Origin of the sequence: Pedobacter puniceum (assembly GCF_009674685.1) — a bacterium.
Lineage (GTDB): Bacteria > Bacteroidota > Bacteroidia > Sphingobacteriales > Sphingobacteriaceae > Pseudopedobacter > Pseudopedobacter puniceum.
This window is the reverse complement of the sequence record NZ_WKJI01000002.1, coordinates 807,401-865,071: the sequence shown is the minus strand read 5'-3', so window position 1 is coordinate 865,071 and position 57,671 is coordinate 807,401. Positions and strand designations below refer to the sequence as shown.

51 protein-coding genes (2 of these 51 running past the window's edge) are annotated in these 57,671 nt (G+C 34.4%); 19 read left to right on the top strand and 32 right to left on the bottom strand.

The genetic code is table 11. From position 1 onward, the window contains the following. Together GJJ64_RS10435 and GJJ64_RS10430 are read right to left on the bottom strand one after the other, a co-directional pair. On the bottom strand, positions 1-174 hold the beginning of the coding sequence (locus GJJ64_RS10435) for a DUF4197 domain-containing protein (protein ID WP_154287722.1). Its footprint begins 558 nt before the window's first position; the window shows 174 of its 732 coding nt (coding positions 1-174); it begins with the start codon at positions 172-174; its stop codon lies beyond the left edge, outside the window. Positions 175-177: 3 nt separating this feature from the next. Further along, complete coding sequence (locus GJJ64_RS10430; RefSeq protein ID WP_154287721.1) at positions 178-2,037, bottom strand: vWA domain-containing protein; 1,860 nt, start codon at positions 2,035-2,037, stop codon at positions 178-180. A gap of 101 nt (positions 2,038-2,138) precedes the next feature. Between GJJ64_RS10430 and GJJ64_RS10425 the strand changes: the two genes are divergently transcribed. Next, positions 2,139-2,687, top strand: coding sequence for an RNA polymerase sigma factor (locus GJJ64_RS10425; RefSeq protein ID WP_229655514.1), 549 nt, complete (start codon positions 2,139-2,141; stop codon positions 2,685-2,687). Continuing rightward, positions 2,680-3,903: a TonB family protein gene (locus GJJ64_RS17035; RefSeq protein ID WP_154287720.1), complete on the top strand. Its 1,224-nt coding sequence runs from the start codon at positions 2,680-2,682 to the stop codon at positions 3,901-3,903. Before GJJ64_RS10425 ends, GJJ64_RS17035 begins: the two co-directional genes overlap by 8 nt. Here the strand turns inward: GJJ64_RS17035 and aat are convergent, their stop codons facing one another. The 10 genes from aat to pdhA all read right to left on the bottom strand — a co-directional run bounded on the left by aat (position 3,904) and on the right by pdhA (position 13,795). Next, positions 3,904-4,533 carry a leucyl/phenylalanyl-tRNA--protein transferase gene (gene aat, locus GJJ64_RS10415; protein WP_154287719.1) on the bottom strand — a complete coding sequence of 210 codons (630 nt, stop codon included), beginning with the start codon at positions 4,531-4,533 and terminating at the stop codon, positions 3,904-3,906. Positions 4,534-4,689: 156 nt separating this feature from the next. Next, a complete protein-coding gene (locus GJJ64_RS10410) occupies positions 4,690-5,082 on the bottom strand; it encodes a hypothetical protein (protein WP_154287718.1) in 393 nt (130 codons plus the stop codon). Positions 5,083-5,343: 261 nt separating this feature from the next. Beyond that, a complete protein-coding gene (locus tag GJJ64_RS10405) occupies positions 5,344-5,634 on the bottom strand; it encodes a helix-turn-helix transcriptional regulator (protein ID WP_149075282.1) in 291 nt (96 codons plus the stop codon). 289 nt (positions 5,635-5,923) lie between these two features. Continuing rightward, entirely contained in the window at positions 5,924-6,223 is a 300-nt protein-coding gene (locus GJJ64_RS10400; RefSeq protein WP_154287717.1) for a helix-turn-helix domain-containing protein, read from the bottom strand. 5 nt (positions 6,224-6,228) lie between these two features. Continuing rightward, positions 6,229-6,564 carry a type II toxin-antitoxin system RelE/ParE family toxin gene (locus GJJ64_RS10395; RefSeq protein ID WP_154287716.1) on the bottom strand — a complete coding sequence of 112 codons (336 nt, stop codon included), beginning with the start codon at positions 6,562-6,564 and terminating at the stop codon, positions 6,229-6,231. Positions 6,565-8,195: 1,631 nt separating this feature from the next. Next, positions 8,196-9,206, bottom strand: a complete 1,011-nt coding sequence (locus GJJ64_RS10390) for an inorganic phosphate transporter (RefSeq protein WP_154287715.1) — start codon at positions 9,204-9,206, stop codon at positions 8,196-8,198. A gap of 28 nt (positions 9,207-9,234) precedes the next feature. Beyond that, positions 9,235-9,873 (bottom strand): DUF47 domain-containing protein, encoded by a 639-nt coding sequence (locus GJJ64_RS10385; RefSeq protein ID WP_154287714.1) that lies wholly within the window; start codon positions 9,871-9,873, stop codon positions 9,235-9,237. 82 nt (positions 9,874-9,955) lie between these two features. Continuing rightward, positions 9,956-11,002 carry a sensor histidine kinase gene (locus GJJ64_RS10380; protein WP_154287713.1) on the bottom strand — a complete coding sequence of 349 codons (1,047 nt, stop codon included), beginning with the start codon at positions 11,000-11,002 and terminating at the stop codon, positions 9,956-9,958. A 111-nt stretch (positions 11,003-11,113) separates the two neighbouring features. Continuing rightward, positions 11,114-12,721 (bottom strand): dihydrolipoamide acetyltransferase family protein, encoded by a 1,608-nt coding sequence (locus GJJ64_RS10375; RefSeq protein ID WP_154287712.1) that lies wholly within the window; start codon positions 12,719-12,721, stop codon positions 11,114-11,116. Positions 12,722-12,799: 78 nt separating this feature from the next. Beyond that, positions 12,800-13,795 carry a pyruvate dehydrogenase (acetyl-transferring) E1 component subunit alpha gene (pdhA, locus tag GJJ64_RS10370; protein ID WP_154287711.1) on the bottom strand — a complete coding sequence of 332 codons (996 nt, stop codon included), beginning with the start codon at positions 13,793-13,795 and terminating at the stop codon, positions 12,800-12,802. Positions 13,796-14,026: 231 nt separating this feature from the next. Between pdhA and GJJ64_RS10365 the strand changes: the two genes are divergently transcribed. Together GJJ64_RS10365 and GJJ64_RS10360 are read left to right on the top strand one after the other, a co-directional pair. Beyond that, positions 14,027-14,590: a C40 family peptidase gene (locus GJJ64_RS10365; protein ID WP_154287710.1), complete on the top strand. Its 564-nt coding sequence runs from the start codon at positions 14,027-14,029 to the stop codon at positions 14,588-14,590. A gap of 304 nt (positions 14,591-14,894) precedes the next feature. Then, positions 14,895-15,698 carry an endonuclease/exonuclease/phosphatase family protein gene (locus tag GJJ64_RS10360; protein WP_229655513.1) on the top strand — a complete coding sequence of 268 codons (804 nt, stop codon included), beginning with the start codon at positions 14,895-14,897 and terminating at the stop codon, positions 15,696-15,698. Here GJJ64_RS10360 and GJJ64_RS10355 read toward each other — a convergent pair whose 3' ends face one another. From GJJ64_RS10355 to GJJ64_RS10335, 5 genes are all read right to left on the bottom strand, one after another. Further along, complete coding sequence (locus GJJ64_RS10355; protein ID WP_039454090.1) at positions 15,699-15,887, bottom strand: hypothetical protein; 189 nt, start codon at positions 15,885-15,887, stop codon at positions 15,699-15,701. 40 nt (positions 15,888-15,927) lie between these two features. Next, positions 15,928-19,683 (bottom strand): transglutaminase domain-containing protein, encoded by a 3,756-nt coding sequence (locus tag GJJ64_RS10350; RefSeq protein WP_154287708.1) that lies wholly within the window; start codon positions 19,681-19,683, stop codon positions 15,928-15,930. A 60-nt stretch (positions 19,684-19,743) separates the two neighbouring features. Beyond that, positions 19,744-21,294, bottom strand: a complete 1,551-nt coding sequence (locus GJJ64_RS10345; RefSeq protein WP_154287707.1) for an Rne/Rng family ribonuclease — start codon at positions 21,292-21,294, stop codon at positions 19,744-19,746. A 241-nt stretch (positions 21,295-21,535) separates the two neighbouring features. After that, entirely contained in the window at positions 21,536-22,387 is an 852-nt protein-coding gene (locus tag GJJ64_RS10340; protein WP_154287706.1) for a tetratricopeptide repeat protein, read from the bottom strand. Between the two features lie 5 nt (positions 22,388-22,392). After that, entirely contained in the window at positions 22,393-22,692 is a 300-nt protein-coding gene (locus GJJ64_RS10335; protein ID WP_026902835.1) for an HU family DNA-binding protein, read from the bottom strand. Positions 22,693-22,866: 174 nt separating this feature from the next. Between GJJ64_RS10335 and mutY the strand changes: the two genes are divergently transcribed. Both mutY and GJJ64_RS10325 read left to right on the top strand, forming a co-directional pair. After that, on the top strand, positions 22,867-23,916 hold the full coding sequence (gene mutY / locus GJJ64_RS10330; RefSeq protein WP_154287705.1) for an A/G-specific adenine glycosylase: 1,050 nt from the start codon (positions 22,867-22,869) through the stop codon (positions 23,914-23,916). A 19-nt stretch (positions 23,917-23,935) separates the two neighbouring features. Continuing rightward, positions 23,936-24,376, top strand: a complete 441-nt coding sequence (locus tag GJJ64_RS10325) for a single-stranded DNA-binding protein (RefSeq protein ID WP_154287704.1) — start codon at positions 23,936-23,938, stop codon at positions 24,374-24,376. A 70-nt stretch (positions 24,377-24,446) separates the two neighbouring features. On the opposite strand, the gene GJJ64_RS10320 is transcribed toward GJJ64_RS10325, so the two are convergent. From GJJ64_RS10320 to GJJ64_RS10310, 3 genes are read right to left on the bottom strand one after another with little or no spacing between them, the layout of a single operon-like run. Beyond that, the gene (locus tag GJJ64_RS10320; RefSeq protein ID WP_154287703.1) at positions 24,447-26,639 is read right to left on the bottom strand and encodes a S9 family peptidase; all 2,193 of its coding nucleotides are present in this window, start codon (positions 26,637-26,639) and stop codon (positions 24,447-24,449) included. Between the two features lie 12 nt (positions 26,640-26,651). Then, positions 26,652-27,599, bottom strand: a complete 948-nt coding sequence (locus tag GJJ64_RS10315) for a M20/M25/M40 family metallo-hydrolase (RefSeq protein ID WP_154287702.1) — start codon at positions 27,597-27,599, stop codon at positions 26,652-26,654. Continuing rightward, a complete protein-coding gene (locus GJJ64_RS10310) occupies positions 27,599-29,428 on the bottom strand; it encodes a M61 family metallopeptidase (RefSeq protein WP_154287701.1) in 1,830 nt (609 codons plus the stop codon). The genes GJJ64_RS10315 and GJJ64_RS10310 overlap by 1 nt, the downstream gene beginning before the upstream one ends. Before the next feature lie 168 nt (positions 29,429-29,596). On the opposite strand from GJJ64_RS10310, the gene rmuC reads away from it, so the two are divergent. The 3 genes from rmuC to GJJ64_RS10295 all read left to right on the top strand — a co-directional run bounded on the left by rmuC (position 29,597) and on the right by GJJ64_RS10295 (position 33,963). Continuing rightward, positions 29,597-30,982 carry a DNA recombination protein RmuC gene (rmuC, locus tag GJJ64_RS10305; protein ID WP_154287700.1) on the top strand — a complete coding sequence of 462 codons (1,386 nt, stop codon included), beginning with the start codon at positions 29,597-29,599 and terminating at the stop codon, positions 30,980-30,982. Between the two features lie 119 nt (positions 30,983-31,101). Further along, positions 31,102-33,258 carry a prolyl oligopeptidase family serine peptidase gene (locus GJJ64_RS10300; protein ID WP_154287699.1) on the top strand — a complete coding sequence of 719 codons (2,157 nt, stop codon included), beginning with the start codon at positions 31,102-31,104 and terminating at the stop codon, positions 33,256-33,258. 156 nt (positions 33,259-33,414) lie between these two features. After that, complete coding sequence (locus GJJ64_RS10295; RefSeq protein WP_154287698.1) at positions 33,415-33,963, top strand: DUF1003 domain-containing protein; 549 nt, start codon at positions 33,415-33,417, stop codon at positions 33,961-33,963. A gap of 113 nt (positions 33,964-34,076) precedes the next feature. Here GJJ64_RS10295 and GJJ64_RS10290 read toward each other — a convergent pair whose 3' ends face one another. From GJJ64_RS10290 to GJJ64_RS10265, 6 genes are all read right to left on the bottom strand, one after another. Further along, positions 34,077-34,763 (bottom strand): zinc metallopeptidase, encoded by a 687-nt coding sequence (locus GJJ64_RS10290; RefSeq protein WP_154287697.1) that lies wholly within the window; start codon positions 34,761-34,763, stop codon positions 34,077-34,079. Positions 34,764-34,918: 155 nt separating this feature from the next. Then, positions 34,919-35,413, bottom strand: a complete 495-nt coding sequence (locus GJJ64_RS10285) for a GNAT family N-acetyltransferase (RefSeq protein WP_154287696.1) — start codon at positions 35,411-35,413, stop codon at positions 34,919-34,921. Then, entirely contained in the window at positions 35,413-35,985 is a 573-nt protein-coding gene (locus GJJ64_RS10280) for a thiamine pyrophosphokinase (protein WP_154287695.1), read from the bottom strand. The genes GJJ64_RS10285 and GJJ64_RS10280 overlap by 1 nt, the downstream gene beginning before the upstream one ends. A gap of 3 nt (positions 35,986-35,988) precedes the next feature. Further along, entirely contained in the window at positions 35,989-36,621 is a 633-nt protein-coding gene (locus GJJ64_RS10275; RefSeq protein WP_154287694.1) for a thiamine phosphate synthase, read from the bottom strand. Between the two features lies 1 nt (position 36,622). Beyond that, the gene (gene pafA / locus GJJ64_RS10270) at positions 36,623-38,269 is read right to left on the bottom strand and encodes an alkaline phosphatase PafA (protein WP_154287693.1); all 1,647 of its coding nucleotides are present in this window, start codon (positions 38,267-38,269) and stop codon (positions 36,623-36,625) included. Positions 38,270-38,351: 82 nt separating this feature from the next. Next, the gene (locus GJJ64_RS10265) at positions 38,352-39,524 is read right to left on the bottom strand and encodes a THUMP domain-containing class I SAM-dependent RNA methyltransferase (protein ID WP_154287692.1); all 1,173 of its coding nucleotides are present in this window, start codon (positions 39,522-39,524) and stop codon (positions 38,352-38,354) included. A gap of 65 nt (positions 39,525-39,589) precedes the next feature. Between GJJ64_RS10265 and GJJ64_RS10260 the strand changes: the two genes are divergently transcribed. From GJJ64_RS10260 to GJJ64_RS10245, 4 genes are all read left to right on the top strand, one after another. Further along, positions 39,590-39,961 (top strand): DUF3127 domain-containing protein, encoded by a 372-nt coding sequence (locus tag GJJ64_RS10260; protein WP_026904209.1) that lies wholly within the window; start codon positions 39,590-39,592, stop codon positions 39,959-39,961. Positions 39,962-40,235: 274 nt separating this feature from the next. Further along, a complete protein-coding gene (locus GJJ64_RS10255) occupies positions 40,236-42,107 on the top strand; it encodes a sensor histidine kinase (protein ID WP_229655512.1) in 1,872 nt (623 codons plus the stop codon). Between the two features lie 10 nt (positions 42,108-42,117). Beyond that, entirely contained in the window at positions 42,118-42,819 is a 702-nt protein-coding gene (locus GJJ64_RS10250; RefSeq protein ID WP_154287691.1) for a response regulator transcription factor, read from the top strand. A 34-nt stretch (positions 42,820-42,853) separates the two neighbouring features. After that, positions 42,854-44,665 (top strand): DUF4153 domain-containing protein, encoded by a 1,812-nt coding sequence (locus GJJ64_RS10245; RefSeq protein WP_195759271.1) that lies wholly within the window; start codon positions 42,854-42,856, stop codon positions 44,663-44,665. A 74-nt stretch (positions 44,666-44,739) separates the two neighbouring features. Here GJJ64_RS10245 and rplS read toward each other — a convergent pair whose 3' ends face one another. The 3 genes from rplS to rimM all read right to left on the bottom strand — a co-directional run bounded on the left by rplS (position 44,740) and on the right by rimM (position 46,581). Next, positions 44,740-45,087, bottom strand: a complete 348-nt coding sequence (gene rplS, locus GJJ64_RS10240) for a 50S ribosomal protein L19 (protein ID WP_026904215.1) — start codon at positions 45,085-45,087, stop codon at positions 44,740-44,742. Between the two features lie 286 nt (positions 45,088-45,373). Beyond that, entirely contained in the window at positions 45,374-46,048 is a 675-nt protein-coding gene (gene trmD / locus GJJ64_RS10235) for a tRNA (guanosine(37)-N1)-methyltransferase TrmD (RefSeq protein ID WP_154287689.1), read from the bottom strand. Positions 46,049-46,053: 5 nt separating this feature from the next. Further along, positions 46,054-46,581: a ribosome maturation factor RimM gene (rimM, locus tag GJJ64_RS10230; RefSeq protein ID WP_154287688.1), complete on the bottom strand. Its 528-nt coding sequence runs from the start codon at positions 46,579-46,581 to the stop codon at positions 46,054-46,056. A 99-nt stretch (positions 46,582-46,680) separates the two neighbouring features. Between rimM and GJJ64_RS10225 the strand changes: the two genes are divergently transcribed. Further along, positions 46,681-47,739 (top strand): alkaline phosphatase family protein, encoded by a 1,059-nt coding sequence (locus GJJ64_RS10225; RefSeq protein WP_154287687.1) that lies wholly within the window; start codon positions 46,681-46,683, stop codon positions 47,737-47,739. 38 nt (positions 47,740-47,777) lie between these two features. On the opposite strand, the gene msrA is transcribed toward GJJ64_RS10225, so the two are convergent. After that, complete coding sequence (gene msrA / locus GJJ64_RS10220; protein WP_154287686.1) at positions 47,778-48,428, bottom strand: peptide-methionine (S)-S-oxide reductase MsrA; 651 nt, start codon at positions 48,426-48,428, stop codon at positions 47,778-47,780. Between the two features lie 65 nt (positions 48,429-48,493). After that, the gene (locus tag GJJ64_RS10215) at positions 48,494-50,035 is read right to left on the bottom strand and encodes a YifB family Mg chelatase-like AAA ATPase (RefSeq protein ID WP_154287685.1); all 1,542 of its coding nucleotides are present in this window, start codon (positions 50,033-50,035) and stop codon (positions 48,494-48,496) included. A gap of 182 nt (positions 50,036-50,217) precedes the next feature. Between GJJ64_RS10215 and GJJ64_RS10210 the strand changes: the two genes are divergently transcribed. From GJJ64_RS10210 to ybeY, 3 genes are read left to right on the top strand one after another with little or no spacing between them, the layout of a single operon-like run. After that, entirely contained in the window at positions 50,218-53,508 is a 3,291-nt protein-coding gene (locus GJJ64_RS10210; RefSeq protein WP_154287684.1) for a DUF4175 family protein, read from the top strand. A 2-nt stretch (positions 53,509-53,510) separates the two neighbouring features. Then, positions 53,511-53,939, top strand: coding sequence for an ATP-binding protein (locus tag GJJ64_RS10205; RefSeq protein WP_229655511.1), 429 nt, complete (start codon positions 53,511-53,513; stop codon positions 53,937-53,939). 28 nt (positions 53,940-53,967) lie between these two features. Further along, positions 53,968-54,408 (top strand): rRNA maturation RNase YbeY, encoded by a 441-nt coding sequence (gene ybeY, locus GJJ64_RS10200; RefSeq protein WP_154287904.1) that lies wholly within the window; start codon positions 53,968-53,970, stop codon positions 54,406-54,408. A 28-nt stretch (positions 54,409-54,436) separates the two neighbouring features. On the opposite strand, the gene GJJ64_RS10195 is transcribed toward ybeY, so the two are convergent. Beyond that, entirely contained in the window at positions 54,437-55,150 is a 714-nt protein-coding gene (locus GJJ64_RS10195; protein WP_154287683.1) for a pirin family protein, read from the bottom strand. A gap of 116 nt (positions 55,151-55,266) precedes the next feature. Between GJJ64_RS10195 and GJJ64_RS10190 the strand changes: the two genes are divergently transcribed. Continuing rightward, complete coding sequence (locus GJJ64_RS10190; protein WP_154287682.1) at positions 55,267-55,923, top strand: NAD(P)H-binding protein; 657 nt, start codon at positions 55,267-55,269, stop codon at positions 55,921-55,923. Further along, positions 55,920-57,671 carry the 5' portion of an ABC transporter ATP-binding protein gene (locus GJJ64_RS10185; protein WP_317162922.1) on the top strand. Its footprint extends 114 nt past the window's final position, so the window shows 1,752 of its 1,866 coding nt (coding positions 1-1,752); it begins with the start codon at positions 55,920-55,922; its stop codon lies beyond the right edge, outside the window. Before GJJ64_RS10190 ends, GJJ64_RS10185 begins: the two co-directional genes overlap by 4 nt.

Here is a 57,671-nt window from a genome sequence, read left to right as displayed (position 1 = left end):
GTAATTAGTACCAAATTCTAAGGCTTGTTTTAAACCCATACTCATTTCGGTTTGGGTTGGTGTAACTACCTGGTTAAGTACACCACCATAAGCACCTGCATATTGGTTTAAAGTTTCGCAACTGCTTAGTAAAAAAGTAGTTGTAATAGCTGCTGCTAAAGCAATTTTTTTCATGTTTTATTCTTTTGATGATTTTATTAAACGAGCATTTTCTATCAGTTGTATAAACTCTGCCCGGTATCCTTCTTTATCATCGCCTTTCCCAGCTTTTGCTAAAGTGAGTAAATCGGCGAAATTAAAATCTTGTAAATATTCAGAATTTCTTAAATACATTCCAAATGTAGCTATAGCAGCCGCAAATTTTAAATCTGTTGATGTTTTTTCCAGAGAATCATCATCAGCTATGAAAGGATGACTCAATAAAATACTTTCTTCGTTTCCCGGATTTTTATACCGCACATTAACCGTCAATAACTCAGCCGAATTTTTGATGCTACCTGCTTTTTGGTATTTTAAATCGTCATCCTTTTTCACAAATTTGCTTTGCACACCTACCGGGATAACTTCATACAAGGCTGTAACAGAATGGCCAGCACCCATATCACCAGCATCTTTATTATCATCAGCAAAATCTTCTTTATTTAACAACCTGTTTTCGTAACCTATTAAACGGTAAGCCTTAACTTTTGATGGATTAAACTCTACCTGTAATTTAACATCCTTGGCTATGGTAAACAGGGTAGAACCAAACTCGTTAACCAACACTTTCTTGGCCTCATTCATATTATCAATATAAGCGTAATTGCCATTTCCTTTATCGGCCAAAGCCTCCATCTTGCTATCTTTTAAATTGCCCATTCCAAAACCTAAAACGGTTAAAAACACACCATCATTTCGGTTTTCCTCAATCAGACGTTGCATTTCAGCATCGCTAGAAGCACCTACATTAAAATCACCATCGGTAGCTAAAATAACTCGGTTATTACCGCCTTTAATAAATTGAGAGCGAGCAATTTCATAGGCTTTTTTTATACCTGCACCTCCGGCAGTAGAGCCACCGGCCTCTAATTGCTCTAAAGCAGCTTTAATTTTAGTTTTATCATTGCCAGAAGTAGCCGGTAATACTACGCCTGCTGCACCAGCATAAACCACTATAGAAACTTTATCTTGCTCGCGAAGTTGATCTGTTAATAGTTTAAAAGCCGTTTTTAGTAAACCCAATCTGCTAGGACCTTGCATAGAGCCAGAAACATCTATCAAGAAAACCAAATTGGCGGCAGGTAAATTATCCGTTGCTATTTGTTTGGCTTTTAAGCCGATTTTAACTAGCTGGTGTTTCTTGTTCCAAGGTGCTGTAGTTATCTCTGTTTGGATATGGATAGGATGTTTTCCTTTAGGTACCTCGTAAGGATACTGGAAATAATTAATCAGCTCTTCTATACGTACGGCATCTTTAGGTGGTAACTGTCCGTTTTGGATAAAACGCCTCATATTACTATAAGAAGCAGCATCTACATCTATGGAGAAAGTTGATAGCGGATTGGAGAGCGAAGTTTTAAAGCCATTTTCTGAAATGGCCGAGTAAGATTCTGTATTAAAATCTTGTGGAGCATGATGATTGATCATATAATGCTGTGAAGCCATACCCGCAGCTTTTCCTGAAATAGATACAGCACCTGTCATACTCATTTTATTTTGTACACCATAACCTACAACCACAACCTCATCTAAGGTGTTGCTATCTTCATCCAAATAAACCTTTATAGAAGTTTGCTTTCTGATGGTAACCTCACGTTTTTTAAAACCTAAAAAACTAAAAGTTAGTACATTTTCGTTAGCAGATAAGGTAATGGTAAAATATCCCTTTGCATTGGTAAGTGTTATTTGTTTCGGATTGTTTTTAACCTGAACAGCAACACCCGGAAGTGGAGTTTTATCAGAACTTTGGTAAACATAACCGCTTATGGTTTTGGTGTTGATTTGGCCGCAAACCCATACCGGGAAAAAGACCATCAGAAATAAAGTAAGTGTTTTCATGTTTTTTAGTTTTTTTTAGATGAGATGTTATAAAACCTAAAATTCCATAATAGAAAATAATTTTTATTAATATTGATTAAAATCTAATACTCCTATTAAACTTGGATACAGCTACAGACCATAAACTGATTGTACAGTATAAAAAATCTGGCGACTTAAATGTCTTAGGAGAGCTGTATAAACCTTATATGCCGCTGGTTTATGGTGTAGCCCTAAAATATCTCAAAGATGAGGAGCTTAGTAAAGATGCTGTTATCCAGATTTTTGAAGAGCTTATACAAAAAGTAAAAACACACGAGATAAGCTATTTTAAAAGTTGGCTTTATGTGGTTTGCAGAAACCATTGTTTAATGATTTTACGTAAAGCACAGAAAAACATAACCATTTCTTTTGATGATGTGCTTATGGAAAATAAACCTTTTTTGCATCATGAAGATAGTCAAGAGAAAGAGCAAAAGTTAAAAGCAATGGAACGCTGTTTAGAAAGTCTTAACCATGAGCAAAAATTAAGTGTAGATTTATTCTATCTACAACAAAAGTGTTATGCAGAGGTTGCTGCTTTAACAGGTTATGAGTTACAGAAAGTAAAAAGCTATATCCAAAACGGTAAAAGAAATTTAAAAATTTGTATAGAAAAGAACGGTGAATAAGCAGCTAACAGATATAGAACTTATACAAAAATACCATCGTAACGAGTTGGATAGCCGCTCTATGCAACAATTAGAGCAAAGAGCACTGGATGACCCTTTTCTAGCCGATGCTTTAGATGGTTTTCAGGACCATCAACTTCAAGCAACAGAAATAGCAGATTTAAATAAACGTTTAGAACAAAGCATTCAGAAACATCAGCGTAAGCAAAAATTATTTGGAGGCTATGCTAGTTGGGCTATTGCGGCTTCTGTGGTGGTACTTATTGGCTTAATAAGCATTTACCTGAACCAACCTGCAGAAAATACGGCTATCAGGATGAAAGATGTGCCCGAGATAACCAAAGTACCACAAGGAGAAAAGGACGAAGAAAATATGCTTCATGAAGATGCATCTTCTACAAAAGATGAAGATGATTATAGCATAATAGAAGAAAGCCCTACAGTGGTTACAAACGTAAAAAAGCCAGCTAGAGAAATTTCTACCCAGAGCTTAGCTGATGCCATGTTACCAGAAGCTGTGCAAAAGAAAGATACTTTAGATTTAGACGAGGTAATAGTTGTGGGTTATGGCACACAAAAGAAGGCTGATATTAGCGGTGTTGTAGCTACTTTGTCTGGAAGGGCTGCAGGTGTAGCCGTACAAGAATCAGAAAGTGCCGCTTTAAGTAAAACAGCCTCAGTAGCTAAAGTTTCTGGTAAAATAGTTGATAAAAATGGCTTGCCTTTGCCGGGTGTGCAAATTACCAATCAACAAACTAAAGATGTAACCATAAGCAATGCAGAGGGAGATTTTAGTATTGCGGCCACACAAGGGCAAACACTTAATACCTCTTATTTAGGTTTTTTAAATGAGGAGGTAAAAATTGCCAACCAAAACAAGTTAAATGTTACGCTAAAAGAGGATGAAAAATCACTATCAGAAGTAGTTGTGGTAGGTTACGGCAATAAAATTAATAAAATTGCTGGCCCGGTTAAAGGCTGGGTTGATTTTAGAAAATACATCAAGGCCAATAATAAATTAGCAGGTTCCAGAGGCGCTGTTGCAGTACAGTTTACCATTATGCCTAATGGCGAACTTAAAGATTTTAACATCCTTAAAAGTTTGAATAAGCAAGCTGATGCCAAGGCTATTGAATTGATTAAAAATTATTCATCGTGGCAAGGCTCATCTAACGGAAAGCCAGAAACTTTTAAAGTAAGTATCAGGTTTAACTAATTAAGACTGTAAGATTTTAAGATAGCTTTCTCTATCTATCATTTTAGCCCCCATACTTTCTAGATGCGAGGTATAAACCTGACAATCAATAAGTTTAAGCTCTAAATTTTGGCAAAGCCATATCAAAGCTGCTTTAGAGGCATTACTTACATGGGCAAACATAGACTCGCCGCAGAAAACACCATTGATGAAAACGCCATATAAGCCGCCTACTAGTTTCTCGTCTTTCCAAACCTCAACAGCATGTGCGTAGCCTTTTTCATGAAGTTTGATGTAAGCTGCTTGCATGTCTGTGGTAATCCAAGTACCGTCTTGTCCATCACGGTTTATGGTTGCACAGGCGGTAATAACATCAGCGAAAGCTTTATTTAGAGATATTTGAAACTCTTGGCGTTTTAAAATTTGTTTCATGCTTTTGCTGATTTTTACTTCATCAGGAAATAATACAAAGCGCTGGTGTGGGGCATACCAAAGAATAGGAGTATCATCATTAAACCAAGGGAATATACCATTGCTGTAAGCCAGCAGTAAACGCTCAACAGATAAATCTCCGCCTAGGGCGAGTAAACCATCGTCCTCAGCATAAGCTGGATTAGGGAAAACTAAATCTTCACTGAGCTCAAATATCATCTTTGTTACAAAAGTATTTTTATAGGCATTAAACTTAGGGCTTGTTTTGGCTGTCCAAAATTTGGTTTTTATTTATACACTCATACTGCATCTTTTATTAGATAAAGTTTTTGATTTATTTGGTTAATCTGTTCCTGTGGTTGGGAACAGATTTTTTTATTTATAATAAACCTTGTGTATCTGTACAGAATAATAAAGCCTCAATAACTCGCCAAAAACAATTAAAGGCATCAACATATTGATAATGATTTGCCAGTTAATGATGTAGGTTAGTAAAGATATAAACCCGAAAGAGAAAATAAAAAAGACAAGCCTTAGCGGGAGCTGGGCGTAATACAACCAAAGTCCTGCTTTTTTAGGAATGGCCAATAAAATTGCCGAGAAAATTAAGGAACACCAACCTAATAAAAACAGCGTTCTAGAGAAAAATTCTAAACTGGTTAAAACCTCGTTTGATAATAAAGATTGGTATTGTGTATAAGCTTGTTGTGCCAATAAGATTAAACAAATAACATCTAACAAAGCGAAAAAACGTTGTGTCCAAAGCATAACACGAATATACACTTAAAGGTGGGGTATAAAAAAGGGGGATTGGTTTTGGATTTGATTGATTGTTCCCTGACTTGTGCTTTCATTACTGCATAAATCTATCCTATCCAACCTTTACCTTTTAAATAATCCTTTGCACTAAGTATAAAAAGCTACTGTATGCTCTACTATACCTACTTTGAATAGAGTTATGATGATTTAATGATTAAAAAGAAATGCTGCTTGCATTAGTTCTTGTTCTGACCTTGATATGCCACATTGTTATTTCAATAGCTCAAGATCTTGTAGTTTTCTTCCAAAAATATCATCAGCTCCAAGCTTCAGTATATCTTCCTGTAAACCCAAAACACGCAATACATTAAAATAAGCCCCTAAGGCAACGCTTGGATCACCTTTCTCTATCAAATATAAAGTTGAACGAGCTATGTTAGCTCTTTCAGCTACTTGAGTAGTTGTTAGCTTACGACGCTTTCTGGCTAACTTCATATTTTCACCCATTTGACTCAATAGCTGATTATATTTTGGAAAAATAACATGTTTTCTCTTTTCCATTATTTTGATTGTTATTTAAAACAAAAATAACTATAATGATTGAAATAACAATCATTATAGTAAAATACTTATGACGGTATTCAGAGGATGTTTAGTTATTAGGGCGGTATCGCCCCCGTAGATTGCGCAAGGTATTTAGCCTAAGACTGTGTATTAGATACTTGTGCCTTGTAATTTCTTTAATTGAGTGTATAGTCAAAGTTTCTGCTTTATAAGGCATAAGAAGCCTTTGCCCGCTTGGCTCGGTCATCATTCTTGCCATCTGAGGCGTCGTTTTTTTATTATTTGTTTATAGAAATGTCAGTCCAATTTTCCTATTTAATCCTTGCTCAAAAATTCTGATTAATGTCGAAAGTTGAATATTTCCTTTGGCGTTTTCAAGCTTGGAAATGTAACTTTTCTTTGTTCCTGCTTTTTCTGCCAATTGTTCTTGCGTAAGGTTAGCTGCTTTTCGGGCTTCTTTTAACATTTCGCTCACAATGAACATTTGTGCGCCTTCTTCATACTTATTTCGGTTTTCAGTTCCAATTTTTCCGTACTCAAGTTCAATGAGTTCGTCAAATGTCTTTATGTCTTCATATTTTTCCATATTCATCATTTTTTGTTGTTGAAATAATCGTTCATTAATTGTCCCGCTTTTTCAATTTCTATTTGTGGTGTCTTTTGAGATTTTTTTTGAAAACCATTGAAAAGCACTACAAGTTGTCCTTCGTCAAAACAGCAGAAAATCCGGTAGATGTTCGACTGATATTCAACTCGGATTTCATAAAGTCCGTTTGTTCCGGTCAAGTGTTTTAAAAACTTTTCAGGAACTCTGTCAACTTGTTTAATCAACTCGAAAACGTATTGAATTTTCCTTCTTACTTTCTGGTCTTGCTTTTGGTAAAATTCAATAAAGTGGTTTTCGTAGAAGATTATTTTTCTATTCATTTGACAAAGTTATCTCAAAAGATAACATTTTCCTAATTTTCGTAAGATTATTTTCAGTCGGTCAAAATGCACCACAACGGTTTGAAAAATTTGTGTAGAAATGGCATTAATTGCAAAACCATTATCCCCGCAGATGGATCAATTATGTAGCCTAAGCCTGTGTACTGGATACTTGTGCCTTGTAGTTTCTTTAATTTAGTGTATAGTCAAAGTTTCTGCTTTATAAGGCACAAGAAGCCTTTGCTCGCTTGCCTTGGTCATCATTCTTGCGCTATTGAGGGGCTTCTATCTGGCACAAGAAGCCTTTGCCCGCTTGGCTTGGTCATCATTCTTGCGCCATTTTAGGGAGTTATTAAACAATAGTAAATAAGCCCCACAATCCAAGTACGCTTAAAACCAAGCCGCTTAGAAACAATTTTAATTCTGTTGGAAGTAACATTGTATTACTACGTAAATAAAAACATCTATTATTCCACATTATTATTATTCCAATAATCAAGAAAACAACACAAATAATAAAACTTGATTTCACAAAAAAAATTTCTTACTCAATAAAAAGCTTAAACAATCCATAAACCCCAATTAGACTTGCTAATAATCCAGATAAAAAAATTTTAAATTTGGTAGCAAATAACATATCATTAGTGGAATAATGATAGAATTTATGTTTAAACATAATAATTAACCTCACAATAAAAAACAACAAAAAAACTAGCATTAGCTTAATATTCATAATTACTTATATAATTACAATCTAGTGTAAGCCTTAAACTTTCTCTTATCTGGCACAAGAAGCCTTTGCCCGCTTGCCCTGGTCATCATTATTGCGCCATTGAGGATACTCACAAGTATTTTATCTTTTGTCATATTTATTTCCCACTTTGAAGTGGTCGCATTTCGCGACTACCTACTGAATAATATTATTTCTGTTTATCCTATATGATGATATTTTACTATATTTTCTTACAAATGTTTTAGGTTATTTACTTGGTAGATTTGAGTAATGTCCACAAAAAGGTGTATAACTATATTTTACCAGTACAATAGTTTGCAGCCTGAGCACAGTGTGTTGAATACTTGTGTTTGGTTACTAAATCATTATCCCTGTTTTTAACTTTCTTAGACTTCCTGTCATCCATTGCATGAAATAGAAATAAAAGCGCATTGCCCCCAACTTAAGCTAATGTTAAAAGTAAGTAAAATAGTAATTATAAGAAGTTTAGGTAGTTTTATTACGTTATGTTTTCAAAATATTAATGGTGATGATTTGTATTTATAACTATTTTCACTAGGTTTGATTAACCTAAAGTAAACAAATAATTTAAAATCCAAAATTTTCTTAATACAAGTCCACGTATAGCCCACCTATACCCCACCTTTTATCCACGTTTTCTCCATACTTCCTTCGAGGCTTCTCCTGAGCTTCTTTGTGACACCTTCGGAAAAATGGGGCCATTTCCCGAACAAGTCTCGAACATGGTACGGAGAAAGCCTAAAGCAGAAGGCTAAAGGCAGAAGGCTTAATCAATCTTATGAGCGGAAAGCTTTTAATCATCAAATATGTAAAGCCACAAAAAAAGGGAAGCAAATCTAAAATTGCTTCCCTTTCTAATATTTAGAAAATATGCTTATTAAAATATGTAATGGATAATGGCATAAACTAAGCCAGCCAAAGTTGCTGATACAGGAATTGTTAAAACCCAAGCCCATATTAAGCTATAAGTAACTCCCCATTTTACAGCAGAGAAACTTTTAGTGATACCTACACCAATAATAGAACCTGTAATGGTGTGGGTAGTAGATACCGGGATACCAAAATGCTCAGTAATACCTAAAGTTAAAGCACCGGCTGTTTCTGCACTTACACCTTCTAAAGCGTTAACTTTGGTAATTTTTGTACCCATAGTTTTTACAATCTTCCAACCACCACTCATGGTACCTAAAGCTATAGCAGCGTAACATACTATCGGAATCCATTCTGGCATGGTATCTCCGTTTTGTAAAACGCTACTTGCAACTAAAGACACATAAATAATACCCATAACTTTTTGGGCATCATTACCACCATGGGCAAAACTTAATGCTGCTGATGATAACAACTGAAGCCTTTTAAACCATCTTTCTGCAGTTGCAGGTCTGGCATAACGAGCTATGTTAATAATGATTAATGTAATGATGATTGATATAGTTGCACCTATAAGTGGAGCCAACACAATAAAAGAAACCGTTTTTAAAATCGGAGATATGTTAATGGCTTGTAAGAAACCATCTCCTAAAATTAAAGAGTGTGCAATACCAGCACCAGCAAAGCCACCAATAAGGGTATGAGATGAACTGGAAGGGATACCGTAATACCAGGTTAACAAATTCCAACCTATTGCGGCAGAAAGACCTGCTAAAATAACCTCTAGCGTTATATAGTCTTCTACAACTGTTTTAGCTATGGTATTGGCTACTTTATGATCTGTAAAGTAAAAATATGCAGCAAAATTAAAAGTTGCCGCCCAAAGTACAGCCTGAAAAGGTGTTAGTACCTTGGTTGAAACTATAGTAGCAATAGAGTTTGCTGCATCATGGAAACCATTGATGTAGTCAAAAACGATTGCCATTATAATAACAATAACAAGAAGTGTAGTTACCATTAAGGGATTTGTTTAAGAATAAATAAACTTATGCGTTTTTAACCAATATAGATTCTAATACATTAGCTACATCCTCGCACATATCTGTTGCGGTTTCTAATGCCGATAAAACCTCTTTGTATTTAATGATGGTTTTAGCATCATCCTCATAATCAAAAAGATCTCCTACTGCTTTATCAAAAACGTAATCTGCTTGGTTTTCTATGCTGTTAATTCTTACGCAAGAATCAGTAATCACACGGATGTTTTTTAAATTCTTAAGCTCTTTAACTGCTTTTTCTACATCCACACAACCTTGTTTTACTAAATCAGCTAATTTCTTAATAGGCTCTGTCATTTCTGTAACGTTATACAATAACATTCTGTTAGCAGAACCATGGATATAATCTGCAATATCATCTAAAGCAGAAGCTAAAGCATGGATATCCTCTCTATCAAAAGGAGTGATAAAGGTTTTACTTAACTCTAAATAAATTTGGTGAGTAATTTCATCGCCTTTATGCTCAAGATTTTCTATGCTTTTGTAATAAGGCTCTCTTGATGCCTCCGGAGAGTTTACTAGGCCTTCCAGTTGGTTAGCCATTTCTATAAGGTTTGCACTTGCTTTTTCGAAAAGAGGGAAAAACTTTCTGTCTTTAGGAATGAAATAAGAAAAAATATTGTTCATTTCTTGTATTAGCTTTAGACTACAAAGCTAACATCCCAATGTTAAGTAATTGTTAATTTTTAGTTTATCACTTAACATTGATTTATGGGAAAGCTAACAAAGAATCTTTGGCTCTTTCTAAGGTAAAACCAAAGGTAGAACCTAAGCCCGTAGTACTTCTTACATGTATGGTTTGGTTATGTGCTTCTACAATATGTTTTACAATAGCTAAACCTAAACCAGAACCACCAATTTGTCTTGATCTGCTTGAGTCTGTTCTGTAAAATCTTTCAAATAAACGTGGTAGGTATTTCTCTTCAATACCAATTCCATTATCAGTAATTTCTATTAAAATTTGCTCATGCATCTCAAATATGGTGATAGAGGTGTTCCCATATTCTTTACCATATTTAAAAGAGTTGTCTATCAAATTCACTAAAACTTGCCTAATTTTTTCTCTATCTGCGTTTACAAATGTGGGTTGCTGATATTTTTCTTTAAAAGTTAAGCTAATATGATATTTCTGAGCTTTTAGCTCTAACGCTTCCATAACTTCTTTGATAAGTATGGTAATATCAAACTTTTGGTAATTGATTGGGATGTCTCCACTTTCTAGCTTAGATATTTCATTTAAATCTTTAATCAGAAAGCTAAGTCTTTCAACATTTCTAGATACTTTATTTAAAAATTGTTTAGCTAACTCGGGGTCTTCCAAAGCACCATCCTGCAAAGCATCCACATAACCTTCAATAGCAAATAGCGGGGTTTTAAACTCGTGAGAAATATTTGATAAAAACTCTTTTCTAAATTTTTCCTGTTTTTTTAAATCGTCTATTTCTGTTTTTTTATCTCTTGCCCACTCTTTTACTTCTTGCTCCACGTCATTTATTGGGTCCGGACTTACATATTCACCCAAAGCATCTTTAAGGTCTTTACCCAATTTTAAGTTGTGGATAAGCTTATAAATGATTTTGATTTTAGAGTAAACATATTTTTCTATCAGGAGGTAAAACACCAGGTAACTTACGCAGGTAGATATCCCCATACTGATACTGAAATAGTACCAACTATGCTGAAAGTAATAATTTACTATCCCTATAGAGATACCAACAGCCAATGCATTCAAAAATACGAGGGTGCGTAATTTCATAGTGCAATATAATTATTTTGATAAAGCTATATGTTAAATTTTGGTTAAGGAGCATAAAAAAAGCCCTATCCAGTTTAGGCTGAATAGGGCTTTTATATCTATTTAAGAGTATTACGCCAATAATCTAATTGGCTCTTCTAATAAACCTTTTAAAGTTTGTAAGAAAGCGGCTCCGGTAGCTCCGTCAATTACCCTATGGTCGCAACCTAGGGTTAATTTCATCACATTTCCTGGAACAACAGCGCCATTTTTAACTACAGGAACTTGTTGTATAGCTCCAACAGATAAAATAGCTCCGTCTGGAGAGTTAATGATAGATGTAAATTCATCTATACCAAACATTCCTAAGTTAGAAACGGTGAAAGTAGAACCTTCCCAGTCTGATGGTTGTAATTTCTTAGCTTTTGCTTTTTGTGCATAATCTTTAACCTCGGCAGAAATTTGAGATAAGCTCTTGCCGTCTGCAAAACGCACTACTGGTACCAATAAGCCATCTTCAACAGCCATTGCAACACCAATATTGGTATGCTCGTTAAAACGTATTTTATCTCCTCTGAAAGAAGAATTTACAGCAGGATGTTGTTTTAAAGCAACTGCTACCGCTTTGATAACGATATCATTGAAAGACACTTTAACTGGTGCTACCGCATTAATTTGCGTACGAGCAGCCATAGCGCCATCCATATCAATACTGATAGTTAAGTAGAAGTGTGGTGCACTGAATAAAGATTCGCCTAAACGTTTCGCAATTACTTTACGCATTTGCGACATTGGTTTTTCGGTAAATTTCTCTTCGCCAACAAAAGTAGGGATAACTACTTGCGGTGCAGATGCTTCTTTTGAAGCTCCTTCTGCTTTTGCAGCTGGTTTATAATCTTCTACGTCTTTTTTAACGATACGTCCACCTTCTGCACTTCCTTTAATTTCTGATAGGCTAATACCTTTCTCTTGCGCTAATTTCTTAGCTAAAGGAGAAGCTTTAACTCTGCTATCATCTGATGATGATGCTTCCTCTTTAACAGGAGCAGAAGTTGTAGCCTCAGCAGCAGCTTGAGCTGGCTCTGCCGATTTTTCTTTCTTTGCAACAACACCTTTACCTGCTTTTAATAAAGGTTGTATATCTGTACCTTCTTTACCAACAATGGCAATAATATCATTTACTTGTGCAGCTTTACCTTCTTCTACACCTATATATAGAAGAGTACCTTCTTCATAACCTACTACTTCCATAGTAGCTTTATCAGTCTCTACATCAGCTAAAGAATCATCAGCTTTAACTTTGTCTCCAACTTTAAAGTTCCATTTATTGATAACACCTTCTGTCATGGTATCACTTAAAAGTGGCATACGAATAACAGCAGCTGGTATACCAGATACATCAACATCTTCTTCTTCAGCGGCTACAGGTGCAGCAGCCTCTTCTTTTTGCTCTTCAGCTTTTGCAGTTCCTGAACCTTCTAATACTGATTTATAATCTTCACCAGCTTCACCAATGATTGCAATAAGAGCATCAACCGGAACGGCATTACCTTCCTCTACACCAATATATAAAAGTGTTCCTTCTTGGAAAGATTCAAAATCCATAGTTGCTTTATCAGTTTCAATTTCTGCAACTACATCACCTGCTTTTATTTTATCACCAACTTTTTTATGCCATTTAGCTAATACCCCTTCAGTCATGGTATCGCTCATTTTAGGCATTTTTATTGCTTCAGCCATTATATTTTAAGTATTAATACGGTTATTTAAAAATAGAAACCGGATATAGGATAAGCTCTTACATCCGGTTATAAAATCTTAGTCTTTAACAAATGGATAGTTTTCCTGTGCGTAAACATCAGTAAACAATTCTGATGGGTCTGGCCAAGGAGACTCTTCAGCAAATTTTACTGCTTCATCTATCTGATTTTTAATTTTTGTAGCAATTTCATCAAACCAAGCTTGATCTGCCCATTTTTCTTTTTCAATTTTAGCCTTTACCACTTCAATAGGGTCTTTGGCTTTATATTCTTCAACCTCTTCTTTGGTTCTGTATTTTTGAGGGTCAGACATAGAGTGACCTTTATATCTGTATGTTCTTATTTCTAAGAAAGTTGGTCCTTCACCTCTTCTTGCTCTTTGAACGGCTTCATCCATTGCGTTATGTACCGCAACAGGGTCCATACCATCAACAGGGGCACAAGGCATTTCGTAACCAAGACCTAGTTTATAAATATCTGTAGTATTAGATGTTCTTGCTACAGAAGTTCCCATAGCGTAACCATTATTCTCAACAACAAATATTACAGGTAATTTCCATAGCATAGCCATGTTAAATGTCTCGTTTAATGAGCCTTGACGTACAGCGCCATCTCCCATATAGCAAACATTTACATTATCTGTTCCCAAATATTTTTCTGCAAATGCAAGTCCAGCACCTAGTGGAATCTGACCTCCAACTATACCATGACCACCATAGAATTTATTTTCTTTATCGAAGAAGTGCATAGAACCGCCTTTTCCTTTAGAACAGCCTGTTGCTTTTCCGTACATCTCTGCCATGGCTGCATTAGGAGACATTCCTTTTGCAATTGGATGAGCATGGTCTCTATAAGCGGTTATTAAGCTATCATCTTTTTTGGTAGCAGACATGGTACCAGCTATGACAGCTTCTTGTCCTATATATAAGTGGCAGAAACCTCTTATTTTTTGCTGTCCGTATAATTGCCCTGCTTTTTCTTCGAATCTTCTTAGTAGAAGCATTAATTCATACCAGTAAAGGTATGTTTCTTTGGTTATCGCAACTGAACTCATTCGTTATTATATCTAATTAATATGGGAAAGCAAATCTATTAATATATCAACAAATAAAAAACCTATAAGGTGGTAATTTTTACTATTTTACATATCTATTGTTAAAAATTGTTAAAAGTTTAGTAATATTGTTGCAAGGGCAGTGGATAAGGCTTACTTTTGTCACGCTGCAAAATAATATTTTGTAAAGGTCGTTAGAGACAAACGTTCAACCCTAAAAAATATATTTGAATGAAGAAAATCATGATTTTAGTACTTTTAGCCACTTTTTCGCTAAATAGTAACGCCCAAAATTCTAAATCCAACTCTTCAAATAGCGCCTCCAAACAAGAAGTTTCAGATCCTGATAATCTAGCGAGTCAATTTTTCTCACAAGTAATGGGTGTAGCTATATCTGCTACCTCTAACACTAAAATGTATCAATTTATATATGATTGGTTAGGCACACCTTATCGTTTAGGTGGAGATACGAAAAAAGGCGTAGATTGTTCTGGTTTTGCTTTTCAGTTGTACGAGAAAACTTTTAACACCATTATTGGTAATAATTCTAGAAACATCTTCAGTATGGTAAACCCTATTAGTAAGGTTGAACTTAAAGAAGGTGATTTAGTGTTTTTTAAAATCAAAAGTAAATCTATTAGCCATGTTGGTGTTTACATAGGTGATAACAAATTTGCCCACGCATCTTCTAGTAAGGGTGTTATGATTAGTAATTTAAACGAGCCTTATTGGCAGAGGTATTTCTACAAAGGTGGAAGATTGCTAGAATCAATAAAAGATAAAATGCAAAACTAAAATATCGTAATCCTGCTCAACAGCAGGATTTTTTATTTCTACACTACTCTACTTTATGAAAACCCTTAATCTTATCCTAGGATATTTATTTATTCTTTTTTCATTTATTCCTTTTATCAGAAATGATTACTGGATTTTTAGGGTATTTGAGTATCCTCGCTTTCAAAAGCTATTGATAAGCTTGTTCTTATTTTTTACATTTTCCATTTTCTTTAACCGGCATAGTCTATCAGATTATACTTTTATTGGCTTATCTGCTATTAATAATGTATATCTTTTCTATCTGGTTTATCCTTTTACTTTAATGAGTAAAAAACAAATACAAAGTAATCCTAGTGGCCAAGAATCACACATTAGTATACTGATATTTAATGTTTTACAAGACAATACAGATTACAGTATTATGAAACAAGTACAAAAGTTGAAACCTGATGTTTTATGCTTTGTAGAAACCAACCAAAGATGGACAGATAAACTAAAAGCCGAAACCGAGAAAGACTACCCTTATAAGATTTTAAGCCCTTTAGAGAATACTTATGGAATGATTTTCTTTTCTAAGTTTCCTATAGAGGATGCTCAGGTTCATTTCCTTGTTAAGGATGATGTACCCTCTATAAGTGTTAAAGTTATTTTAGCAAACGGAAATAAGATTCAATTATATGGTGTACATCCAGAGCCTCCCGTTCCGCAAGAAAACCCTCGTTCTACAGCCCGAGATAAAGAATTACTCATCATAGGAAAATGGGCCAAAGAGCAAAAAATACCCGTTATAGTGATGGGTGATTTGAATGATGTTGCCTGGAGTTATACAACAGAGCTTTTTTGTAAAACCTCTGAACTACTAGACCCCAGGAAGGGAAGAGGATTTTTTAATACTTTTAATGCAAAGAGCTACATTTTACGTTTTCCTTTAGACCATATTTTCTGCTCAAAAGAATTTATGGTAAACAGAATAAAGCGTTTACCTTTTGCTGGCTCAGACCATTTTCCGATGTTTATTGATTTAGCACTTAAACCCGCTTCAAGTTATCTAAATGATGAAGAAAAAGCTAGCTTACAGGAACAGAAAATGGCAGAAGAAAAAATAAATAAAGAGGTTATTTCTTAGTTATTTAGAGGTATCAGCAGTTGTTCTTACCAAGCTTATCCCTGTAAAGAAAAATATTACACCCAATATGCCAACAACAATTAAGCTTCTAGTATCTGCCGATTGCTGTATAACATTTACTGCTGTATAAATTAAGCCAATAATTCCTAAAATGGTTAATATGGTTCCAAAGGTTCTTTTAATGTTCATGATGCTGTTTTTTATAGCATCATGAACAAAACATAGGCCATTATTTTATAGCTAGTTGCTTGCTATCTGCCAAAATAATTTTCTTGTAAGTATCCATAAAGTCTTTTACTTCACTAGCGCCAATCATATCTTTATTAATTTCAAACTTACGCTCAAACACTAATTTATTATTAATGATTTTTGACTTTAGCGAATAGTTTATATAGGCATTTTGATAACTTACAGAAGGTATATTTTCTATAATTGTTTTACCTTGAGGAAGTTCAAGTGTAATCACTTCTGATTCATAATCGATACCGTAAACATTAGTAAAATCTATCGGGAACTTACGATCATCAGTAATATTGATATCAGAAGCCAAAGCTTGATTGGACCATGGCAATGTAATAATTTGCATGCCACCAATTGTTTTGATATCATCTTTAATAGTATACTCTATAGTAGTAAAGACGCTATCTCTATTAGATGTGTTTTTGTCTAAATTTTTAAATTTTAATGAGGTTAATTCTGACATTGGCTTAGCTCCTCTTAAACCTTCTAACATCGTTTTTGATTTATCTTTCTCACTTAGCTCTGCATAAGTTTCTCTTACAGAAGCAGCTTTGGAAGAAACCTTAAAGTTTTCTTCTTTAATGAGTAAATCTGTACTATTTAATTTAATATCAACTTTTCTGCTAATATTATTTTTCAATCTAGTATCAGGATTTAAATACTTTATAGTTGTTTCATTCTTAGAATCATCAATATCAAGAATAATAGATTGCAAGCTAGAATTGTATAAGCTCCCAAATGGCAAATAAGATGAAGTTAGCTCTAAATAGTAAGGTTTATTATTAAGATTAATTTTAGCTATACAATGATTAAAATCTATAGAAGGCAACATTAAACTTTTAGTACCATTATCTCTGGTATTAACCAATACTAAATTTGCATTTAACCCTGCTTCTTTACACATCGTGACAAATAAAGTAGAAACATCTTTACAATCGCCGATAAGGGTATTCAAAACTGTAGCGGGTTCTTGTGGAACTAAGCCGCTCTGACGAAACGGTACTGAGCTATAAGTGATGTTACTCGTTATGTAATCATAAATCAGTTTTGCCTTATTGTAATCACTTAAGACCCCTTTTTGGTTCGCTAATAAATTCTTAACAGTTTCTTTTACTTCATAATTGGGCCTTGCTTTCGCAGAAGCCATATCATAATACCAATTAGAAACAAAACGCCAATCTGGAATAGTTGATAAATAAAGGATATTAGCTACATCTTCAATGGAAGGCATTTTATCTTCATATTTTAACCCTTCTTGGTTAATATTTTCAAATACATAAAGCTCGTAATCATCAATTTTAGTTCTTAAGGGCTCTATATTTTTTTGCGAGAACTTATATTGTAGTGGAATGTTCTGCGCTACCAACAAGCTATATTTAGTTTTCTTGTATGGATAATAATGAGAGAAATAATAAGTGTCCCAAAATTTATTTGCTAGCTGCCCTTGTGAATAGTTTTCTACTCGATAGTTAACATAAATAGCATCTCCTACTTCTAAATTAGTAAAAACAATATCTTGATCATTTATCTCACCCGGTACTTTTTGGCCACTTGCTTTAATAACAACAGCTTCTTCTATTAAATACCTTTGTCTACTGCTTGCAGATACCGTATATTCTTTCCAATTCTCTACACCTTTAGAATTGAGTATCTTAGCTAGCATATAATATCTTTCTTCTGAACCTCCGCTTGAATGTATGATAGTTTGAACCTCATCTATCAAAATAATACATTCGTCATCAGGATAATCACTTTGTTTAGGAGCATCTACCAAAGCTTTAGAAATATCAACTTTTTCAAAGTAGTTAAATAACGGCTTTTTTCCCTGCATCTCTCTTAACTCTTTAATGGCATCATAATTATTAGGATTTAATTCTAATACTTTTTTATATGCCGCAATAGCCTCATCTTTCTTACCTAAACTTTTATTTATTTTAGCAATATCTAAATGATAAACATCAGTATAAGGAGAGAGTTCTAGAACTTTAAGTTCAAACTCTTTAGCTTTAGCATAGTTCTGAACTTGATAGTATTGTCTAATTATATCTAAATAAATATCCTTAGAAATAGGATTATTGGTACTTTCTTCTACCAAGACCTCAATACCTTTATCAAATGCTCCAGTTGATATATAAAGGTTTGCCAGAAGTTTACTTGCGTTATAATTATTATAAGTTTTTAGATACTTTTTTATAACTGCTATAGCACCATTGTTATTTTTCTTAATCTCTTTTTCTACTAAAAATTTAAGTTCAACAAATTCATACCTATCAGGATAAAGTTGATAGCTCTTTTCTACTACGGAAACTAACTTCTCAACTTCGTTTTTTAATGAATGGTAACCTATTTTAAAAGTTAAAATTGTTTGATGATTGGGACCATAAAAATCTTCCAACTTTTTTAAATATTCATCCATTTTAACAAAGTCCTTTTTACTTGCATAGAACTCGTAAGCTAATGTTAATGCCACAGGATGCTCGGGATCATTTGCTTTGATACTTTCTTGAGTGCTTTCTAGGCCAGTTCTGTTATCTGTCCGATTAAAAAGTTCAGTAAAAAGAATATTTAAGTAAGTACTTTTCGGATAATCTTTCTTTAACAGCTCGAGACTTTTCCTGGCCTCATAAGTTCTATCTTCTCTTAAAAAGGAGAGTATTTGTAATATTTGATGAGAAATTCCTTTATTAAGGCTAGTTGCAAAAAAATCATGTGACTTTAATTTCACCTCTTTAGTATTATATGATACCGCTTTACTATAAGTTTGGCTTTTAGGAGTATGGTTTAATGTTGGGATAGGATTACCTTTCTTATCCGTTAATCTTACTAAAAAATTTGAACGTCCAGCATAACTCTCTCCAACTTGCACCAATATTCTATTGAAACCTTTATTTAGCTTTATTTCTCTTATGTAGCTATCCAAATCATTATTCCGCTCATCTTCCTCGCTAATGATAAGGAAATCATTCAACCAAACTTTTAAAGATCCAGAAACCCCAACTCTTAACTGAATCTCTTGATCTATAGGGCTCTCCACAAAAGTTTGAGCAAATACAATTGCAGATCCGGCAGAAAAATAATTTGTAAAATCAATCCACTTATCTTTCCTAAAATGAGTAGGTGTAAACCAATTTACTTTAGCCCCTCTTTTATCTTTAAAAACAAAATCAGGCTCAGGATGTGACAGCGCATCATAAGTCTTATCAAATCCACTGGTTGATATATTTTCAAACTCGCCTAAAACTTGCCAATTTGTTAAGCTTCCAATTTTAGCATACATTTCTTCGCTTTCTTTAAACATTTTCTGGCTTTGGAAATGGCTTCCTAAAACGCCATAAGCCATGGCACTTAAAGCTCCATCTAAATCATGTTTTTGAACTATAGATTGGTAAAATGAAAGCTGCGTTGGCTTTTTTATAGCCCCAGTATTATTAAGAATACTACTAGACCAGAGGGCTAATAAATAAGGTTCCGGATTAGGGTGTGATTTATAAAAATCATTAAAATAATTAAAAGCAAGATTTTCATCCTTATCATAAGAAGATGTAAAAGCTAAGCCTAAAAGAGCTTCTGATTTGGTAGATGGTGATTCTAGTGCTTTCTTAAAATAATTACTTGCCTCAGTAGTATTATTATTTAAAAAGGCTGTCCATCCTTTATTAATTTCATCCTGTGCAAATAGTCTTGTGGAAATAGAGGTTGTAGCTGTTAAAAACAGAATTACAGCTACTAATAATCTTTTTTTCATAAATAAATTTTTATGAATATAAAAGATTTCTAAAAAAAATAAAATTAAATTAAGAATTAATTAAAGCTTAATTTCCTCTTCCTTACTACTTAAAAAATGGAATTCTGTTAAGTGGTAGGATGAAATGGCCTTAACTTTAACCCATTGGTTATATTTAAAAAACCATTTAAATTGTTTAGAGAATAAGCCCTTTTTAATAAAAGCTTCTATGTAAGGATGCACACACAGCGTAATACCTTTTTCTGCTTGTTCGTTTAAGATATAGTCTAAATTACTTTCTATATCATCTAGTAAAACAATGCTAGCTTTAATTTCACCAGTACCATCACAAGTTGGGCATTTTTCGCTAGTCACGATATTCATTTCTGGCCTAACTCTTTGACGGGTAATTTGAACTAAACCAAATTTACTAGGAGGTAAAATAGTATGTTTAGCCCTATCGTGGTTCATTTCTGCCTTTAGGAAATCAAACAGCTCTTTTCTGTTTGGCGCTTTGTGCATATCAATAAAATCTATCACAACAATGCCTCCCATATCTCTTAATCTCAGCTGTCTGGCAATTTCTTTTGCGGCTTCTTTATTAACCTGTAAAGCGTTTTCTTCTTGGTTTTCTGGGTTGGCTGTTCTGTTACCGCTATTTACATCAATCACATGTAGGGCTTCTGTATGCTCTACCACTAAATAAGCACCACCGGCCAAATTTACCGTTTTACCAAATGAACCTTTAATTTGTTTCTCGATTCCAAAATGTTCAAAAATAGGCTCTTTACCTTTATAAAGCTTTACAATTTTCTCCATCTCCGGAGAAATCTCATGTACGTAAGATTTTACTTCTTCGTAAATAGCAGGATCATTTACATGAACATGAGTGAAATCAGCGTTTAAGATGTCTCTTAAAATGGTAGACGCTCTACCCATTTCGCCTAAAATTCTTTTAGATGGCTCTGTTGTAGGCAGCTTTTTCATGAAAGACTCCCATTTAGAAACCAGATCTAAAATATCTTTTTGAATTTCTGCTACACCCTTTTTCTCAGAAACTGTTCTAATGATAACCCCAAAGTTTTTTGGCTTTATACCTTCAACAATTTTCCTAAGTCTTGTACGCTCAGTATTACTCTTTATCTTTTTAGAGATAGAAATAACATCAGAAAAAGGTACTAAAACAACAAATCTTCCGGCTATAGAAAGGTCTGAACTTAAACGAGGACCTTTTGTAGAGATAGGTTCTTTTGCTATTTGAACTGGTAGAAGTGTATTTTTGGTTAATACAGTAGATATTTTACCAGCTTTATCTATATCATTTTCTTTTTTAAAATTTGATAAAAGATAATCGTTAAAATTACCATTGCGGGCTACCTTCGTTAATTTTAACAAAGTTTGCACTTGCGGACCAAGGTCTAAATAATGCAAAAAGGCATCCTTCTCGTAGCCAACATCAACAAAAGCAGCATTTAAACCGGGCATTATCTTTTTAATTCGACCCAGGTAAATATCACCAACAGCATAGTTGTTGTTGACTTGCTCTTTGTTTAATTCTACGAGTTGTTTGTCTTGCAGTAATGCAATAGTTACCCCATTTGGGGTAGAATTAATGATTAACTCCTTTACCAATAGCTAATTTTTAGAAAGCTCAAATATAGAACTTTAATCTACAAAGGATATTTTAGGAAATAATATTGAAACAGAAAACACAAAGCTCTTTTGTTAATGAAAAGAGCATCGTGTTAAGCATTCAAGAAATTATTTTTTCTTGTGTCTGTTCTTTCTTAAACGTTTTTTACGTTTATGAGTAGCCATTTTATGTCTTTTTCTTTTTTTACCGCTTGGCATAATCTTAAATTTTTATGTTTATTTAATTACTTAATTCTTTTACTTTTCTATCCACAAAGTTTGTTAAACCTGGATCTGCCGCAAGCTCTTTACTTTTTTCGTAAGCAGCAATTGCTTCTTTTTTCATTCCCAAGTTTTCATAACTTGTTGCTAAATAGAAATAAGCTTCTGGTTTAGGATCAACTGATATGACTGTTTTAAAACGATCTACAGCTTTATTAAACTGACCAGATTTCATAGAAAACAAACCTAGATTTAAATTTGCGCTTAGGTTTTTAGGGTCTTTTTGTACCACAGCTAGTAACATTTGTATACCCTGCATTGGACTTTTACCTTCGCTAACATAAGCAACACCTAAACCGGTTTGAGCTTCTAAACTTTCTTTATTAAGCTCTAATGCTTTTGAATATGCATTTTTCGCTTTTTCAATTAATCCCGGAATTGCAGTTGTATCACTATAATTCTGGTAACCTTCTGTAAATTTATCACCTGCCTTTAACCAACTTTCTAAAGTTGGTTGTTTTGTAGCAATAGCTTCATAAGCAAAAGCTGCAGGTAAAGGCTGATTTACATCTTCCCATTTCTGAGCTAACTGCTTTTGCAATGCTAAAGCTTCATCATCAGAAGCGCCTTTTAATTCTTTTTCAAGCTTCTCTATCTCTGCTGCTAAACTAGCATTTATATTTTGTTTAGCTACAGCACTGATACTTTCTTGAGAAACTGCCGCCGTAGAACCAGAAGTAGTAGCAGCACTATTTCCTCCCTGAACCTCGGTGGAGTCTTCTTCTTTAACTAAGCCCTTAATATCAAGACTTAACAATATACCCATCAACACCACTACACTACCTATTACTATATATTGTTTAGTCTTCATAATTTTTAAGCTTTAACCGATGCTTTATTACCTGATTTTACTTTATCTACAAACACTTTTGCAGGTTTGAAACTTGGTACAAAATGCTCTGGGATAATTATTGCTGTATTTTTAGAAATATTTCTAGCTGTTTTTTCTGCTCTCTTTTTAACAACAAAACTTCCAAAACCTCTAACATAAACATTTTCTCCGCTAACCATTGAGTTCTTAACTACTTTAAAGAATGCCTCTACGGTTTCTTGCACATCAACTTTCTCAATTCCTGTCTTATTTGCAATTTCAGCAATAATCTCTGCCTTTGTCATGTCTATATGTTCTTTTTTATATTTAATTAATTCTACCTGATATTTGGGGATGCAAAAGTATTGCTTTTAGTTGAATAAAGGAAAATAAATACGTAAAATTTTGAATCAACAAGCTATAATACAACCTATAAGCTATTTTTTGATGTTTTTAAAGCATTAAACGTAATTTTGTACATGAAATTTTCTAACAGCCTAATCCATTGGTACAGAGCAAATAAGAGAGACTTACCCTGGAGAGATACAAATGATGCTTATTTAATATGGCTTTCTGAGATTATACTACAGCAAACTCGTGTAGAGCAAGGGATGCCTTATTATTTCAAATTTGCTGAACGTTTTCCAACTGTAAAAGACTTCGCAAACGCTTCTGAAGATGAAGTTCTTCGCCTATGGCAAGGTTTAGGTTATTACTCGAGAGGCAGAAATATGCTTAAAACTGCCAAAAAAGTTATGGAAGAATATGACGGTATCTTCCCATCTGATTATAATTCTTTGATTAAACTAACGGGTATTGGCGCCTATACGGCGGCGGCTATATCATCATTTTCTGCAAACGAAGCCCGAGCTGTTGTAGATGGCAATGTATATAGATTGCTTTCGAGGCACTTTGGATTAGAAACCCCTATTAATACACCAAAAGGAAATAAAGAGTTTCAAGAGCTTGCAAACGAGCTGTTAAACCCACATTTAGCCGGAGAACATAACCAAGCTATGATAGAGTTTGGCGCTTTACAATGTAAGCCCAAAAACCCTGATTGTAGCATTTGCCCTTTTATAACTTCTTGCTATGCTTATCAAAACAAAAAAATTAATGAATTACCTGTAAAGCTTAAAACATTAAAGATAAAGCAGCGATTCTTTTCTTATTTTGTAGTAAGAAAGAATAATCATATTCTTTTTAAAAGAAGAGACAACAGCGATATATGGGCTGGTTTACATGATTTCCCTATGATAGAGTTTAACCAAGAACCCACACTTACCGAGTTAAAATCGCATCCGAATTATTTATTATGGTTTCCAGTAAATGCTAAAATAGAAGCCGTTTCTTTTCCTGTGAAACACATTTTAACGCACCAAAGAATTTTTAGCACATTTATTGAAATTGATAGCATTAATGAAGAAATAGTAAAAGAGAACGGATGGTTATGGCTGAATTTAAACGACTTAGACCAACACGCACAACCTAAATTAATTTTTGCTTTTTTAAAAAAATACTTAAATTGAAGAAAATTAATTAAGATTTATGTCAGGTATCAACAAGGTTATTTTAGTTGGCCACTTAGGGAAAGACCCAGAAGTTAGGCACTTAGAGGGAAATGTTACAGTGGCTAGTTTCCCTTTGGCTACATCAGAAACTTATAATAAAGACGGTAAAAGAATAGAACAAACCGAATGGCATAACATTGTAATGTGGCGTGGTCTTGCCGATGTTGCATCTAAATACCTGCAAAAAGGCAAACTGGTTTATATTGAAGGTAAGCTTAGAACTAGGTCTTTTGAAGATAAAGAAGGACATAAAAAATACACTACAGAAGTTGTAGCAGAAAATTTTACCATGCTGGGTAGAAAAAGTGATTTTGAAAACGGTACCAACGGAACAACAGCTCAGGCTGATAAAAGTGAAAACCCAGCAGCGGCATCTAACTTTAGCCTAGACCCTGTTGATGACGATTTACCTTTTTAACCCTATATCACCATGTATAAAAAAGCCCTTAAAGATAATTTTAAGGGCTTTTTCTATGGATAAAAATCTACTATTTCCCACCCGGAGGACAATGCTCTTTCAGGAATTTAGTAAAAGTACTTGCTAAATGTTTTGCTGTTCCTTCGCCTTCAGATATGCTATGACTTCTGTTAGGATAGCTCATCATTTGGAAGGTTTTATTGTGTTTGATTAATTCATTAATCATTTGTTCTGCGTTGTTATAATGCACATTATCATCGCCAGTACCGTGTATCAACAATAAATTGCCTTGTAATTTGCTGGCATGTGCTAGTGGCGAGCCTTTTACAAAAAACTCCTTATCTTCTGGCAATAAGCCCATATAGCGCTCTTGATAAATGTTATCATAATTAAGCTGATTATCTACCGCAGCTATTGAAATGCCTGTTTTATAAATATCAGGATATTGGAATAAAAGATTTAAGGTAGAAGAGCCACCACCACTCCAACCCCAAACAGCTATACGATCTTTATCTATATAAGGCCATTTTAAAATTTCTTTAGCCGCCATAGCTTGGTCTCTAATGTTTAAAATACCAATATTTCTATAGATAGATTTACGCCATTCTCTGCCTTTTGGAGCCGGTGCGCCGCGTCCCTCAACAGACATATAGATATAACCATCATTAGCCATACTGCCGGCATATAAACGGTTAAGACCTATTCCAAACCTGTTTACCACAGTTTGCGATGCTGGTTCTCCGTAAACATAAAATACAACTGGATATTTCTTTGAAGGGTCAAAATTGTTAGGTTTTACCATCCAGCCGTCCATTTCTATACCATCTTCTGTTTTTACTTTAAAAAACTCTACCTGTGGTAGTTTCATAGATTTAAACCTAGCCGGAGTTTCTTTTTCTGATAGTACTTTGTGTTCTGGCAAACTCACTACTTGTGAAACAGGGTAGTTTGCCGTACTAGAAAAACTATGTAAAGCTACTTTTCCGTTTGGTGATATATCATAATCGTGGGTGCCTACTTGGTTTGCCGGACTAACCCTAACAGCTTTACTGCTGCCATCAATTTTAACACGATATAGATAAGTTTCTGTAGCATTGTCTGGTGAAGCTGTAAAGTAAATCAGTCCGTTTTTTTCATCAATTAAACTGATGTTGATGATATCGTAATCACCTTTGGTGATTAATTTTTCTTTACCATCTAAACCAATACTATAAATATGACGCCACCCATCTTTCTCGCTTACCCAGATATATTCTTTGCCTTCTTTTATCCAATCCCAACCTGTAGGGTCATCATCATTCCATCTAGATTTAATGTCTATCCAAGCGGTTTCTTTTTCTTCATAAATGGTCTTTACTTTACCGTCTATGGCATTGCAAAGCATCACCTTACTGATGTTTTGTCTGCGGTTTAATTGCTGTATAATTAACTGATTGTTGTTGTTAGCCCATTCCATACGTGGGATATAATGCTGTACAGCATCACCAGGTATTGCCATCCACTTTGTTGGTCCACCGCCAGATGATACCACTCCAATACGGCATCGGCTTGGGTCTTCGCCTACCACTGGATATTCTACCGGAATGGTAAAAGGATACAAAGAATCAGTATTATTAATCATCAGATAATCTTTAGTTTTACGAGCATCTAATTGCCAGTAAGCGATAGATTGCCCATTAGGCGACCATCTAAAACCATCTCTACAACCAAATTCTTCTTCATAAACCCAATCAAAAGTACCGTTTATGAGTTTGTTAGCTCCATCAGTAGTTAAAGCTTTATTTCTTCCGCTAGCTAATTCCTCCACATAAATATTGTTTTTACTTACATAAGCTACACGAGTACCATCTGGAGAGAATTTAGCAAACATTAAAGATGATACAGGTTTGTCTTTTCCCAACTGCTGTAGCTTTTTGCTTTGTGTATCATACACCCAGTAATCGCCACGGGTATCATAACGCCATACTTTTACGGTGTTGGTATGAAGTAATAACTTCTTTTTATCATCACTTAAACTAAATCTTTTAACGTCTAAAGGTTTGCCATTTGGCGGAGTTAAAGCCGCTGTGCTTAAGATAATGGTTTCGTTTTTAGGGTTTCTGATATCTATTTCTACGATACCCTTATCATTAATTTCATAGTAAGTAAAACCATCTTGCGACCACTGTGTGCCGGGGCCAAATTGTGCTTTTACATTTAAAAAGCTAATGAACAATAAAACAGCTAAAACTATTTTAACCATTTTCTGAAAGTTATTTTTCATGATGATTTGTTTTTATTTTTTTAGTGATACTCTGCTTGGCGTATCGTCTCCTTTAATAATTGATGTTGCGCTAATGATGATAGCTTTGATAGTTTCTGTAACGTTTTCAGCATCCAGAGTTTCAATTTCATCATCTACGGTATGGTAAAAATTATCTTTATCTATTTGTACAGTAGAAATGGTATGTGCCGGTACACCCAATCTGGCTAAAGTGGCATTATCAGAACGGTAAAATAAGTTCTGCTCTGGATATGGGTCTGGATGAAAAGTAAACTCACTACCTTTTAGATTTTTCTGTAAAATTTGTCCAAAATCAGAATGATTAAAACCTGTAATAAATGCATTTTTCTTTCCAAATTTTGATTCTTTACCTATCATTTCTATGTTAAACATAGCCTTTACCTTATCAGGATTTAATTGTCTGGAGAAAAACTGAGAACCGTATCCGCCAATTTCTTCTGCTGTAAAAGCCACAAAAATTAAGGTTCTTTCGTTATCCTTTTTTTGCGCAAAATATTTAGCTAGTTCTAAAACTGCTGCTACGCCAGAGGCATCATCATCTGCACCGTTAGCGATAGAATCTTTACCCACAGGTTTTATAAGACCAATATGATCATAATGGGCAGAAAAAATAACATATTCATCTTTTAAAGATTTACCCGGCAACACACCTACAACATTGTATAAATCTAGTTTTTGATATTTGAAATTCTGAAAATAGTAGTTTAAGCCGTTAAATGGTTGTAAGCCTGCCTGCTCAAACTGATAAGCTATGTAATTTGCTGCTTTAGCAATATCTTCCTTCACCAAGGCATTTCTACCACGCATATCATCAGCGGAAAGCGTTTTAATATGAGCCTCTACATCTTTTACATGAAGCTTAACGTTGGGTATGGGTTGTGCTTGGCAAGCTGATAAAGTTATCCCTAAAGAAACTGTATTAATTATCTTTTTTATCATTATTCTGTTGATTTTGATTTAAGCCATTTCTCTCTAAAAGCAATGATTTCTGGTGTTAACTCTATACCCAGCTTTTCATAAGCGTTTAAGCCTAAAGTTGGATTATAAGTTAAGGTAAGCAAAGTATTTTTAACTTTTCCATCTCTTTCATAAGTGAGGGTAATTTGCTCGCCGGGTTTTTTGGTTTTTAAATAAGCCTCAAAATCTTCTGTTTTAGAAAAGTTTGTACTATCGGCACTTAAAATATAATCTCCTGCTTCTATGCCTGCATCATAAATAGGAGTGTTAAACAAAGCTGGTGAAAGCAATTTAAGTTTCCCATTTTCTGGGTTTAACCTTAGATTCCCTACATAAGCAGCGAAAGGTTTGGTGCGATTTAAGTCATATCCGGCTTTAGCCATTAAAGCTCTATAATTGGGTTTTTGTATGCCGTAGATGTAGTTGGTGAAGAAGGTTTTAGCAAAATCATCACTGGTAAGTGATGCTAAAGTTTGTTGTAAATCTGCAATTGTATAAGGAATTTCTGTTTTGCCATGCTTTTGCCAAAGCAGTTTCATGTAATCATCTAAAGAAAGGTTAAACTGGCTTTGTAAGCTTAAATCTAAGGCTAAAGCGATGATGTTTCCGTAAAGATAATAAGAACTATAGATGTTGTGATTATTATTTGGATCTATAGCCACGCCAGCATCTACAAAAACAGCTCTTCTGCTTATTTCTAAGGGCGAGTAACGGTTTGCCCCCGGCGAGTTGAGTACGCTATTTAAGAAATAACCTTGGTTGTTTAGAAAATCATCAATGCTGGTAACGCCAGCTCTTGCCTGTAATAATTCGCCATAATATTGTGTAAAGCCTTCTGCAAACCAAAGCTCATCGCTCATATTGGCTTTTTCAAAATTAAAAGGTTCTAAAGTCTTAGGTCTGATACGTTCTACATTCCAAGCGTGGAAAAATTCGTGTGAAATGGTGCTTAAAACATCAGAAATACTACTTTCTAAATTTGCTGCTTGCTGCGGAATAACGGTTGAGTTGCGATGCTCCATCCCATCTGAGGCGTTACTAGGTAAAACATCAATTAGAAAAGTATACTCTTTAAAATCAAACTGAGGCAACTCGCCAAAAACAGCCTCGGCTTCTTTAACAATTTTTTTGGTTTTTAATGTTAAATCTTGCAAAGTAGAATCGGCGGCAGTACCATGGTAAACAATTTTAATCTTTTGGGCGCTACCCTCTTTATTTAAAACATCAAAACTTTTTACTGTAGCTGATGATATTTCTATGGGGCTATCCATAAAATATTGTAGATTTTTAGCTTTATAAACGCCACTATCAACAGGTAGCTGCGTATAAACTTGCCATTGCTTATTAGGTAATAGGATTTTTAAGTCGATTGGTCTTTCTTGCAATGCCGGCACAAACATAAAAGAAGCTGGAATATTCAAATGTGCATGGCGATGATCTATACCTGCATAAGTACCATCAACTCGGTTACCAAATAAGGTATAAGTGATTTTAACGCTTCCTTGATGTCCGGAAATTTGGAAAGCATCGCCTTCAATTTGTTTAATTTTTAGCTGTTTTCCATCAGCCTGATAGGCCAAAACATCATAAATATTTTTACCAAACTCGTGAGTGGCATATCTACCTGGAGAAGACCTGGCCATTTTTACTACAAAACTATCTTGTGGGGGCTTAGGTATTACTAAACTAATTTGAGCTTCATGATGTACCGCATTATTTAAGGAAACGGTATAAGAAATAGGATTTTCTTGCGCCCAAATTCTCAAACCACTTAAACTAAGAGCAATTAAAAGAGATAATTTTTTCACCATATTGATATAAAGAAGGTTGAAATTAAAGAAAAATTGAAGTTTTTAGCTTTTTGTAAAGTAATTGTTATTGGTTAGAAGATCTTTATACTTTATACTCTGTACTTTATACTTTCAACTCCTTACCCTCAAACAATATTTCATTTACTATTTTTGATAAATTTCTAAACCATGGAATATATCATCACAGCCATCATTATACTACTTATAGCCGTTTTTCTATTTTTAAAAAAGCCATCTTCAAACACTAACGATGCTTTTTTGAATGAGTTGAAAGCAGAAAACGAACAGTTGAAAATCAATCTAGCGGTAAGTCAGCAACAACAGAAAAGCTTAATAGAAGAAAAAAATGCTGTTATAAATCTCTTAAAAGAAGAAAAGCAGGATGCTGAGTTTAAACTTTTAGGTAGGATAAATGCCTTAGAAGATGATAAAAAGGAACTTCAAGATATGTTAAATGCCGAGCGTAAGAAAATTGCAACATTAGAAGAATCTTACAAAGCGCAGCAACAGCGTTTAGAAGAACAAAAACAATACATGGCTGAGTTACAACAACGCTTCAAAACGGAATTTGAAAATGTTGCCAATCAAATCTTAAAAGAGAAAACCAAAGAGTTTACTGATGTAAACAAAGCTAATCTAGATGTATTATTGAATCCACTAAAAGAAAATATTAAGGCTTTTGAGCAAAAAGTAGAGCAAACTTATAAAGTAGAGGCTAACGAACGTTTTACCCTGAAAGGGACCATAGACGAACTCATTAAACAAACCAAACTGATACAGGATGATGCCAGCAACCTTACCAAAGCTTTAAAAGGCGATAACAAAAAGCAAGGCAACTGGGGCGAGATGGTTTTGGATAAACTTTTAGAAGGATCTGGCTTAATAGAAGGGATAAATTACACTAAACAAGCAGGGTTTATTGCCGAAGATGGCAACCGTTATCTGCCCGATATTTTATTAAATCTGCCAGAAAATAAGCACATCATCATAGATGCTAAAGTTTCTTTAGTGGCCTATGAAAAACTGGTAAATTGCGATGAAGAAACAGAGCGAGAAGCTTTAACCAAACTACATGTAAACTCTATAAAAAGCCATATTCAAGGTTTAAGCAATAAAAATTATCAGGATTTATATCAAATTAACTCGCCAGAATTTGTGTTGTTATTTATCCCTATAGAGTCTTCTTTTGCTATGGCCGTACAGTATGACCAAGAGTTGTTTGACTTTGCTTGGAATAAAAAAGTGGTTATTGTAACACCATCAACACTATTGGCTACATTAAAAACGGTAGCTTCTATCTGGAAACAAGAACAACAAACTAAAAATGCTATTGATATTGCTACAAAAGCAGGCGCTTTATACGATAAATTTGTGGGTTTTGTAGGCGATATTCAGAAAATTGGCGATAGCTTAGATAAATCTCAAAAGGCCTATCAAGATGCTTTAGGGAAGTTAAGTACTGGTAATGGCAATTTGGTTACCCGGGCAGAACAGCTTAGGAAATTAGGTGCTAAAACTTCTAAACTACTGGATGATAAATTGATAGAAGAGTAGTAAAATAGTTGCAGTGTCTTATGCTTACATAAAAATCTCTCAAACATATTACACAACAATTTCTTTCTGTAGTAGAACAAGCGTTAATTTTATAAATCGCACTAACTAAACAGAATAAAATGAAAAAATTGAATCTATTTTTTGCTGCTACAGCCGTTGCACTCTCGGCATGTAACAGTACCAAACAACATGATATGATAGCCCCAGCAGAAAAGATAAATGTATTAGCTTATCCGGACACTAAAAAAGAAAGCGTAAAAGACGATTATTTTGGAACCATCGTAGAAGACCCATATCGTTGGTTAGAGGATGATTTATCTGCCGAAACTAAAGCCTGGGTTCAAGCTCAAAATAAGGTGACGCAAAACTATTTATCGCAAATTCCTTATAAAGAGGCAATCAAAAGTCGTTTATCAGAGCTTTGGAATTACGAAAAATTCTCGGCCCCATTTAAAGAAGGCTCTTATACATATTTCTATAAAAACGATGGTTTACAAAATCAAGCTGTTTTATACCGCCAAGCTGATGGAAAGGAACCTGAAGTATTTCTAGACCCTAATAAATTCTCTGCCGATGGTACCAGCTCTTTAGCAGGAATAAGTTTTTCTAAAGATGGTAGTTTAGCGGCTTACCAAATATCTGAAGGTGGTTCAGACTGGCGTAAAGTTGTAGTTCTTAAAACGCAGGATAAGGCTATTGTTGGCGATACTCTGATAGATGTTAAATTCTCGGGCTTAGCCTGGAAAGGAAACGATGGTTTTTACTACAGCAGTTATGATAAACCTGCTGCAGGTAGTCAATTATCAGGTTTAACCCAATACCATAAATTGTATTATCATAAACTCGGGACATCCCAAAAAGAAGATGTTTTACTTTTTGGCGGTAACCAAACACCAAGAAGATACATTGGTGCAAACCTAACAGAAGATGAACGCTTCTTAATTATTTCTGCTGCAAATTCTACTACCGGTAACGAGCTATACATACAAGATTTAAGCAAACCTAACAGCGCTATTGTTAAAGTGGTTGATAATTTTGATAACGAGCATCAAGTAATTGGTAATAAAGGCGATGTGCTATACATCCAAACCAATTTAAATGCTCCAAATTATAAAGTAGTAACGGTTAATGCTGCCGATGCAAATCCTAAAAACTGGAAAGATTTGATTTCTGAAACCCAAAATGTATTGAATGCTGGTACAGGAGGTGGAAAAATCTTTGCTAACTATCTTAAAGACGCTACTTCTTACGTGGTTCAGTTTGCTATGGATGGTAAGAAAGAGAAAGAAATTGAGCTGCCTGGTGTAGGTACTGCTTCTGGTTTTGGTGCAAAAGAAACTGAGCAGGAATTGTATTATACTTTTACTTCGTACATCTATCCGCCAACGATATTTAAATATGACATTAAAAGCGGTAAATCAGAAGTTTATAAAGCATCGGCTGTGAAATTTGACCCTTCTTTATACGAGTCTAAACAAGTTTTTTACACTTCTAAAGATGGCACCAAAGTACCTATGATTATTACTTACAAAAAAGGTGTTGAGCTAAACGGCAAAAACCCAACACTTTTATATGGTTACGGAGGATTTAGCATCAGTCTAACACCAGCATTTAGCACTGCAAATATTATTTTATTAGAGCAAGGCGGTATTTATGCAGTAGCAAACCTTCGTGGCGGAGGCGAGTATGGCGAGAAATGGCACATTGCAGGTACTAAAATGCAAAAGCAAAATGTATTTGATGATTTTATTGCTGCTGCCCAATACCTGATAGACCAAAAATATACATCAACTAATTATTTAGCTATTTCTGGCGGCTCTAACGGTGGTTTATTGGTTGGGGCTTGTATGACACAAAGACCAGATTTATTTAAAGTTGCTTTCCCCGCTGTTGGTGTTTTAGATATGCTACGCTATCATAAATTTACGGCTGGTGCTGGTTGGGCTTATGATTATGGTACAGCTAACGACTCTAAAGAGATGTTTACTTACTTAAATAAATATTCTCCTTATAGCGCATTAAAAGCTGGTACTGCATACCCTGCTACTATGGTTAGCACTGCCGACCATGACGACCGCGTGGTACCTGCACACTCGTTTAAGTTTGCTGCCCGTTTACAAGAATACCATAAAGGTGCAGCACCTGTTTTAATTAGGATTGAGACCAATGCCGGACATGGCGCTGGCAAACCAACCTCAAAGATTATAGAAGAACAGGCAGATAAATGGGCTTTCATGTTTCAAAACATGGGAGTTAGTTATCATGTTGTTAAATAAGCGTTACCGCTGATTTTTCTAAAAATTTATAAGCAGCGTCTTTAAAAAAAGGCGCTGTTTTTTTATTCACTTTACTTACATATAAACAGGGAAAAAGTCGAGTCTATTCTGTGGTTAAATCAAAATCTTTACGTAATTTTCTACAAATCATTCATCATGAATAAGAAAATTAACTACCGTAGAATCCTCGAAACCAGTGATGGGAATCTTACTAAACTGCATGATATTGTTTTAAAAGCCTTAGAGGAAGAAGAATTAATATCTGAAAAATTAAAAAACAGTCAGGATTTAAGTTTAGGAGAAAAGATGGCCGACCGTGTAGCTTCATTTGGGGGTAGCTGGCGATTTATTATTTTATTTACAGTAGTACTATTGATTTGGATAAGTATAAATGTGATTTGGTTTCATAATCAAGGTTTTGACCCTTATCCTTTTATTCTATTAAATCTGATGCTTTCTTGTATTGCGGCCTTGCAAGCACCTATCATCATGATGAGCCAAAACAGAAAAGAAGAAAGAGACAGACTAAGAGCCGAGCAGGATTATATGGTGAATCTTAAAGCAGAAATTGAAATCAGAACTCTGCATGATAAAATAGATTTATTGATTACCGAACAAATGAAAAACTTATTCGACATTCAAAAGGTACAGATGGAAAGCATAGATAAACTGAGCAAAACGCTACATGAGCATCTTAAAAAGTGAGTAGAATTAAATTTATTCTTTAACATCATAAAGTCCCTACCCAAACTTCAAAAAACAAAAAAGGAGCATTCTATAAAAATGCTCCTTTCTCAACTATTCCTTTAAGGGGAATATTAGTCTCTTCTGCCAAATAACATCATAGCGTAATAAAGTAAAGTAGCTAGTGAGGATAATGCTGCAACAACATAAGTCATGGCTGCCCACCATAAAGCATTTTTAGCTTGGTCATGCTCTACACTGGTTTGCATAATACCTTTATTACTTTGTAGCCATACCAACGCTCTTTTACTAGCATCAAACTCTACAGGTAAAGTAACAAAACTAAATACCGTTAAAATAGCTAAAGCACCCACACCAATAGCTAAAACAATTGGGTTGTTACCAAAAGCCATTAGCATAACACCAATTAATAATACCCATTGTACCAAATTAGAAGCTACGCTTACTACAGGAACCATAGCAGATCTAAATTGTAGCCAGCTATAAGCTCTAGCATGTTGTACGGCGTGTCCACACTCGTGTGCTGCTACTGCTGCTGCGGCAATGCTTCTACCGTGGTAAACATCCGGAGAAAGGTTTACCGTTCTATCTGCCGGGTTATAATGGTCTGTTAACTGGCCGTCAACAGATATAATTTCTACATCGTTTATACCGTGGTCTGCAAGCATTTTCCTAGCTATCTCGGCTCCGCTTAAAGCAGAACTTAATGCAATTTCTGAGTATTGTTTAAACTTGCTCTTAAATCTCCATTGTACTATAAAACTTATAATAGCAATGCCTATGAAAAGTATTAATCCCATTTTCTATATATTTTGGTTTAAATTAATCAAATTGTATTCCTAAAGTACATTAGAAATGTTTTTATTACAAAACGCTGAATTTTTGTATTTGTTCTGCTCTAAAGAACGTCAAAATTGCTTTTGGTTGTTCATATTTTAAATAAACAACTGCCACTTTAACAGTCGGCGTCTTCTATATGCCTTTCCATGATATAATCATTCAAGATAAACTCGTGGTAAGGAATATCTACTTCTTCTGCGATATGAAATCCCAATCTTTGATAAAAATGTAAAGCAGGATTGTTTCTGTTTACGTTTAAACGTAATAAAGTAGCCCCATGCACAAAAGCCTCTGCGCCAATATAATTCATGATTTGCTTACCAGCACCCATACCCTGCAAAGCAGGTAAAATATACAATTTATGGATTTTACAAACCGTCTGCGAAAAAGAATAACTGCTAAAGCCTACTGCTTTTTCATCTTGATAAAGAAGAATAAAAGTATGTCCTTCTGCCATTTGAGCTTTTAAAGCATCCAGATTATAAATCTGCGTAAGCATAAAGCTTATTTGCGCTTCACTGATATAAGCCTCATAAGTTGGCCACCAAATCTCTTGAGCCAGTTGTTGTATTAGAGGTAAATCCTGTAAAGCTGCTTTTCTAATTTCCATTATAAATCTTCAGCTATAAAAATAAAAGGTTGTTGGAAAGATAAGCTATAAAAGCCATCTTTCTCTGTTTGATAATGGTTATTTGAAATTAAATTTAGACCTTTTGTGCTTAACTGAACAGCTTCTTGCAAAATGTAAATGTTTTCTTGAGCTGGTTTCCACTTGCTAAATTCGGGTTTCACGGGAAACATTTTTTTACTATCAGCAAAAACTACCAAGTCTAAATAATCAACAAAAAACAAATAATCTTTAGCTAAAAAAGTATTGGTAATGATGTTTACCGATGGATATTCATGCGCAACCAGATATTTTAATACAGCTGTGGTCACATCATCATCGCCGCAAGGAATAATTTTTATATGCTCTTGAAGCGCAAAAGAAACATCTTCTTTGCTTACCACAACATCTATTTTAATGCCTAAAGAAACCACATGGTCATAAATAGCAGCATGTACAATAACCGTTGGAGACCATTCTAACAACTGCCCTAAGTATTCCTCATCAAAGCCACTCATGTTTAAAATAAACAAGGCTGGTTCTTGCTTTTCGCGGATAATATGATGAGAAGACATAAATTAATGTAATAGGTTATAAAATTGTTTAAAGGCTTCCGCCGGATTTACTGCTTTATTAACTGCCGCAGATACCGCAACACCTTTAATGCCAGTTTTTAGCAAATCTGCTACATCATTTAAACCGACCCCGCCGGCTGCAATCAGAGGAAAATCAATTCCTGCTTGCTTTAAAGCAGTTACAGCCTCTGCATAACCTTGGGTACCCCAATGTTGGCAATTATTGGGTTTTGTTTCAGTATGGCCAAAAGGTCCGCAACCTATATAGTCAGCCCCGTTTTGGATGTGTTTGAGAATGGTTGCTAAATCATTGGCAGATGCGCCTAAAGTTTTATCATCGCCAATTTGTGCTCTTACCAAAGCAATATCAGCAGCCATATCTTCAATATGAACACCCTGTATATCTGCCTGATGCACTAAGTGAACATGGTTGGTAACGATTAAAGTTGTGCCCCAATCATCACAAATACTAGCTATTTGATGAATTTCTGCTAGCATCTCCTCATCAGATTTAGATAAGCAACGGTATTGCACCCATTTTGCGCCTTGCGAACAGGCCATTTCTACCTGTGCTATATGGCTGATATGAGGTAAATCTTGTGTAAGGTAATGTAAGGTATCAACAAATTTCTTCATGTTATTTTAAAGCTTCGGTAACTACATCGCCAATATTACCATTAGGTTCTTGTATGCGTAATAAAGCAGAAATGGTAGGCGCAATATCACTCATAGAAACGGTTCTGTTGCTGATGCCTTGTTTAATTCCCCATCCCATAAATACCATCGGGATATGCGTATCGTAAGGATTCCAAACTCCATGTGATGTTCCGGTTATGCCATAACCTTGAAACCACGCAGGGTCTAATACAATTTGTAACTCGCCACTTCTTTTTATATGGTAAGCATTGATGATTTTCTCTCTTAACTTAGCAGGTACAGCGCCTTCATTAACATTGGCTAAATCAACCACAAAAGATACTCCTTCTTGTTTTTTAAGGAAATGGATACAGTCTTTTTTTAAGTCATCTATATCAATTTTGCTAGCCTCAATAGCTTGGTAATTAAAGTTAACTTGATAATTGGTAATAGCTCTTATTAAACCTTTAGCCTGGTATTTAGTAAATAAAAGCTCGTTTAATTGTTTAGAGATGGTTCTGGTATTGAAATAGCCTGCGTTAATCTTGTTATCAATTAAAAAATTAGGATTATGCGCAGCACCATGATCAGCACTTAAGAAAAAAGTATAGTTTCCTTTTCCTACAGTATTATCCAAATAGGTTAAAAATACTTCTAAGTCTTTATCCAACCTTAAATAAGTATCTTCTATCTCTATCGAGTTTGGACCAAACTGATGACCAATATAATCTGTACTGGATAAGCTTACGGCTAATAAATCCGTAATATCATCAGTGCCTAGCTTTTCTTCTTTTATGGTAGCTTTTGCAAAATCTAAAGTTAAGGTATTGGCAAAAGGTGTATTTCTGATGGTGTTAAAATCAGACCCTTTTATTTGAGGTATTTTATGTGGGAAAACTGGTTTTGCTTCGCCTTTAAATTTACCCTCGTATCGTACATCATCAGCACTACTTTGTACATAAGTATTAATTGGATAAAGGGTATTCCAGTCTTGTGTTAAGTATTTATCTACCAATTTTTGGCTGTTAAAAGTTTTTACCCATGTTGGTAAATCTTGCATATAATAGGTAGAACTTATCCAAGCACCGGTTAAATCATCAAACCAATAAGCGGCATTGGCACTATGGCCAGCTGGAAGAATTCCCCCTCTATCCTTTAAAGCTATTCCTATAACTTTAGCTCTGAAATTGGTAGCTAGTTTTAATTCATCGCCAATGGTAGAACTTAACAGGTTTTTAGGCGACATTTTACCAGCGTCTGATGTACTACCTACCGTATTTACCGTGGTATCTTCTGTACAATACATATCATAACCGCTATTTTGCTCTATCCAATTGTTAGCAGTTATACCGTTAATGGCGGGTACAGAGCCTGTGTAAATACTAGCATGACCACAAGCAGTTTGTGTAGTTGCATATCCAATATGCGCATTCTCGCAAGAGAAACCTTCTTTTAATAATCTTTTAAAGCCTCCTTCTCCGTAACGAGATGCGTAACGATAAAGGTAATCCCATCTCATCTGGTCTACAACTAAGCCAACCACCAGTTTTGGGCGAGCAGGGGTGCTGGCTTTTGGAGGTTGGGGTTTTTGTTGACTATAACCGTTTAAAAATAGTAAAGAGAGAATGAAGGTTTTAAGAATTTTCATGCTTTTTTTATTGTAAAAATGCAAATATTTAGAGCTTAACGTTTTAAATTAACATGATGGTATTGTAAAATTTTTAAAGCATTTAAGATAATGTTCTCCTACTCCCATCATACAATTCATATTCTAACAGCCTACAATCTAGCTTACCATTGTAAAATTCTATCCTTCGTGATGCTCTTAAACCTATTTTTTTGGCTAAATCTGGGTTTCCAGTAAAAATATAACCAGTATAACCTTTACATTCTTTTTTCATGAAATCGCCAATTCTAGCGTAAGTAGCTTCTAGTTTGCTGTGTACACCTAAACGCTCGCCATACTCGGGGTTAAACATGATGATACCAGCTTCATCTTGAGGGATTCTCGTATCAGCAAAATCGCAAGCGTAAAACTCAATCAATTGGTCTACACCCGCTGTTTTAGCATTCTTTTTACTGATGTCTATAGCATCTTCAGAAATATCTGTAGCAATAATTTTTAAATCTTGATTTTTAACCACTTGGTCTTTTAGCCTTCTTCTCTCTGTAAAGAAAACTTCTTCTTCATAGCCTAAAATGTGCATAAAACCATAATTCATACGTAACAATCCTGGCGTTCTGCCGGTTGCAATGAGGGCTGCCTCTATAGCTAAAGTTCCAGAACCGCACATCGGGTTTATAAAAGGAGATTTGAAATCCCATTGCGTAGCTAAAATGGTTGAGGCTGCAAGCGCTTCTAACATAGGCGCTTTGCCAGGTATTTTTCTATAACTGTGTTTAGCTAAAGTCTCTCCGGATGTGTCTAAAAAGATTTCTGCCTTTTCATTTTTCCAATATAAATGCACTACAGTTTTGGTATAATCCGGACCAGAATTTGGTCTTATTTTGTGCACAGATTTAATCCTGTCTGCAATAGCATCTTTAACTTTTAAATTAGCAAACAAAGGTGTGGTGATGGTAGAATTATCCACATTTGACGTTACAGAGAAATAACCTCCAAAATCTATCAATTTCTCCCACGCTATAGCAGTAACTTTTTGGTAAAGCTCTTCACCATTTTCAGCATCAAATTCTTGAAGGCTATAAAGCACCTGACTGGCGCATCTGAGGTTGAGATTCAGCCTGATACAATCATTTAAACTCACTTTAAGCTCTAGCCCGGTAGAAAAAATTCTTACAGGTTTAAAACCTAAATTTTTTACTTCTAATTCAAGATAAGGCGATAATCTTTTGTTACAGGTTATGATAACCTTTGATGGGGTGTTGAAAACTTGATGCATAAGAATGCGCAATTTAATGATAAAAATATAGAGATTTGATTTTAGTTATTTAAAAACCTGTTGAAATGGAGATAAAAGGAAAAGTTCATGAAGTATCTGAAGTCATGAACGTTACTGATACATTTAGAAAAAGAGAGCTTGTAATAGAATTTGCCGAAAACCCTCAGTACCCGGAATACGTAAAATTTGAAGCCATACAAGACAGGGTTTCATTAATGGATAATCTTAAAATTGGTGATGATGTTGAGGTTTCTTTCAATTTGAAAGGAAGACCTTGGACAGACAAAACCGGTAAAAAACAATATTTCAATACTTTACAAGTTTGGAAAGTAAATGTATTAGGTGCTGATGCAGGTGCTCCTGCTCAAACACCACCATTTGCAGCACCAGTTGATATTAGTGCAGCACCAGAGGCAGATGACGATTTGCCATTTTAAAGAGCCTATTTTCTGATTACAATGCGATAAAAAGCGGCACCAATCCCAAAGGTGACCGCTTTTTTTTTAGAGCCTCACCCCAGTCCTCTACAAAGGAGAGAGAGTGCCTAAATGTGTATTAAAAAATTAAATGTTTAATAATAGAGTTAAAAAATAATCATAAGCAAAGTAGTCCTGCGCTTCCCTCTCCTTTGGAGAGGGATTGAGGGTGAGGCTGTTAAATAATGTTAAACCACCTCAATATTAAAGCATTGGTGTTTATATTTGATTTGAGATGAAGCGTAAAAGTATATCGGTTATTATTGGTTTAATGAGTTTTGCATTGTTGGGAGTAATGGCTATGCAATATTATTTCCTAAAAGAATCTTATCAATTAAAAACTCAAATTTTTGATAGTGCGGTAAATGATGCTTTAAAAAGTGTGGCTTATAAATTAGAAAAAAATGAAGCCGCTGCTTTTTTAGCTCAAAAAGCTGCAAACGAGAAAAAATTAAGAGAAATTAATAGGTTAAATCAAGATTTGAAATTTAGCCAAAACATCAGAAAATCAAAAACTATTGATCGTAACCCGCAAATTAAAGAAAATCCATCCCTAGCTTTTATCAGGCAACTTAAAAAAAATCAAGAAAAATCTGACAGTATTTTTAGGGTAAGAGATAGCATTTTAAGAAATAAATACCCTAATATTTTAGTATATAATGGCCCGGCGCAACAAGAAACTCCAGATAATGTAATTGCCGGCGTAAGATTTGATTTTGAGGAAGTTACAGACGAATTTGGTGTCAGACAAAATCTGGTTAAACAAGTTTATACAGAGCGATTACCTTCCAGAAAAAGACCCAAAAGAGGTAACGTTGTAGTAGATTCTATCAAACAATACGTTATTGTTGACCCTGTATTAGGCCCTGTTGTTCGTACCATTGGTAAACCTAATTACTTATCAGAAATTAGTGAAACCGAGCTTGCAGCAGCAGAGAAACCCATCCATAGCAAAGAAAAAGTAAAAGATGTTAAGCTATACTTAGACTCGGTACAAAAAATCAGCAACAAAAAGGAGATTTTAAATGATTTAGCTTCAGAGTTTCAGCAAGCAAATGTACCTCTGCATAAACGTATTAAACCAGAATTGCTAGACTCTTTGCTATTGATAGAGTTGGCCAATAACGGCATCATGCTCAAGTACAATTATAAAATAAGCTCCAACAAAAGCTCCAGAATTTTATTCAGAAATGCCTCGGATAATAGAATGGATTTTGAGCCAGAAAACACCTACAAGGCCGCACTTTTTCCAAAAGATATGGTACGTGAAGGCGGTTACTTGATGGTGAGTTTTCCAGAAAAAAATAGTCTTATCCTTAAAAATATGAACTCTATTTTAGCTTCATCCATAGGTTTATTGTTGATTTTGACCGGAAGCTTCGCTTATACCATTTTTTCTATCTTAAGACAGAAAAAGATTTCTGAGATGAAGACAGATTTTATTAACAACATGACTCATGAATTTAAAACTCCGGTAGCCACCATCATGATTGCCAGTGAAGCTTTAAGAGACCCCGACGTTAATGAAGACCGCAAACGCGTAAATAAGTTGGCAAGCATTATTTATGATGAAAATATACGTCTTGGAGACCATATTGAAAGGGTACTTAATATTGCCCGTATAGAAAAAGACGATTTAAAAATAGAGCGTAAAGAAGTTAATATTCATGATTTAATTCATGCCGTTTCTGATAGTATGAACTTGCAACTACAAAAGAGAAATGCTATTGTAAACATGAACCTTATAGCCACAAAATCAACCATCATGGGCGATGAGCTACACCTTTCTAATGTATTTTATAACCTTATTGATAACGCCATAAAGTACAGTAAAGAAGCTCCAGAAATTACCATCAACACTACTAATACCCAAACGGATTTTATAATTACCGTTACTGATAATGGAATTGGCATGGGAAGAGACCAGCAAAAGAAAATTTTTGAGCAATTTTACCGTATACCAACAGGTAACTTACATGACGTAAAAGGTTTCGGACTAGGCTTAAGCTATGTAAATAACATGGTGAAAAGAATGGGCGGAACTATAAAAGTGAAAAGCGAAAAAGATAAAGGCTCGGAATTTGAGCTCAAATTTCCATTAGCATAATACCATATAAATGAGTGCAAAAAAAATTCTTTTAGTAGAAGACGATCCTAACCTAGGGATGATTTTAGAAGACTACCTTTCTTTAAAAGGAAAGTTTGAGGTTACCCTTTGTGATGATGGAGATGAGGGCTTAAAAGCATTTACATCTTCAACTTATGATATTTGTATCCTGGATGTGATGATGCCTAAAAAAGACGGATTCACGCTGGCAAAAGACATCAGAAAGATAAACAAACACATACCTATTATTTTTGCCACAGCCAAAGGTATGATGGAAGATAAAACCGAAGCTTTTGGTTTGGGTGGCGATGATTATATTACCAAACCTTTTAAAATAGAAGAGCTTTTATTACGCATTAATGCCCTCTTAAAAAGAGCTGGCAACCAAGAAAAAGTCGAGGAAGAAAAGCCTAAGATTTTTACTATCGGTAAATACACTTTTGATTATCAGCATCAAACAATTATCAACGGTGAAGAGCAACAAAAATTGAGCACCAAAGAGGCAGAATTACTACGATTATTGTGTCTTAAAATGAATGATGTTTTAACCAGAGAAGAAGCACTCTTACAAATTTGGCATGATGATAACTACTTTAACGGCCGTAGTATGGATGTTTTCTTAAGTAAATTACGTAAATACCTTAAAGAAGATAGCCGAGTAGAAATCATCAATGTACACGGAAAAGGGTACAAACTCTTGGTAAATCAGTAAGTAAAAGCTAATTTCATAAGAAATAATGTTTCTTATGAAGTTTCCTTCGCTTAAACAAATTGGTTATACGGCACTAGCAGTATTTCAAAGGTTCCCCATCCCGCTATTGTTTGCAGTTTTAGCAACCAGCTCTTTAATTGCGCTTACCGTAAAAGATCTTGACAATACTTATAACGAAGAACTTGTAAAGGGCGCTTACATAGGCAATTTAGGTCTCGCTCTTACCTTAGCTTTTGCATTATTTGCAGAAAAGCGTAAACTTAAAAATCCCATTAAAATAGGCGTTAATATAGCGCTTATAGCTTTCCTGTTTTCTTTAAGTTTTATCTTAAATCCTTTTGAAAAAGAAGCGCATATTCTAATTCTCCTCATTCTTGCCTTTGCTTTTCATTTAATGGTTTCTGTTGCTGCTTTTCATAAAACAGAAGAAAACCAAGCTTTTTGGCAACTTAACAAGAGCTTATTTTTACGCTTCTTAACTTCTGCATTATACAGCGCTGTATTATTTATCGGTCTTAGTATAGCTATTCTAAGCATACAAGTTTTGTTTGATACAAAATGGAGTGAATCTATCTACCTACGCTTATGGCTTTTTATTGTTGGCATATTTAATACACTGTTTTTCTTATCAGGAGTTCCTAAACCTTTAGAAACTCTAGAAGAAGAACAATCTTACCCAAAAGGACTTAAAATTTTCACACAGTATGTATTAATTCCCTTAGCTAGTATTTATCTACTTATCCTTTTAGCTTATGAAGGGAAAATCTTATTTGAATGGCATTTACCTAACGGATTTGTATCTATACTGATATTGGGTTATGCCGTTTTTGGTATGCTTTCTTTGCTATTGGTTCATCCGCTTAGAAATTTAGAAGAAAACAAATGGATAAAACTCTTTAGTAAAAGCTTCTACCTTTTTTTAATTCCTCTTATTGTTCTTTTGGTTCTTGCGGTTTATACCCGTGTATCTGATTATGGTATAACAGAAAGTAGGTATGTTTTAATTGTTCTCACCCTTTGGCTAAGCTTTATAACGCTTTATTTTTTAATTAAAGGGCAAGAACAAATCAGGATGATTCCTATCAGCCTTTGTGTGATAGCGCTTATCATTTCTTTTGGACCATGGGGTTTGCAAAGCATTTCAAGAAACTCTCAACAAAAAAGATTAAGTGCTCTCTTAGAAATCAAAGCTACCAAAGAAAGAGATCAAGAAATTAGAAATATTGTTGATTATTTACATGATTATCATGGTATAATGGCTCTACAGCCCTTTACTAAAACATCGCTTAGCGATATTAAAACCTTTTTTAAGAATAAGAACAAAAAGGATTCTTTAAACCAGTATCAAAATTATCAAACAAAAGAAAACACCAAAGATTCTGTATTAAAGTTGCTTGGACTTAACCCTATGTACAACCCAAGTATGCAAGGGAATTTTTACAACTTTAGCAATAAAGAAAAAGAGGTTTTAAGTATAGAAAAAGCAAGCGTTTTGGTAACGATAGAAAATCAGTCTTCTTTTAGAGATAACAAATTCAAAGAAATAACAGCCTTTGGAAAAGCTTTTAAAATTTGTAAAGAGAATGAGCAAGAGTTATACTTGGTTTCGGGTAAAGAAAAGCTTTCTTTACAACTTTACAAACTAGGGAAGCAATTATTAAAAAGAAGCTATCCTATTGCTGATAAAAATTATAACACTTTTGAAGTACCAAACAAAGATTTAACACTTACCCAGCAATGGAAGGGTTTAAACATCACCACCAGAATAGAAGAAATGGGTATTGAAGAAGAAAATCAAAAAACCACTATTATTCATTATAAAGTTTATGTACTGATAGCGCCATAAACTTTATAAAAAAGAGCGCATAAAAAAAGCCTTTCAGAAAATTACTGAAAGGCTTTTTTATTATTTTGAGATAATTAAACTCTTTTAGATTTGATACGAGCTGCTTTACCAGTAAGCTCACGTAAGTAGAATAATTTTGCTCTACGAACTTTACCAACATTGTTAACTTCGATTTTATCGATGTTTGGAGAATTCACAGGAAATATACGCTCTACACCAACACCATTAGACATTTTTCTTACGGTAAAGGTTTCTGTAGAACCAGCACTATTTCTCTGGATAACTACACCTTGATAAACCTGAATACGCTCTTTATTTCCTTCACGAATTTTATAGTGAACGCTGATGGTATCTCCAGATTTAAATGCAGGTAACTGTTTTTTCTCTACAACCTGCTCTTCTACAAATTTTACTAAATCCATGATTTTATGCTGTTAAATTACGATTGAGATAAATACCAACCGCACCGAAATTTCGGAGTGCAATATTAGGGATAATTTTTGATAATAAAAAACATAATTAAAATTTTCCACAATTAACATCTTATCTACATCCGCAGGCAATACCAACTGTAGATGAGCCTGTTAGCTTGTTTTCTATTTAAAATCGGGCTTATTTATTTGAAGATTTGCAATTTATTTAATCTCAAAAAAAGAAAAAATAATTAATTTTTTGGGTTCATCAATTAAAAAAGCTTCCATTCTAAGCTTACTCCAACAAATCTGGTCGGCGTTTTTTAGTACGTTCTAAGGCTTGCTCATAGCGCCACTGTTCTATTTTAGCTTGGTCACCGCTTAATAAAATATCAGGTACTTTATATCCTCGCCAATCTGCTGGTCTTGAGTAAACTGGAGCGTCTAACAATTCGCCTTGAAAAGAATCAGACAAGGCCGATGTTTCGTCTGATAAAACACCAGGTATTAATCTTACCACAGCATCAACAATTAAAGCGGCGGGTAACTCGCCACCAGAAAGCACAAAATCTCCAACAGAAATCTCTCTGGTTACAAATACATCTCTAATTCTTTGGTCTATACCTTTATAATGGCCACAAAGAATCATGATGTTTCCTTTAATAGAAAGCTCGTTGGCTATTTCTTGTTTAAAAGTAACGCCATCGGGAGTCATAAAAATAATCTCATCATAAACTCTTTCTGCCTGTAATTTCTCTATGCAAGCAGCAAAAGGCTCAATCTGCATAACCATACCACTACCACCGCCGTACGGATAATCATCAATACTTTTGTGTTTGTTGCTTGCATAATCTCTTAAATTATGAATATGAATTTCTGCCAGACCTTTTTTTTGTGCCCTTTGCATAATAGAATGCGCAAACGGACTTTCTAATAAAGCTGGTAAAACGGTTATGATATCAAATCTCATAGCTCTTAATCTTGAAGATAAACATCCAACAAACCATCAGGAAGCTCTATATTTAGGATTTTATTTTCGATATCCATTCCTAAAATTAAATCTTCGGATAAGGGAAACAATACTTCTTTTTCCTGATACATAACCGTAGCTAAAAACTGCTGAGGGTATTCTCTTACTTCTAAAATTTCTCCAAGTTCACCTTCTTGTTCATCAACAACTGTAAAACCTTTTAAATCTTTATAAGTAAACTCTTCTTTACTTTTTTTAGGCATCAGCCTTTTAGCTAGAAAAATTTTCTTCTTTGCCAAGGGCTGCGCTTTATCTATATGGTTAATGTCTTCAAATAAAAAGTAACCCAACTGCTTTTGCGATAACTTAAACTGCGAAACAAAATAAGGCACCATTTTACCACCAATTTCTATGTAAACAGATTTTAGTTTTAGCTTCTCAGGATTATCATAACTAAACGAAACTTGAAGTTCGCCTTTTAAACCGTGGGTTTTGGTAATAAAACCTATTTCTACATAATCGCCCGTACTCATGCTTTTTATTTTATAAACTCTTGCAAAAGTAAAGTTTTTATGACGAGTTGATTTATAATCGTTTGATTAATTCATTCTTCTGTTTTTTCATTATTATTGATGATGCCTAAAAAGATTTTATTATCCTTTCTGATGTTTTTCCATTTTGCTGCTATTGCGCAAACTGAAAGCAAAGTAGTTTTAGTTACCATTGATGGTTTACGCTGGCAAGAACTGTTTAGAGGCGCAGATTCTTCGCTTATTTACAGCCGATATAACAACCAAAAAGATTATCTATTTAAAAAATTCTGGCATAAAGATGTACAAAAAAGAAGGGCTCTATTAATGCCTTTTATATGGCGTGAAGTTGCTAAAAACGGCCAAATTATAGGCAACAGAGATTTAAAAAGTTATGCATCAGTAAGTAATCCATCCAAGATTTCTTACCCTGGTTATGCCGAGCTTTTTTCGGGTTTTGTGGATAGCAGTATAACTAACAACAACAGGGTTTATAACAAAAACCAAAACCTATTAAGATGGCTAAACCAACAAGAAAGCTTTAAAAGCAAAGTAGCTTCTTTTTCTTCTTGGGATGTATTCAATTATATTTTAAATGATTCTGTTGGAGATTTTGTGATAAATGCAGGTATAGAAGATTTAGAAATTCCAGAAATGGATGAAAGTTTTAAAGCATTAAACGAGATGCAACGCTTAGCCCCTCCTTTTATATCTGATAAAGTAAGGTTGGATGTGATTACCTACCAGTTAGCCAAACAATATTTAAAATTTTATAAGCCTAAATTTTTACACATTGGTTTTGATGAAACAGATGATATGGCACACACTGCCGATTATAAATTTTACCTAGAGCAAGCTCGTAAAAGCGATGATATGATTGCCGATTTATGGAATTACCTACAAAACGATTCTTTTTATAAGAACCAAACCGCTTTAGTAATTACCACAGACCATGGCCGTGGTGAGGTTCCTTTTGGTAATTGGACCAGCCATGGTAAAAGCATCCCTGGCTCAGAACAGGTTTGGATAGCAGCCATAGGTCCATCAATATCTGCAAAAGGCGAAGTAAAAAACACTGATGAAATATTTACCAAACAAATAGCAGGTACATTGGCTAGACTATTAGACCTAAATTTTAATAAAGACAATGTGTTTAAATAAACAAGGCGAGAAATTTCTCGCCTTGTTTTCCACCCTCATCAATACCCCTTCTTCAATTTTCCTTTGTATGCTTTCTTAAACTTCTCAAACCTTGGAATTGAAACCGCTCTAACATAAGCTTGGTTTGGGTTATGTTCTATAAAATCTTGATGATATTCTTCTGCCCTGTAAAAGGCTTTTAAAGCGGCAAGCTCTGTAACTATAGGCTTACTAAATCTATTGCTGTTGCTTATTTTCTTAATTGCATTCATGGCGATATTTTTCTCGGCATCGGTTTGATAAAATAAAACCGAACGGTAAGAAGACCCTCTATCTGGACCTTGTTGGTTTGGCGTAGTAGGGTCATGCGAAGAGAAAAACACTTCTACCAGTTCTTCGTAGCTTACTATGGTAGGGTTATAATAAACCAAAACGGTTTCTGCATGACCAGTGGTTTCTGTATTAACCAATTCATAGGTTGGATTAACAGTAGTGCCTCCGGCATATCCAGAAACGGCAGAGTCTACACCAACAACAGCCTCAAAAATATGTTCAGAACACCAAAAACAACCAGATGCAAAAGCGGCAATAGCTTTACCTTTTGGCGCTACTAACTTAACCGCATTGTTCTTACCTACTTGTCCGTTAGTATTGCAAGAAATAATTAATAAAGCAAAAATGCTGGTGCTTAATATTTTAACTAACTTCATGGTCTTACAATTTTAATCATAAACGAAATTTAAGATAAAATGATTGTAAGTTTTAAGTCATGCTTTTAGCCTGCCCAATTTTCTCGATCCAAACTTCTAAAATGTATAGCTTCTGCTAAATGCTCTATGCCAATTTCATCGCTACCAGCAAGGTCTGCAATAGTGCGGGCTACTTTTAAAATTCTATCATAAGCTCTGGCAGATAAGCCTAATTTTTCCATAGCTGTTTTTAGCAATTGCTGCCCAGCATCAGAAACTACGCAAATAGCTCTTACCATTTGCGGACTCATTTCTGCATTTGCATTGATACCTTGATGCTCTTTAAACCTTTCTGTTTGCATTAAACGGGCTTTTATCACTCTTTCTCTAATCAACTCGCTTGGTTCTGATTTCCTTTCAGATGCCAGTTCATCAAAATTTACAGGCGTAACTTCTACATGTAAATCTATACGGTCTAATAAAGGACCACTTACTTTACTGAGATACTTTTGTACCACACCAGGGCCACAAACGCATTCCTTTTCGGGATGATTGTAATAACCACATGGGCAAGGGTTCATGGCCGCTATCAACATAAAACTAGACGGATAATCTACAGACATTCTGGCTCGGGCCACTGTAACACGCCTTTCTTCTAAAGGCTGACGCATAACTTCTAAAACGGTTCTTTTAAACTCTGGTAATTCATCCAAAAACAAAACACCATTATGAGCCAAAGAGATTTCGCCAGGCTGAGGGTTGCTTCCACCGCCTACCAAAGCTACGTCTGAAACGGTGTGATGTGGAGAGCGGAATGGCCGAGTAGTAATTAAAGCATCGGAAGCTGAAAGCTTACCTGCTACCGAGTGTATTTTGGTTGTTTCTAAGGCCTCGTACAAATTTAACGGTGGCAAAATGGTAGGTAAGCGTTTTGCCAACATGGTTTTACCTGCTCCTGGAGGGCCAATCAAAATGGCATTATGACCACCAGCAGCTGCAATTTCTAAAGACCTTTTGATGTTTTCTTGTCCTCTTACATCGGCAAAATCAGCATCGTAATTATTGATGGCTTTAAAAAACTCATCTCGGGTATCTACAACTGTTAAAGGTGGTTTTTTGCTATTCTTGAAAAAATCTACAATTTCTGAGAGATGGCTAACTCCGTAAACCTCTAATTTACTAACGATTGCGGCCTCTCTAGCGTTTTGACTTGGTAAAATAAAGCCTTTGATATTTTCTTTTTGAGCATTTATAGCAATAGGTAAAGCGCCTTTAATGGGTTTCACTTGTCCATCTAAGGAAAGCTCACCCATGATAAGATAATTTCCTAAATCTTCTTCATCAATTTGCCCTGAAGCAGCTAAAATACCTGTTGCTATGGTTAAATCGTAAGCAGAGCCTTCTTTACGGATATCGGCTGGGGCCATATTTACCACAATTTTTTGGCGTGGCATACGAAAACCGCTATTTGTTAAAGCGCTTTCTATTCTCAATAAACTCTCACGAACAGCATTATCGGGCAAACCCACAATTAAATAAGCAGCTTTACCTCCAGAAATATTAACTTCAATAGTAATGGTTTGAGCTTCTACACCATAAACGGCGCTCCCAAATGTTTTTACAGGCATACATAAAAATTTGTCGGAAAATTAAAAAAATTACATCATATTCAATATAAGGTGTTAGAATATGAACAAAAGATTTTCACTTTCTAGCTAAAAGAAGGTTTGTTTAATTTTATCCCATAATAAAATCATTATTAAACGGTTAAATGTTATATTTCCGATGTGCTTAATATTTCTTCATTTTTATGGATTACGCTGACTTTTTAAAAAAGATAGACGATTTCATCAGGAAATATTACCTCAATAAAATTATTAGGGGCTTGATTTGGCTTTGTGCTATTTTTTTGGCCGCTTTTTTAGTAGTGATTATAGCAGAATACTACAGCTATTTTAATCCGCTTACTAAAACCATTCTCTTCTACCTATTTATTATCAGCCAGTTTGCTTTAGCTTGGTTTTTGGTTGGTAAATATTTACTGAAATATTTGAAACTAGGCGCTTTTATAAATCATGAACAAGCATCTATCATCATTGGAAATCATTTTCCTGATGTAAAAGACAAACTCCTTAATACTTTACAACTACAGAAAGCTTTAACTGATAAGCCTGAACATGAAGCTTTGATTTTGGCTAGTATTAACCAAAGGGTTAAGCAATTACAGCCTATTCCGTTTGTATCGGCTATAAAAATCAGTGAAAACAAGAAATATCTACGCTATGCTATTGTACCGGCTATGGTGATGCTAGTTTTAGCATTTACAACGCCTGCTATTATTACTGATGGTACTAGCAGAATTATTAAACATAACCAGCGTTTTGTTAAAAAAGCTCCTTTCAACTTCGAGATATTAAACAAAAATTTATCAGGCGTACAAGGAGAAGATTTTCAGCTTAAAATTAAGCTAAGCGGAACAGAAATACCTCAGGAAGTTTACATAGAAGACGGTGTTAACAGTTTCAGATTAACACAAGAAAATATTATCCACTTCAACCATACTTTTAAGAATTTACAAGAGGATGTAAGTTTTAGATTTAAAGCTGGCGAGTTTTACTCTGAAACTTATACCTTAAAAATAAGCAAAAAGCCAAGTATTTTAGGTGTTAAGCTATTTTTGACTTATCCGGCTTACTTAAAAAAGAAAAACGAGGTTTTAGAGAATCCTGGTGATATTAGTTTGCCAGAAGGAACTGTTGTAAAATGGTTAATCAATGCAGAGCATACTACAGCATTAACTTTCAATTATCTACAAAATAATATCCAGCTAAAACCTAATACCAGCAATCAGTTTAGCTATCAGCTTAAGCTAACAAAAAGTGCTTTGTATAGTTTAAAACCTCAGAATAAATGGGTTATACCAGATGCTTTAAATTATCAGATAGAGGTTTTACCAGATGCTTTTCCACAAATTGAAGCTACAGAAAAAGCTGATTCGCTTAATAGCCAAGTATTATATTTTATTGGGAAAGCCAGTGATGATTATGGTTTAAACAGTTTAAATTTTCACTATAAAATTACATCATCTAACGATAAAGGCAGACTAGGAAAAGAGTTTAAAGCACCTGTAAAATTGGATAAAGGTAGTTTACAAAGTAGTTTCTTCTACTTCTGGCCTATTAGTAACACAGGTATAAAAGCAGGCGAAGAAATTAGTTATTATTTTGAAGTTTCTGATAATGACGGTGTAAACGGCCCTAAAAGCAGTAGAACAAGTGTTAAAACCTACAGGCTTTTAAGTAAAAATGAGCTTATAGAAAAAGTAGAAGAAAGCACACAAAACGTTAAGCAAAAAATTTCTGATGCTATTAAGCAAGCTCAAAAGATTCAAGATGAAGCCCGAAAGTTAAATCAAGAGTTGTTAAATGCCAAGAGTATGGATTATACTCAGCAAAAGCAAGCACAAGAATTGCTTGATAAACAACAAAAGCTAGAAGAGTTGTTAAAAGAGATAAGTAAAGAAAATCAGAAGAATTTACTAGAGCGCAATCAACTTGATAACAACAAAGAACTTTTAGAGAAGCAAAAGCAAATACAAGAGCTGTTTGATAATGTATTGGATGAGAAGACTAAATCTTTATTAAAGGAAATTCAGAAAATGTTGGAGCAAAAGCTTAGCGATGTTCCTAATCAAGAGCTTAAGCAGGTGCAAAGCGACCAAAAATCTCTGAAAAAAGAATTAGACCGTATTCTTGAGCTTTACAAGCAACTGGAAGTTGAGCAAAAAATAAATCAGGCGATAGATAAATTGGAAGACCTTGCAAAAAAGCAGGAAGGAAACATCAATAAACCCAATTTAAATCAACAAAAAGAAATTAAAAAAGAGTTTAATACGCTTAAAGAAGACTTAAAAGAAATAGCAGAAAAAAATCAGCTTTTAGAGCAACCAGAAAATTTTGATCAACAAAAAGAACAACAACAAGCTATTGAAAAACAGTTACAGTTAGCAGAAGAAAATCTAGCACAAAACCGTAAGCAAAAAGCCAATGAAGCACAAAAAGATGCTGCTTCTGAAATGCAAGAAATGGCTAATAAGCTAAAGGAGATGCAAAGTGAAGACGATGCTGAACAAAGCCAAGTTGATGCCCTAGCTTTAAGGCAAATTCTTCAAAACTTATTAAAAAGCTCTTTTGACCAAGAAAAATTGATGCTTGATCTAAAGAATACCAACATTAACGACCCTAGGTTTAATGAGATTGGTCAGCGACAAAGGAATATTAAGGATAATTTAAAAATTGTTGAAGACAGCTTGTATAGTTTAAGCAAACGGGTTCCACAAATATCAGCTACGGTAAATAAAGAGATAAGCCAAATTAACCAACAAATTGCAGAAGCTTTACAAAACCTTACAGAACGTAAAATTGCAGAGGTAAACAGAAACCAGCAATATGCTTTAACAGCTATCAATAATCTATCTTTAATGCTTAGTGAAGCCTTAGAACAACTGCAAAATGCGATGAAGAATGCTAAATCTGGCGGTAAAGGAAAGCCTAAACCAGGGATATCACAGCTATCTAAAATGCAGCAGGAGCTTACTAAAAATATGCAAAAGGCCAAAGAGCAAATGCAGCAGCAAGGCATCCCGCAAGGGCAAAAAGGTAATAAACAAATGAGCCAGCAGTTTTCTGAAATGGCACAGCAACAACAAATGATTAGGCAAGCTTTACAAGAACTTAATCAACAGCTTAATAAAGATGGGAAAGGTAAATTAGGAAATCTGGAAAAAATCATGCAAGACATGGAACAAACAGAAACTGATCTCGTAAACAAACGTATTACACAAGAGGCTATTAACAGGCAACAAGAGATACAAACGAGGCTATTGGAAGCAGAAAAAGCCGAAAGAGAAAGAGAGCAAGACACACAAAAAGAAAGTAAAGCCGGAAAACAATTTGCACCAAATTATAATTTAGTACTTAAAGAATATGAAAAAATAAAAGAAAATGAGGCTGAAATGCTAAAAACAGTATCTCCAGCGTTAAATAATTTTTATAAGTCAAAAATTAGTGATTACTTTAAAAAATTAAATAAGAGGAAATAATTATGAGTAATCTTTCAGGGATAATGGATAAAGGACTCTATTCTCTTCAACTTCCTTCAAATGAGAATAGTATAGCAGTAGTTGAAAATTTTGTTGATGATTTGGTTGCTACCCTAAATATAGGAGATGATGTTTACGCTAATTTAATGACTTGCCTTAACGAAGCGGTTACGAATGCTATTTTTCATGGAAATAAGCAAAATCCAAATAAATTGGTTTATTTAAATCTTGAAATTATTAATAATAAAAGATTAGTATTTACAGTTGCCGACCAAGGTGAAGGTTTTAATTTTAATAACCTACCAGACCCAACTGCACCAGAAAATTTAGAAAATTTAAGTGGTAGAGGCGTATTTATTATGAAACAACTGGCAGACCAATGTATTTTTAATACAAAAGGAAACGAAGTAGAGCTACATTTTAAGTTCTAATCTCCATCTTTGCATAAACAAAGATTTGATGAAAAAACTGCCCATAAATTTTTTTGAAGAAGATACTACCTATGATCTGAAACATAAAAATGCAGTTAGAAACTGGATAAATACCACTATAGAAGAAGAAAAACATCAGTTACAAGAACTTAATTTTATATTTTGTTCTGATACTTATTTACTAAGTATCAATCAGCAATACCTAAACCATGATACCTTTACAGATATTATCACTTTTGATAATAGCGAGGAAAAAGGAATCATTTATGGCGATATTTTTATCAGTATAGATAGGATAAAAGAAAATGCCAAAACTTTCAAAGTAGCCGTAAGCGATGAATTGCACAGGGTTATTATACACGGTACATTACATCTTTTGGGTTACCCCGATAAGAAAAAAGAAGAAAAGGCTAAAATGACTGAGATGGAAGATTTTTATTTGGCTAAAAGAGCATTTAGAAAGGGTTAAACTTAAAAGTTTAACCCTTTATTTATAATTAAGCCATTGGTACTTCTATCACCAAAAGCTTAGTATCTAAATGAGCTTTTACAGCTACTGATGTTGTATCGTAAACACCAATAGCATCTCTGTTATCTAAAACGTGTTCTGCAACACCTAATTGGCCTTGTAATACAAAAATATATACACCGCTATTATTTCCTTTTAAATTGTAAGAAAGCTCTTTACCGGCTTCTAAATTAGCTAAAGAGAACCATGCATCTTGGTTAATCCAAACAGCTTGCTTATTATCCTTATCCGGAGAAACAACTGTTAAAAACTGGTTATGCTTATCCTCTTCCTTAAAAGATTTTTGATCATATCTAGGCTGAATGTTATATTCCTTTGGAAAAACCCAAATCTGTAAAAATTTAACAGGTTCTGCTTTACTACCATTAAATTCTGCATGTCTAATGCCAGTTCCAGCGCTCATAATTTGTACGTCGCCAGTTTTAATTACAGCATCGTTTCCCATACTATCCTGATGGTTTAAAGAACCATAAAGCGGAATACTTACAATTTCCATATTTTCATGGCCATGCATACCAAAACCCATTCCAGGCTCTACATAATCATCATTTAATACCCTTAATAAGCCAAAACTCATTTTATTTGGGTCTTGATAATCGCCAAAACTGAAAGAATGGTAGCTTTTTAACCAGCTAATTTGTTTTGCTCCTCTATCAGAAGCTCTGTGTATAATCGTTTTCATGATGAAATATTTTTAAATGTTACTTGTCTTTTTTATATAAAAAATTACATGTTTAAACATACAATATTTATTCCAAAGATACAAATGCGTACTTTTGCAGATTGATTTTAGATAAAATGACTAGAAAAGCAATTATTATAGGTGCAAGCGGACTTATTGGCAGTGAATTACTGTCGGTATTACTGCATAGTAACACCTACACAGATGTAATTGTACTTGTTAGAAAGTCATTAAACATCCAAAATCAAAAGCTAAAAGAAATTATTACTGATTTTTCTAACCTTTGGGAGATTAAAGAACATATAAAAGCAGATGTTATTTTTTGCTGTATAGGTACAACCAGAGCTAAAACACCAGATTTAAATAACTACAGAAAAATTGACCACGATATCCCTATTGAAATTGGGAAAATTGCAGTAGAAAATCAGGTTCAACAATATCATCTGGTTTCTGCCTTGGGCGCTAACGCTCAATCATCAAATTTTTATAGTAAAATTAAAGGCGAAACAGAAGATGATTTAAAAGCTTTAAACATCCCAAGCATACATATTTACCAACCTTCCCTATTAAGAGGAGAAAGAAAAGAAAAGCGTATTGGTGAAAAAATAGCCTTATCATTGATGAAATCTATAGATCCTTTATTAATAGGCTCTTTAAAGAAATATAGAAGTATTAAAACATCGGTTATTGCGTTAGCTATGTATCAACAATCATTAAAAGAAGATCAGGGTATTTTTACCTATCCATCAGATATCATAAAAGAATTAGTGTGAGTATAGTATCAGCAGAACAATTAGGTCATGCCTTTAACGATTATTGGCTTTTCAGAAATTTAACTTTTGGCATACAACAAGGACAAAGAGTAGCTTTAGTAGGTATTAACGGTGCCGGAAAATCTACCCTTTTGAAATTGTTAGCAGAAAGAATATTACCTAGCGAAGGAAAAGTAGTAAAGGCTAAAGATATCAGATTTGGTTATTTAGAACAAGACCCAAAATTTAGTGCCGATGCCAGCATCAGCGATTTTATTTTCAGCTTAGATAATAGGCAGCAACAAATTATTAGAGAGTACGAAGAGCTTTTAGAAGAAGAAAACCCAGATTTAGACAAGATAAACGAACTTACAGAAGAGTTAAGCAATCTTAATGCTTGGGAATACGAACATCAAATAAAAACCATTCTTGGAAGATTAGGCATTCATGATTTACATCAGAAAATATCTAACCTTTCTGGTGGACAAAAAAAGAGGTTAAGTTTAGCTAAGTTATTGATAGATGAACCCGATGTTTATGTATTAGATGAACCTACCAACCATTTAGATATTGATACTATTGAGTGGTTAGAGAGTTTCTTAAATACTGGCGGAAAAACCATTTTAATGGTTACCCACGACCGTTATTTTTTAGATAATGTTTGTAATGAAATTATTGAGTTAGACAATGGTCAGGTTTTTTCATATAAAGGCAAATACGCTTATTATTTAGAAAAGAAATCAGAAAAAGATGCTGCAGACCAAGCTACTTTAGCTAAGAACAGAAACCTGCTTAAAAAGGAACTAGAATGGATGCGAAGACAGCCTCAAGCAAGAGCTACAAAATCTAAAGCCAGAATAGATGCTTTTTATGATTTAGAGGAGCGGTCTAAAGGCAATGGAGCTAGAGAACAGGTAAAACTAGAAGTAAAAGTTAGCAGACAAGGAAATCAAATATTAGAGATAGAACATATCAATAAAACATTTAACAACATTTCTATCATCAATGATTTCTCTTACACCTTTAAGAAAGGTGATAAAATAGGTTTAACCGGAAAAAACGGAACTGGAAAATCCACTTTCTTAAATCTTATAACCGGAGAATTAAAAGCTGATTCAGGAACTATTAAAAAAGGTGAGACTACTGTTTTTGGATATTACCACCAATCAGGCTTAAGCTTCCAAGAAGATGAGCGTGTTATTGATGTTGTAAAGAATATTGCCGAGTATATTACCCTTGCAGATGGAAGTACAATTACAGCTTCTCAACTTCTTACACTTTTCTTATTCCCGCCCAAGAAACAACATGGCTTTGTAAGCTTATTAAGTGGTGGCGAGAAGAAAAGATTACACTTAATGAAGGTGTTAATTAAAAATCCAAATTTCTTAATACTGGATGAGCCTACTAATGATTTAGATATTGACACCCTAAATGTTTTAGAAGAGTTTCTTGAAAATTATCCGGGTGTTTTAATTTTAGTTTCACACGATAGATATTTAGTAGATAAACTAACCGAACAGCTTTTCATATTAGAGGGCAATGGTAAAATAAGAATCTATAATGGTAATTATTCTTCTTACCGAGAAGAGCAAGAAATACTTAAACAATTAGAAAAAGAGCAAGCTAAAAAACAACAATCAAAAACCGCTAGCCCCGCTCCTGCTAAAGAAAAAGCAAAACTTACTTTTAAAGAGAAGCAAGAGCTTGAAGCCTTGAATAATGAAATAGAGGTTTTAGAACAAAATATCAAGAGTTTAACAGATAGCTTA

What these genes read in the sequence shown, in the direction of transcription:
- GJJ64_RS10265 (WP_154287692.1), bottom strand. Translation starts at nt 39,524, where the DNA reads ATGCATCAAGTTTTCAACACCCCATCAAAGGTTATCATAACCTGTAAC.
- rmuC (WP_154287700.1), top strand. Translation starts at nt 29,597, where the DNA reads ATGGAATATATCATCACAGCCATCATTATACTACTTATAGCCGTTTTT.
- GJJ64_RS10290 (WP_154287697.1), bottom strand. Translation starts at nt 34,763, where the DNA reads ATGGGATTAATACTTTTCATAGGCATTGCTATTATAAGTTTTATAGTA.
- GJJ64_RS10255 (WP_229655512.1), top strand. Translation starts at nt 40,236, where the DNA reads ATGAAGCGTAAAAGTATATCGGTTATTATTGGTTTAATGAGTTTTGCA.
- GJJ64_RS10250 (WP_154287691.1), top strand. Translation starts at nt 42,118, where the DNA reads ATGAGTGCAAAAAAAATTCTTTTAGTAGAAGACGATCCTAACCTAGGG.
- GJJ64_RS10285 (WP_154287696.1), bottom strand. Translation starts at nt 35,413, where the DNA reads ATGGAAATTAGAAAAGCAGCTTTACAGGATTTACCTCTAATACAACAA.
- GJJ64_RS10335 (WP_026902835.1), bottom strand. Translation starts at nt 22,692, where the DNA reads ATGACAAAGGCAGAGATTATTGCTGAAATTGCAAATAAGACAGGAATT.
- GJJ64_RS10320 (WP_154287703.1), bottom strand. Translation starts at nt 26,639, where the DNA reads ATGAAAAATAACTTTCAGAAAATGGTTAAAATAGTTTTAGCTGTTTTA.
- GJJ64_RS10340 (WP_154287706.1), bottom strand. Translation starts at nt 22,387, where the DNA reads ATGAAGACTAAACAATATATAGTAATAGGTAGTGTAGTGGTGTTGATG.
- GJJ64_RS10280 (WP_154287695.1), bottom strand. Translation starts at nt 35,985, where the DNA reads ATGTCTTCTCATCATATTATCCGCGAAAAGCAAGAACCAGCCTTGTTT.
- GJJ64_RS10225 (WP_154287687.1), top strand. Translation starts at nt 46,681, where the DNA reads ATGATGCCTAAAAAGATTTTATTATCCTTTCTGATGTTTTTCCATTTT.
- GJJ64_RS10315 (WP_154287702.1), bottom strand. Translation starts at nt 27,599, where the DNA reads ATGATAAAAAAGATAATTAATACAGTTTCTTTAGGGATAACTTTATCA.
- GJJ64_RS10380 (WP_154287713.1), bottom strand. Translation starts at nt 11,002, where the DNA reads ATGAAATTACGCACCCTCGTATTTTTGAATGCATTGGCTGTTGGTATC.
- GJJ64_RS10375 (WP_154287712.1), bottom strand. Translation starts at nt 12,721, where the DNA reads ATGGCTGAAGCAATAAAAATGCCTAAAATGAGCGATACCATGACTGAA.
- trmD (WP_154287689.1), bottom strand. Translation starts at nt 46,048, where the DNA reads ATGAGATTTGATATCATAACCGTTTTACCAGCTTTATTAGAAAGTCCG.
- rplS (WP_026904215.1), bottom strand. Translation starts at nt 45,087, where the DNA reads ATGGATTTAGTAAAATTTGTAGAAGAGCAGGTTGTAGAGAAAAAACAG.
- GJJ64_RS10385 (WP_154287714.1), bottom strand. Translation starts at nt 9,873, where the DNA reads ATGAACAATATTTTTTCTTATTTCATTCCTAAAGACAGAAAGTTTTTC.
- msrA (WP_154287686.1), bottom strand. Translation starts at nt 48,428, where the DNA reads ATGAAGTTAGTTAAAATATTAAGCACCAGCATTTTTGCTTTATTAATT.
- GJJ64_RS10205 (WP_229655511.1), top strand. Translation starts at nt 53,511, where the DNA reads ATGAGTAATCTTTCAGGGATAATGGATAAAGGACTCTATTCTCTTCAA.
- GJJ64_RS10405 (WP_149075282.1), bottom strand. Translation starts at nt 5,634, where the DNA reads ATGGAAAAGAGAAAACATGTTATTTTTCCAAAATATAATCAGCTATTG.
- GJJ64_RS10400 (WP_154287717.1), bottom strand. Translation starts at nt 6,223, where the DNA reads ATGGAAAAATATGAAGACATAAAGACATTTGACGAACTCATTGAACTT.
- GJJ64_RS10395 (WP_154287716.1), bottom strand. Translation starts at nt 6,564, where the DNA reads ATGAATAGAAAAATAATCTTCTACGAAAACCACTTTATTGAATTTTAC.
- GJJ64_RS10275 (WP_154287694.1), bottom strand. Translation starts at nt 36,621, where the DNA reads ATGAAGAAATTTGTTGATACCTTACATTACCTTACACAAGATTTACCT.
- GJJ64_RS10210 (WP_154287684.1), top strand. Translation starts at nt 50,218, where the DNA reads ATGGATTACGCTGACTTTTTAAAAAAGATAGACGATTTCATCAGGAAA.
- GJJ64_RS10355 (WP_039454090.1), bottom strand. Translation starts at nt 15,887, where the DNA reads ATGAACATTAAAAGAACCTTTGGAACCATATTAACCATTTTAGGAATT.
- GJJ64_RS10245 (WP_195759271.1), top strand. Translation starts at nt 42,854, where the DNA reads ATGAAGTTTCCTTCGCTTAAACAAATTGGTTATACGGCACTAGCAGTA.
- GJJ64_RS10430 (WP_154287721.1), bottom strand. Translation starts at nt 2,037, where the DNA reads ATGAAAACACTTACTTTATTTCTGATGGTCTTTTTCCCGGTATGGGTT.
- GJJ64_RS10295 (WP_154287698.1), top strand. Translation starts at nt 33,415, where the DNA reads ATGAATAAGAAAATTAACTACCGTAGAATCCTCGAAACCAGTGATGGG.
- GJJ64_RS10325 (WP_154287704.1), top strand. Translation starts at nt 23,936, where the DNA reads ATGTCAGGTATCAACAAGGTTATTTTAGTTGGCCACTTAGGGAAAGAC.
- pdhA (WP_154287711.1), bottom strand. Translation starts at nt 13,795, where the DNA reads ATGAGTTCAGTTGCGATAACCAAAGAAACATACCTTTACTGGTATGAA.
- rimM (WP_154287688.1), bottom strand. Translation starts at nt 46,581, where the DNA reads ATGAGTACGGGCGATTATGTAGAAATAGGTTTTATTACCAAAACCCAC.
- GJJ64_RS10390 (WP_154287715.1), bottom strand. Translation starts at nt 9,206, where the DNA reads ATGGTAACTACACTTCTTGTTATTGTTATTATAATGGCAATCGTTTTT.
- GJJ64_RS10260 (WP_026904209.1), top strand. Translation starts at nt 39,590, where the DNA reads ATGGAGATAAAAGGAAAAGTTCATGAAGTATCTGAAGTCATGAACGTT.
- GJJ64_RS10410 (WP_154287718.1), bottom strand. Translation starts at nt 5,082, where the DNA reads ATGCTTTGGACACAACGTTTTTTCGCTTTGTTAGATGTTATTTGTTTA.
- GJJ64_RS10215 (WP_154287685.1), bottom strand. Translation starts at nt 50,035, where the DNA reads ATGCCTGTAAAAACATTTGGGAGCGCCGTTTATGGTGTAGAAGCTCAA.
- pafA (WP_154287693.1), bottom strand. Translation starts at nt 38,269, where the DNA reads ATGAAAATTCTTAAAACCTTCATTCTCTCTTTACTATTTTTAAACGGT.
- GJJ64_RS10360 (WP_229655513.1), top strand. Translation starts at nt 14,895, where the DNA reads ATGAGTAAAAAACAAATACAAAGTAATCCTAGTGGCCAAGAATCACAC.
- GJJ64_RS10195 (WP_154287683.1), bottom strand. Translation starts at nt 55,150, where the DNA reads ATGAAAACGATTATACACAGAGCTTCTGATAGAGGAGCAAAACAAATT.
- GJJ64_RS10350 (WP_154287708.1), bottom strand. Translation starts at nt 19,683, where the DNA reads ATGAAAAAAAGATTATTAGTAGCTGTAATTCTGTTTTTAACAGCTACA.
- GJJ64_RS10190 (WP_154287682.1), top strand. Translation starts at nt 55,267, where the DNA reads ATGACTAGAAAAGCAATTATTATAGGTGCAAGCGGACTTATTGGCAGT.
- aat (WP_154287719.1), bottom strand. Translation starts at nt 4,533, where the DNA reads ATGATATTTGAGCTCAGTGAAGATTTAGTTTTCCCTAATCCAGCTTAT.
- GJJ64_RS10365 (WP_154287710.1), top strand. Translation starts at nt 14,027, where the DNA reads ATGAAGAAAATCATGATTTTAGTACTTTTAGCCACTTTTTCGCTAAAT.
- mutY (WP_154287705.1), top strand. Translation starts at nt 22,867, where the DNA reads ATGAAATTTTCTAACAGCCTAATCCATTGGTACAGAGCAAATAAGAGA.
- GJJ64_RS10300 (WP_154287699.1), top strand. Translation starts at nt 31,102, where the DNA reads ATGAAAAAATTGAATCTATTTTTTGCTGCTACAGCCGTTGCACTCTCG.
- ybeY (WP_154287904.1), top strand. Translation starts at nt 53,968, where the DNA reads ATGAAAAAACTGCCCATAAATTTTTTTGAAGAAGATACTACCTATGAT.
- GJJ64_RS10310 (WP_154287701.1), bottom strand. Translation starts at nt 29,428, where the DNA reads ATGGTGAAAAAATTATCTCTTTTAATTGCTCTTAGTTTAAGTGGTTTG.